Genomic DNA, 56,816 nt, shown 5'->3' on the forward strand with positions numbered 1-56,816 from the left:
GCCACAGAAAAAAGTTAATCCTGACTCTCCAAATTAGCCGTTCCGGTTGAGTCAAAATTTTAGACTAACCACGACTTCCACTCTGGGTATGCCTGCGAGTTAGCAGCTCGCCGGAATCCGCGTTTCCCACAGCTTTGCGGGCTACCGGGTTGGACGCCTGTAAGTAGAGCCCAATGCCCCAAGACAGTACACTTTGCCAGATCGATGAACCAATTTATTGTTTAAATCAGGTAGATCTGTCCGGTGAATGCGCTTCGCGCGCTGTGCCTCAGTATCTACGCATAGGGAGGCTGTCGCTCAGGCGACGTGGTGGTTCCGGGTCTTTTCGGCCTCGCCAGCCCTTTCAGAGCCTATGGCAGCAGTTTGTATAGGGGGAACTGGAAGGCCGGCGATGCGGGCAATGACGTCGGCGACCTAAGCTTTCCGGTCGATTTTGTCGAGGACAGGTCATGATGAAGATGAGCATTATTGTGGCACGGCCGCCGTGGCTAGCCTTCTCATAGCACGCGGAAAGGGAGTGTTGGCGCAAGAGATCCAGCTCATTCTCGTTGCTACGTCACTCTGCCAGTTGACAGCAGGTCACCGCCGCTTGGGCCCATGCCCCCTCAGCAGCTTTCCCTTATGCCACTTTTCAGAATTGTGAGAGCATGTCCAAAAAAAATCTAACTCAGGTTTTACGAAATGCGCCAAGCGGTGATCGTAAGGCGGGTTTCGTTGTCCGCGGCTAATCGAAGTCCAACCTACCGGTTGCGGACTGACGTTTTTCCGGCATCATTAAGACATGAGATAAGATCTGTCGTGAGGTCCGATGTTCGCAAGTGAAAGGACGATCGTAGATTGAGAGTGCCAGTGGCGACGGCGTTAGCGTCGTTATTCTCATTCGACCCAATGCAGAGCTAGGGAAGGCGACCATCACGGGGATGCAGAAGCGAAAAAGAAGGCCAAAGCGACACCCTATTTGGGAAGTTGACGGCACAATTACCGACCGGCCTGACCGAAACTATGCGGCGCAGCTTCATTTCTGCAAGAAGGTCTCTCCGCGGGAATTTTTGTCAGTCAGGTCAATGAATTCAGTTTTGCTCGACTATTCTCAGCCGATGGTGTCCAAGCTTCGGTCATCAGGTGCATTTCCTCTCAATTTGCGCGGCCGGCCACGGTGACTTCGCTTCTATATGTAACGCGGCTGCACAGTACCTATCGGCTGGAACGTTGACTATAGCTCGAGTGTTGCAACGAACGATCCATTCTCAGCCAAGCGGAGGGGTCTATGAAAGAGGTCCGGCCACCGATCATACCTATCGTGCGTTCGCTTCTGATCGACTATTGGCGAGATGCTCGCGGAACCACGATAATTGTGATCCTCGTAACTTTGATCGGTGCCAGTGCTTCGATCGCTACGCCATATCTCTTTTCATATGCGGTGGACGAACTCTCAAGGGCAACGGACGCAGGTGTCGCTCTGGAAACCCTTCTGCTTTATGCTGTCGTCTTCGGTGTGGCGGCTGCGTTCAGCCAAGCTTCTCGCTTTCTTATATTTATGTGCGCTGAGCGGTTGTGCTTCGTTGCCAACTTAGCGTTCTTCGTCCGCCTACTTCGCAAGACCCACACATTCTTTCTAAATCACAGTGCCACCGAGATCGGCGCGGCTCGGCAACAGGGCGAGCAGACACTCAACATTATAACGGAGCTCATTGTCGGCGGTCTTCTGCCTGGGTTCGTGCAGATCACCTTGAGTGCCGCGCTTCTCGCCCATTTGGTAAGCTGGGAGATCGCCCTTATCGTCCTCGCCTACGGTGTCATCGTGATCGTCTTAGACTATGTGAGGGTAGGACGCGTAAATCTCTTTCTAGATGCGGCGACAGAGCGTAGCCAAGAGAACGCAAGTCTCGTCGGCAATGCTGTCACCATTATCGACACCCTGCGCCAGACGCGGGGGGAATCGTGGATGACGGCGAGATTCGCGAAGGGTGCCGCGGACGCCTACATCAACTGGCGACGATACGCATTGGTTAGTAGCGGCTTTTCTATAATCCTCGGGATGGTCGCATCGCTTCAGCTTGCGGTGACTTTCCTAATCCTCGTGCCACGTTATCAAGCAAAATTCCTCTCTATTGGCGATATCGTGCTGTTCAATACGCTTCTGATCCAGCTCAACGAACCATTTCACCTCGTAGGAATGGCGATTAAGGAGACGGTTGAGGCCGCGGCACGGTTTCGCCCGCTGGCGAAGATGTGGATCGCTTCGGAAGCCGCAGAGCCCGCCAATGCTGCTTCTTACCATCCTTCGCAAGGCTCGCTCATTTTCGAGAACGTTACTTTCCGGTACCCGAACGGACGTGGCATATCCAACCTCTCCTTCACCGTTCGGCGGGGAACGCCAACCTTTCTCGTAGGCGAAACCGGCTCGGGCAAGTCTACCGTTCTCCGATTGCTGTTAAAGGGACTTGAACCAATGGAGGGCAGAATTTTGGCAGATGGAGGCGACATCGCGCGCATTTCAAGCGATGACTGGTTCGCCCATCTCGGTGTCGTGCCGCAGGATGTGACGCTCTTAAACGATACGCTATTGGTCAATATTGTGCTGGGGCGTCCGTTTGATCCTGATCGGTTGCGCAAGGTGGCGAAAGAGGCATCAATCCTGTCCCGTATTGATGCTATGCCACAGGGATTCGAGACCATTGTGGGTGAGCGCGGAATGAAATTATCCGGCGGCGAACGCCAACGCATCGCTATCGCGAGAGCCCTCTATGGTGAGCCCTCCATCCTCGTTCTTGACGAAGCTGGGTCGGCGCTCGACGACGACACCGAGCAGCAGATAATGGACGGGCTTCGAGATCTGGCGGGCGACCTCACCATCGTCGCTGTGACACATCGAATGTCTTCGATTCGTCCCGGCGATCAAATCGTTCGCTTGTCTCGCCACTTTTGAGGAAGTTGATCGAATGAAGGAGTTTCGTGCCAACCCTCACGGGATTCCCAAAAGCTAACGAATCTGAATCGATGGCGCAAACGGGAGGTTTGCGATGGGTTCGGCGATTTCGTTGCGGCAGGACTTTGATGGAGATGGGCTGCGTCTTCTGGCAGGGGGCCAAAGGATGTCAGCCAAGCCCGTCGGCTTCTTGCACTTGTTTATGCGCCGCCGGTATACCGGCTCCAGCGCGAGCGGTCCCTGTCCACGTCAAGCCCGCACAGCGTGAACTTCTCTGGCAAGGAACCAGCGGCTGCGGACCGTCAAACCATCATGGTGCCGGGCGGTGAAGAGGACGATGAGGAGGTATCAGCCTCGCTGAATGAGGCTGATCTTGTCGGTACTGAATCGAGTGCGAGCGACACAACCGGCCGAGGTCGACTCTTTAGGTCAGGATGCCAGATAACCACTATTAAGATCACGTCACGTCGATCGTCTCGATGATCTCGTAGCGGTGGACGATTGCGCCCACCCCGTCATTGAGCAACGCCAGTATTGCCGCTTCCGTCATGGGAATCGTTTCGATCCTTTCGAGGCAAATAGCCGTGGGGCCAGTTTCATCGTCTTCCGCAATCTCGTCCCGCACCTCCAGCAAATCGCGTTTGGCTGATTCCACATCCTCGAAAAACTGATCGGCACGGTCGCGATCATTCCAGCGTGCTTCACCAAGATTGGCGGCGGTGGTGTAGGTGTAGAGCGTAAGGGTGGGCGCTGTCTGCATCGGTCTCTCCTGTGAGAATATGTTCTGACAGCGCCAGACGGTAGGCATATTGCTGCCTTGGGCAATACGGTGAATTCGCAGTAGTGATGCGGCTCTACCGGTCGCAAAAAATCCCCTTGCGCCACCGTCGTTTCCGTCGGGCGACCTCTTGAGGCGCCGGCGAGCGGTCCCACGATTGGGTCTCAGGGATGCCATAGAGGGCGATGGACTTGTACCATCCCGAAGCGGACACGGCGTTCTATGAGGAATGCTGCGCCGGCCTCCTGCTGCTTGTGAAAGAAATGAATGTACGCGTCTCGCCGCTCACCCAGGCAGAGCGCGAGAGCGTGCCCGCCCTGTTAGAAGAGACGGATCGATTTGCTAAGCAGATCCGCGAAGGCAGAGCTTAGTGAAAACGCGGCGCTGATCTCCGGCGCCAATTTGCACCCTCACGCTTAGGTCGGCATCGATCTGTCAAGTCATCGTTCTAGGCGCAAGCTCGTTGCATCGCTAATCCAATCCAGCCGCTGAATAGTCACTATGGACCTTGCTTAGGCGGACAGGGGGCAATGGCTTCGTCCGTCGGCCGCGCATATCACCGAAGCTCCGATAGATGTTGCGGAGTCCTGCATTGTGGTCCTGATAGTGGCCCGTCAGCTATGAAAATTACTCGGAAGCCGCTGGGATAGGCGTCTCGCGCCGAAGACTCACAGCAGAAGGCAGCCGGTTAGTTCGAGGCGAGATGCACGGCTGGTTCACCATTTGTCAAGATCCGGCGGCAATGCTGGGCCATCCTCAGGTGATTCGAGTTACAAGGACGAAGACACCATGACCGTTGTACAGTTCCCTGCCGATCGGCGCACAGCCGAAGTCAAACGATGCGCAGAAGTCCTCCAGCGCCTTCATGGTGAGGAAGCCAACGGGTTCTGGCGGTCGGAGATAGCTGCGTTTGCCGCAGCGCTCTCACGGCAGGGTATGGCAGAGGAGGAAATCTCGTGGCAAGCGAGCCGCTTCATGCATGCGGTCCAGATGGAATTACAACTCACCTGTGCGGTGTCTGAAGCAAGGAGCTAGTCACCCGAATCTGAAGTTCGGCTCATTGTTTTTTGGCAGAATCGCTTGACCGAGGCGAGGATTTGGTCGGCGGATTTCACCCATCTGTATGGCTTTGGATTCTCGTTGTGCGTTGTAATGAACGCTTCGATGTCGGCCTCCAGCTCTGCGGTGGAACGATGAACGCCGCGTTGCAACTGCTTGCGCGTCAGCTCTGCAAACCACCGCTCGACCTGATTGATCCAGGAGGCGGACGTTGGCGTGAAGTGAACATGCCAGTGCGGGCGGCGTGCGAGCCAGGCCTTGATCCTCGGCGTCTTGTGGGTCGCATAGTTGTCCATCACCAGATGCACGTCCGGCCCTTTGGGCATCTCGGCGTCAATCCGCTTCAAGAAGTCGAGGAATTCGGTCGCCCGGTGACGTTTGTAGCACTGGCCGATCACCGCGCCAGTCGCAACGTCGAGCGCGGCGAACAGGGATGTCGTGCCGTTGCGGACATAGGTATGGGTGCGCCGCTCGGCTACGCCCGGCGCCATGGGCAGAACCGGCTGCTCGCGATCCAGCGCCTGGATTTGCGATTTCTCATCCACGCATAGCACGACAGCCCGGTTTGGCGGCGACATATACAGGCCGACAATGTCCTGCACCTTGTCGACGAACAGCGGATCGGAAGACAGCTTGAATGTCTCCGAGCGATGCGGCTGTAAACCAAATGCGGTCCAGATCCGACGGATGGTGGTGTGCGACAGCCCGCTGTCGGCTGCCATCGAGCGGATAGACCAGTGCGTGGCATCCTTCGGAGTGGTGTTCAACGTACGTTCGATGACTTCGGCGACCTGCGCGTCAGAGACGGTTCGTGGCCGACCTGCGCGATATTCGTCAGTCAGCCCGTCAATGCCATCCCGCGCGAACCGGCGACGCCATTTGCCAACCGTATGTTCGTGGACACCGAGGCGTTCGGCAACATCCTTGCTCTCCAGGCCCTCTGCACACAACAGGACTATCCGGCATCGATCCGACAGCGAGCGAGGTGCTGTATGCCGACGCACCTGAGATTCAAGGAAATTCCTATCCCCGTCACTCAGGACCACGATGTCTGCTCGCCTGCCCACCATCAATCAAACTCCTGCCGTTGCTGCAGAAGCATAACAAATGATGCCTACTTTAGTTCCGGGTGACTAGCTTACCGAAAATTGAAGGGCGCCTGTATCAGCACCAGGATCGATGCCGCGGCTCCCACGGGAAGGCAAGGCCTTCACGAACGAGCCTGTGACCGAGATCGCGACGGTCAACCGAAACGAAGGCGATCGAGTCTCCTCGACGATCCGTGTTGACGCGGGCCATCGTGAATGTCGAACCGTTCAGGAGCCGACCAAGCCTGTCTGTCGCCTGATCTGCCCGTTCCCTCTCCCTGACGCATCGCGCCTGCCTGTTCGGCGCATCGATGTTGGCGATCCGAACCTGTTCGCGATGATTGCCCCATCGGTTGATGACGAATGTGTCGCCACTGGCGATCTGCAACGTGACCGGTTCGCATGCGCTGTTTTCGCAATAGGTCGCGTGGACACTAAACGAGATAAAGGCCGATCGCGGCCCTGCGTCCGCTGGCGCGGCGGTGACGAGCGAATACAGCGCCGCGGCGACCGCCGAGAACTTGCGCATTCTCTCCATGGTGATCAATCCCAGGGAATGATGGCCATGAGGTCTTCGTCATCCTGACCGGGATAGCGGCCCCGCGACAAATGCTGGGCATTTGCGCTTAGATTGGCGTTGAGGCGGCCGTAGCCGGTGTTGACGGAGAGGGTAAAATAGTCGCCACCACTCTGGTTCTGCTTCTTCCAGATGCCGCCGATCTCCACCCGTTTACCGCGCGGGCTTTTGGCGAACAGGCGGTAGACGGGAGCTTTTGCGTTGGCGCTTTCATACTCTTCGCCGGAGATGTCGAGATCGTAGGCGATCGAAGCGATGTTGCCACTGAGGCTTTTGCCGTCACCGGCAAACCGGACGTAATTCGTCAACTCTGTCGCATTTGCAGCCATTTAAGCATTCTCCTTTGGTTTGGATGGAGCGTGTGCCGCCAGGCGGCCGAAGGGAGGATCATCCAGGCTTCCTTGATCGCGAAAGCAGCACCCGATTGGGATGCGGCATGTCGGGATAGGCCCAAAGGCCGACACGCGACTGCTCTGCGATCCCCTCTTCGATGCTGTAAGGCAGGTAGACCGGCTTGCCGGTGGTTTCGAGGGCGGCGAAGGCAAAACCTCGGGTGATCAGCATGGCGCCAAGGTCGAGCGCGTTGTTGCCGATGTGAGCCGAGCAGATGACGAGGATAGTGGACGGCTGGCCGGACGCCGGTGCCATCACTTGCGCGACTGGTGCGCATGTCGGTTTGGTATCCTTGACGATCGCCGCCAGCATCGCCAGCGACACGGCGCCGCAATCCTGCCTTTGCCCTGCCTGGTCGGTATAGGTAGCTCCGCGGATACAGGCCTGCACGCCGTATAGCCGCATAGTCTGCCCGGCTTGTTGCCAACTGTCGCCCGTTAGAAACGTTACGCCCGACAGCGGAACGGCAAAGACAAGGGACGAAGGCTGCGGCGCCTGCGCATTGGCAGACGCGCAGAACGCCAACAGGACCGCGGTATGACACACTTTTCCGGCTCCGATGTGGCTTGTTTTCATTTCTGCACCTCGTTTGCCGCCACCGGAGTGCAGTCGACACCATCATTGGAGTTGGTGATGCAGCCGACATTGTAGCCGGCGCCGGAGATCAGATAACTGCAAACGCTGGTACCGGCGCCGTCGCGCGTGCCGGCCGCGTTGCAGTCGAGGCCGGATTTGGCGAGATTGGAAAGCTTGCCGCCTGAGCCGCAGCCGAACTGGCAGGCCTTGAGGATCGAGGATTGCGAGATGTTGGCGCAGGTACCCTGGTAGCAGACCTGTTGCCCGATCAGGCTTGTGAGGCCGTTTTTCTGAGCCGCGTACCACTGACTGCGTTCATAACGTTGCCAGGCGGCGACCTGCGCCGACGGGCTGTTCAAAAAATCCTCGCGCGAGCCATCCCAATAGGCCTGCAGCGTTCCGCTGTCGCAGAACTGAAACGCACCGTAACAGCGGGTGCCGTTGACGACGGGGGAAATGCTCGCGAAGTTTCCTTCGCTTTGACTGACGTTTGAGGCGTATTCGGCGCATTCGGCTGGCATGCCGGCGGCGAGAAGGCTGACCGCACTTTCCCCGGCGAAAGTCAGCGTTGCAACAAAGCCGATGGCGAGGCCCAGATTAGCAAAAAGGTCTTTCTGGTTCGGCAGCCATTGGGACCAAGCATTCGATAAGGCGGCAGCCGTCATTTGATCGGCCCCACATCATAGGACCCGGCAAAGGCCTTGCCATTCTCGCTGATCTCGGAAGTGGTGAGCTTTTTCAAATCCGCCGACAGGATGGCAGTTCCACCCAGCGGCATTTGTGGATTTGCCATCTTGACCGGCGGCACACCATCTTTGATGAGCAAAAGCAAGGCCGTGCACATACCCTGCAGATTGCAATCGCCATTGGTCTGCGTGAGCAGCCAGGTTCCTGATGGGGTGGCGACGCGGGCGGTGTAGATGTTCGCAGTCCCCGCCATCTGCCTGGCATCGGCGAGATCGCTGTCTGTCCAGACGCCGTCCGGATCCTGGGCGGCGTCTTTCGTGGTGAGTTTCAGCGTGAGCTTGTAGCCGTCCTGGGCAAAGGCGCCGTCGGAAATGGCGGCACTCAGTGCCAAGGTCACGGCGAACAGAGCAGATGTTCGTTTCATAAAAATGTCCTGTGGAAGTCAGCGGGAGAGATGACGGCCGATAGACCGAGACTTGTCGATGAGCGCGGCAAACAATGTGGTGATGAGGCGTGCGAGACGAACCGGCTGCGCCAGCAAGCTGCGCAGAAATCGGTAGGTGGCGCGAACAACGAGACCGGCGAATTTGAAGAGGTAGATCGCCACGGCGCAGCAAAACCCGATCAGCACCGCGTTGAACAGCAGGTAAAACGCCAGCACGAGCACGGTATAGGCGAGATTGTCCAGGGGATGGACATAGACCTGCTGCGCCTCGGCCGTGACCCAAACTCCGCCGATCGTGGCAATGCCAGCGACCACGATGATCGCGATGACGATCTCGGTGGGGCCAAGCCGCTGAATGAACCAGATCTCCTTGCGCATGTCCCTTACCTTTCTTCAACCTCTGCGGCTCATGCCGATGCCTGCGTCTCACGGACTGAGATCGAACCAGGCCCGCGTCGTCGTCCCGCCCGGCTGCCGGATGTCGAAATAATAAGGCTTTTCCCTCAGCGTCCGCGGCTTGCGATCGAGCTCGATGCGCTCGCCACGCTCGGTCGTAAACTTGGAGCAGTAGCTCTCCGAATTGCCGCCATGGCCGGACTGGACTTCGGCTTCCGAATAGCCGGCCGGGCAATCCTCAAAGGCCTCGTATCCGGGCGCGCCGGTACCGGCGCCCGTGCAGACCGGCCAGGAAAAGCCCGGCAGCGCCATGGCGGCAATCAGCTTTTCCATTGGCGGCACGCAATAGGGAATGCCGTGCCAACTGGGCGTCTGCGCGGCCACACACAACACGATCTGGCAGCCCCAATCCGCATCGGCGGCTTGCGCCAGCGTTTGCCCGGAAAGCCACGCGGCAAGCGCGGATGAGGCAAAGAGACCGCACCGAGTGACGACAGACATAGGCATTCCTTTTCTTTTACGAAGTCACTTGCACATGGATCATGATTTTATATATATGAACAATATAAACCGGAAACGCCAGATGTCCAGAGCCCCCGCACACATTGCTTTCCTGCTTGCTAGCCTCGTTGTCCCATCGATCACGCGCGCAGATGACCTCAAGCCAATTGCGGCTCCTACCGTAGCCTCCACCGCGTGCCGCGACGGCGCCGTGGAGCCGGACACTATCAAGCAGCTGATCGTCAAAGAGGCCGCACGGCAAGGCGTTGATAGTCGACTGGCACTCGCCATCGCCGAACAGGAGTCCGGCTTCGGCAGCCGCGTCAATTCGCCGGCCGGCGCGCGTGGGGTCATGCAGCTGATGCCGGCGACCGCGGCGCGCTACGACGTGTCTGACATCTGCGATGCGGCAGACAACATCCGCGGCGGCGTCAGTTATCTCAAGGATCTGACCGCGATGTTCGGCGGTAATATCATGCTTGTGGTTGCTGCGTACAATGCCGGAGAAGCCCGCGTAGTTGCAGCGCGTGGTGTGCCATCGATCGGTGAGACCGTGTCTTATACGGCCCTCGTCACCAATGCCTACTACGGCTTCGACAATGTCTTGAGCGGCAGGCGAGCAGGGCGGGTTGTTCGGCCCGACTCTTTGGCTCGTTCGTCCGGCGTCGATTTGCTGGCGGCAACGCCACCGTCAGACAAACCCATTCCGATCAATCAAACAAGGGCTGATACCGGCGGTCACGACTGGATCGGCGGCTCGGTCCTCTACGTGCAATAGACAACAAGGAGCATGGCATGAAGACAAAATTCTTTGATCTGGCCCGGTCGGTCTCTCGGCGCTCGCTCAACGTCAAAGCTTTCGCGTTGGCCGGAATTGCTGTTGCAATATCGACGGGCAATGCCGATTTGGCCTATGCCGCCGGCGACATCTTTCAGCCGATCAATTCGGTCTTCACTACCCTCCTCAATTTCATGACCGGAACCTTTGCGACGACGTCAGCGACGATCGCCTGCGCGGCCGTCGGTTATATGGCGCTCACCAGCCGCATCCCCTGGAGCTGGTGCTTCTCAATTATCGTCGGCATCGCCTTCATCTTCGGCGGTGCCCAGCTCGTCCAGTCCGTGTCCTCCGGATTGGGTGGCTGATGAGCGGGACCCAGGCAAAGGCGGAGGTGGCGCCCCTCGTTCTCGGCCTCACTCGGCCGCGGATGTTCTGGGGCGTGCCGATCGGTCTTTTTGTCGGGGAAATGATGATCGTCGTCATGACCTTCCTCAACACCAAGAACCTCGCCATGTTCTTGCTGTTCCTGCCCTTGCACGCGCTTTCCTACGTGATCACCGTGCGCGATCCCCATCTGCCGAACGTCGTTCGGGTCCGGATCGCCAAATGCCCGTGGACGAAGAACCGTCACTTCTGGGGCGGCAATTCCTATGAGCCGTAACGGAGTTTTCCATGCAAAGGGCGGTTCGCAGAAATCTTCGATTTGGCGCCGAGATCGGCCGGGAAAAGCCGATATCCGCCCACATTCCCTATCTCAGGCATGTCGATGAAGAAACCTTGCGGACCAAGGACGGCATGCTGCTGTCGGTGATCAAGATCGACGGCTTCTGCCATCAGACGGCCGACCAGGAGATCATCGACGTCGAGGCGACGGTGCGCAACACGCTGATCCGGGCGCTCGCCGACAGCCGCTTTGCCGTCTACTCCCATATTGTCCGCCGACGCATCCCGCCGAATATCGGCGGCGAGTTCGATATCCCCTTCTGCCGGGATCTCGACGAGCGCTATCGGATGGGTCTCGCCGACAGTCGCATGTACACGAACGAGCTCTATCTGACGGTCATCCGCCGCGGCTTCCAGGGCAAGGTCGGTCTTGCTGATGCGTTGCTGTCGCGCTTCCGCAAGGCAGCCGGTGTCTCCGAACAGGCACTCGATCGTGAGGCGCGTCAGGAGCTGCGCCAGCATCTCGCCAATATCGTCAAGGGAATGGAAGGCTACGGCGCCAGGATCCTGAAGGCGGTGGTTCGCGATCACAGTGTCGCGTCCGAGTTGCTTGAGTTTCTGGCCATGCTGTTGAATGGCGGCCAGCCCGTCAACATGGCTCTCCCCCGCATGGCGCTCGACGAATATCTGCCGACCCGGCGCATTACCTTCGGTCGGCGCCTGCTGGAGATGCGTGGCGGTAGCGATAACGAGACCCGCTTTGGGGCGATGTTGTCGATCCGCGAATACGCACCCTATACGGCAGCCGGCATGATCGACGGGCTGCTAAAGATCCCGGGCGAGTTCGTCCTCTCGCAAAGCTTTTCCTTGGCCGACCGTGCGCCGATTCTCTCCGAGATGGATCGCATCGAGCGACAGATCAGCGTCTCGGACGAGCGCGGCACGAGCCTCGAAAGCGCAATTTCGATTGCCAGGGACGAGTTGGTCAATGGCCGGGCTGTGATGGGCTACCACCATCTTTCCGTCATGGCGCTCGGCAATTCCATCAAGGAAACCGAGACCAGTGCCCAGGCGATCACCAAGGAACTGCAGCACGCCGGCATGGTGGTGGTGCGCGAGGACCTGAATGCCGAACCGGCCTTCTTCGCGCAGCTGCCCGGAAACTTTGCCTATATAGCCCGGCGGGCGCTGATCTCGTCGCGGAATTTCTGCGGGTTGGCTTCCTTTCATAATTTTGCGCTCGGCAAGCCCAGCGGCAATTATTGGGGACCGGCGATCTCGCTGCTGCAGACCACGTCGATGACGCCGTATTTCTTCAATTTCCATAAGGGCGAGGTCGGCAATTTTATCGTCACCGGCCCGACAGGCTCCGGCAAGACGGTGGCGCTACTGTTTTTGCTGGCGCAGGCGATGCGAGTCAGACCGCAGCCGCGTTTTGCCTTCTTCGACAAGGACCGCGGTGGCGAGATTTTTATTCGTGCCTGTGGTGGCCAATATGAAGTGCTGCAGCCTGGCATTCCGACCGGCTTCAATCCGCTGCAGCTCGAAGATAACCCCGACAACAGGTCTTTTGTCTATGAGCTGTTAAGCTACATCGTCCGCCCGAGGGACGAGGCGGAAAAGCTCGGTCCCGAACAGGAAAAGATCCTCGCCCGCGCCGTCGGGCAGATTTTTGACGTGCCGATCCGCGAGCGTCTGTTCTCCGACGTTGTCCATCTGCTCCGCGGCGGCGAAGTCGCCGGCCGTGACGATCTCGCCTCGCGCTTTGAGGCCTGGTGCGACACGCGCGGATGGTTGTTCGACAATCCCGTGGACCTTTGGGATACCGACCGCGGTATTTTTGGTTTCGATCTGACTGCGGTCCTCGATGATCCTGAGATCAGAACGGCCGCACTTGGTTATATCTTCTTCCGCGCCGGCCAGATGCTCGATGGTATCAGGCCGATGATGCTTTTCGTCGACGAAGGCTGGAAAGTCGTCAGCGACGACAAGGCCGGCGCCTTCATCAACGATCAGCTCAAAACCATCCGCAAGAAAAACGGCATTGTTGGCATCGGCACGCAGTCGCCGCGCGATATCACGACGTCGCCGATCGCGCACACGCTGCTCGAGCAAAGCCCGACGAATATCTTTTTCCCCAACCCAAAGGCCGATCGCGACAGTTATGTCAGAGGATTTGGTCTCTCGGAGGTCGAGTTCGAGTGGGTGAAATCCACGTCCTCGACCAGCCGCCAGTTCCTGGTCAAACATGACCATGACAGCGTCATTGCCCGCCTCGATCTCTCAGCGCTGCCCGAGTTTATCAAGGTTTTGTCCGGCCGCGCCGAAACCGTTGCGGAATGTGAGCGGCTGCGCCGGCGTTACGGCGATGCCCCGGAACATTGGCTGCCGTATTTCTGCGGCTGGGCTCAGGAGCCTTCCAGTGCCTTCGAACCGATGGGGGACGAGCCATGACCAGACGCCCGCTCAGCCATCTCGTTCACTTGCTGCTGCTGACGACGAGCACCCTCCCCTCACCTGCTCAGGCGCAGGTGCCGGTCAATGATGCGGCGCGGACCACTCAAGAGACGAACACCGCCGTCTGCATGCAACGCGCTCGGACCTTCAAGCAATCATCCGTGTCGCCCTCGCGCAGTGTGACAAACAGCGTGACAACGAAGAATGACCTTGCCGGCATGCAGCAGGTCAGTGGCGCCAGCGTCTCCGGATCGCCACTCTCCGGAACCGCGATTGGCAATGCCGACCTGTCGATCCTTCTGGCCTTCGGCCAAGGTATCCAGGCCCTTAAAACCAAAAATGTCGGCCAGGCGGTGAGCGGCATGGCGGCGGTCACATCCGCGATCACCGCAAATACTGCGACGTTGAAGACCCAGGCAACCACAATCGGCACGGCCAATTCGCTGCAGGGCGCCTTCGACCAGAATACCACGGCGCGCCTGTCCGGGGCTCAGGTCTGGAACCAGGCGATCCAGGCAACGACCACCACCGTCCAATTGCGCAACCAGCATCTGATCGATCAGGCGGCGGCCGAAAGCGCTGCGTCGAAAGTCATGACCTACGATCCCGGCGCGGTGTCGTTTGTCGGCAGCCAATAAACAGGAGGATCAGGAGATGAACAGAGGCACCACCACAATCAGGGGCATCTTGCTCGCGGCGTCAATGTTGGCTCCCACAGCAAGTGCCTACGCCCAGGTCCCGGTGATCGACAACGCGACGCTGGAGCAGGCCACGAAAACCGCCTCGAACACAGCCGAGATCATGTCGTCGAACAGCGACATCCTGCAGACGGTGAATAAGACGCTTGCCGCCGTCACGGGAAACCGTTCCACGAGCGAGATCGCCAATGCCGCACTCGGGTCCGGCTTTTCGATCGGCAATGCGCCGGACTTTTCCACGCTGCTCAGCGGTCAGATGTCCTGGGGTAATCTCGGCTCGTACGGCAATACCGCCGCAACGATCCTGAATGGCCTTAACCTGGTCAAGACCCTCTCTGGGCAGGCGGACAGCGCTGCCTTCACTCGCGGCGACAAGGCTTATCAGGGCCTGGTCAACACGGCGACGGCGCTGACGGCCTCCATTGCCGGAACACAAAGCGGTGCCCAGCAACGCTCCACCGCCTTCCAGGCCGTACAGGGACAAATCGGCACGGCCACCGACATCAAAGGTTCGATCGACCAGAATTCGCAGGTGCAGACGCAGACGGCGCAAACGGTCAACGAGCTCGTCGGTGCGGTCAATGCTGGCAATGCTGCGCTCAACGCGGAACAGATGCGGCAGTTAGCGGCAGAAGCGGCGACGTCGCAGTTCATGACCTATGACGCAGGCAAACTCTCCTTTGTCGGACAGTGAAAGGGTCGATGATGCAGGCGCTTCGAATCCTCTCCCTGGCATTGGTCGTTGCTGCCTTCGCGGGCCTGCCCGGATGCGCCAGCCACAAGGAGCTGAAGGCGCCATGCTCGCCTGAGACGAGCTTCCTCTCCACGCAGGCTTATGCCGGCGGCCTCACCGATCGCTGTGGGCCGATGGTCCGCCAGCTCGGCGTCATCAGCAGCGATGATCCCGGCGTCACAACTCTTGGTAATCCCCGCGTCACCAATCCTGGTGATCGCGCCGTGACGGTGTTTTAGAGCCGGGAAGATCCATGAACCCCTTCGATATTCTGTTTGGCAAGATCGATAGCATGGGCGTCAGCGCCGTTCAGACCATGTATTCGACCCTCGCCAGCTCCCTTGGGCCGCTGTTCCTGGCCGGTCTCACGGTTTATGTCGTCTGGTGGGGCTACGAGATGTTGTTCGGCCGCGCCCAGATGACCGCCGGCGCCTTCGTCTGGCGGTTCGGCCGGGCCTTCATCTGCTACACGCTCATCGTCTCCTGGGCCACCTACCAGCCTCTGATCGTTCAGCCTTTGATTTCCGCCCCCGACGGCATGGCAACCATCGTTTGCCAATCGACCGGTGGCAGCAATTGCGGTGGCGACGGCAGCTCCGGCTCGTCCGTCACGCAAGGGCTGACTGATATCTGGAATGGTGGTATTGCCGTGGTCAAGGCGATGGTTGACGCCGGCGGCATCACCGCGGTCGGCATGTATATCTTGGCCATCGTCGTGCTCGCCGTCGTCTGTATCCTCTGCGCCATCACCGTCACCCTGTTGATGATCGGCAAGATGACGATGTTCATCCTGCTGGCGATCGGCCCGATCGTTTTGTGCTGCGCCCTCTTCAATCTGACCTCGCGGGTCGTCGATGGCTGGATCACCAGCCTTGCCGGCTATGCGCTGCTGCCGATTATTGTCTATGTCATCCTCGGCTTCATGCTGACTCTCCTGAAGGGCCGCGTCGATGCGCTGACCGCTGATGCCAGCGCAGCCAATATGACGACGTTGGCGCCGTTTCTGCTGATGTCGATCGTGACGGCCTTCCTCCTCACCCATTCGATCTCGATTGCGCTCGCCATCGCCGGCGGCGGCCCCAGGATCGATGCGCTTGGCGCAACCGCCGGCGTAATGGCGGCAAGACTCGGCTGGAGAGCCGGCGCGCTGACGGCTCTGGGGATTGCGACTACCGGCCGGGGCGTCGGTCAGGCCGGAGGATCATGGTTCAACAACACGCGTGGCGGGCCAGCCACCATTGGTGACGGGGATCCTGCCGCCGCACAGGTCCGTGCCGCAGCCGCCAATGCGCGCCAATAGCCAGCCATGGAGAGTTGAGAATGGCCAAGAGTGAACACGAGGCGGCTGAGGTCAGTGCGCCTGCTGGGACAGTCGATCCCCGCTACTATACCGAAGGCGAGCGCTGGGAGCGTTCGGTCTATCGATCCGTGGCTATTTCTCGCGGGGCCTGGAGGACGGTGGCCGTGTTGCTTGGTGTCGCCTTGGCGGGTGCGATCGGGCTGCTGTGGATGCTGCTGCCGCTCAAGTCCTTCGATGTCGTCGTGCTCGAGGTCGACAAGACGACTGGCTTTGTCGAAGCCAGCCGGCCGCTGCAGGAGCGTGGCGATCTCACGCAGAACGAAGCGGTGACACGGGCGAACATTGTGCGCTTCATCCGGGCGCGCGAGACTTATGATCCCAAGGGATTGCGGGATAATTTCGACCTGGCGTCGCTTTATTCGACCGGCAAGGCGGCGGCGGATCTCGCCAACACCTATTCCGGCGCCAACCCGACCAATCCCGTCAAACTCTATGGCCCCAGCACCGCAGTGACCGTCTTCGTCAAGAGCGTCATCTTCCTGAATGACAGTACAGCGGCAGTGCGGTTTTCGACGACGCGCTCCGGTTCGGGAGGTCCGACCGTGACCGAGCATTGGGTCGCGAATGTCCGGTTCAAATACACCTCCGAACCGATGCGCAATGACTGGCGCTTCGACAATCCGCTTGGCTTCCAGGTGACGGAATATCGCCGTGATCAGGAAACAGTGACGCCCGACGAGGATAACCAGTGAAGATAAGTCCTCTCCTAGGTGCCGGCATGATCGCAGCATGCGTACTTTCACACACGCCGATCGTCCTGGCCGAAGTGCAGCCGCAGGCGGTGAGAGCCGACGAACGGATCCGCACCGTGCCGTTCCAGAAGGACAATATCGTCTATCTCGCCGGCATGATGGGTGTGTCGACGATGATCGTCTTCAATCAAGACGAACAAATCGCAACCGTTGCCATGGGTGACAGTCTCGCCTGGCAGGCGGTTCCCGATCAGTCGAAACGCTTTCTGTTCATCAAGCCGCTGCAGCCGGATGCGCAGACGAACATGAACGTCATCACGTCCAAGCGCGTCTACACCTTCTTCTTAAATGGCGCGAAGCCCGGCAACACCAGGAACGCCGTCGTCAAATTGCGCTTCTCTTATCCGGAGGATTCGCTTGATGCGAATTTGTTGGCGACAGCCCGCCAGAACGTGGCCATGCCGAATGTCCGGGCGGCGTTGGCCAATCCCGGTCGGCTCAACTATGACTATGGCTATAAGGGTGCGGTGGAAAGCAGGCCGACGTCGATGTTCGACGACGGCACAAAGACCTTCTTCCAGTTCAGTGGCGAGGTGCCGGCCTTTTTCGCGGTCAAATCCGATGGCAGCGAGTCCCTTGTCAATTATCGCCGCGAGGGCGACTACATCGTCATCGACAAGGTCGCCGGTCAATGGACGCTGCGATCCGGCAAAGTGGCGACCTGCGTCTTCAACATAAAGCCGAACATCACGACCCCGAAGCCGGCTGAATCAAGGCCGCAGGAGATCAGCCATGGCCATTGATTTCGAGGAAGAGGCGCGCATCGTCGAAACCGTTGCCAGACCCCCCGATGGTCGTCGCGGTAAGCTTATGCCGATCTTGCTGGCATCGGCCGCGCTGGTCGTTCTCGCCTATGCCGGCTATGTCAGCTTCATCAAACCCAATACGCCTAGGAAGACCGGTGCGAACGAGGAGTTCAAGACGGCGAGCCATGCCGGCAATCTAAACTTCGATCCGGAGAAACCGGTGCCGGCGCCAACCGACAACAAGCTCGTGCTCTCGCCACCGACACCAACGCCGATGGTGGTGCAGCCGCCACCGATTGAGCAGAAGATCCAGGCGCCGGCCGTGGTCCAGCCCGCCGTTGACGAAGACGCCGCACGTCGTGCTGCAGAAGAAGCGGAACGGGCGAAGAAGGAAGAAGAGCTTCGGCAGGCGCGGTTGCGCTCGAATATGATCGTCTTCGACCAGGCGGCCAGAGGGGACCAATCCGCCGCTGTTGTCGGCGCCTCATCATCGCAAAATGCGGGATCTGCCGTGAGCGCTGATGACGATCCCAATCGCAAGTTTGTGCAGTCGGTGGGTTCGCAAGACGTCGAAACAGTAACCGCCTCGCGTAACGACCGCATCGATGCTCTTATTCCACAAGGCACGTTGATCCGCGGGGTGCTGGAGACAGCAATCCAGTCCGATTTGCCGGGCATGGTGCGGGCCGTGATCTCCAACGATGTCTATTCCTTCGACGGCCGCCGCATCCTGCTGCCGAAGGGAACCATGCTGACCGGCGAATACAAAAGCGGCATGGCGCGTGGCCAAACGCGGGTACTGATCGTCTGGACGCGGGCGCTTCGCAGCGACGGCACATCCGTCGCCCTTGGTTCTTATGGAACCGACGATCTCGGCCGTTCCGGCCTCACCGGCTTCGTCGACAAACACTATCTCGAGCGTTTTGGGGCTGCCGCGGTCTTGAGCCTGGTCGGCGGTGTTTCTTCCTTTGTCGCCGGTCTCAACAGCGACGGATCCAGCAATTCCTCATCGTCTTCGACGAGCTCGGATGCTCAAACGCAGGCGCAGCAGACGCTGTCGCAGACCATGGCCGAGATGGCCAATATTGCGCTGAAGGATTCGATCAACATCCCACCGACGATCTATGTCGACCAGGGGACCGAGATCATGGTCTTCGTCCGCAGGGATCTCGACTTTTCCTCGCTTTATCCCGATCCGGTGAAGGAAGCCGTCGATGAACTTCGTCGCGCCCAAACTGGAAATTCGACCGGCAAATCCGGCCAATGAATGAAGTGCTAAAATCTGAAGATTCAAAATCCATGTGGGACGGCCTGCCCATCTATATCAGGCAGACTGCTCAGCCGATCCGCAGCTGGTTGGAGGATCCAGCCGTGATCGAGATCATGTGCAATCGACCTGGAGAAATCTGGATCGAGAGCGTCAAAAGCCATCATATGATCCGTTACGACGTGCCAGCGCTCGACGAAAAGGCGATCACGGCGCTGGCGCAGATGATTGCCGGTACGACGCAGCAAAGCGTCAACGAGGAGACGCCGCTTTTGTCCGCTGCCATGCCCCATGGCGAGCGCTTCCAGGCGGTGCTTTCTCCGGTCGCGGTTCTGGGCGGCGCCTTCGCGATCCGCAAACAGGTGATCCGCGACATGACGCTGGATGATTATGTCGCGCTCGGCGGTCTCGATGGCGTCCGGGTGACCGGGGCCGGCTTAGCGGCCGGCGAGCAATTGAGCGATCTCGAACAGGAGTTGATCGCACGCCTAGTGGATCCGTCGCCGACGGCACGCCGCGGATGGCTGCGTTTTGCCGTCGAAAATCGCGTCACCATGTTGATTTCCGGGGGGACATCGAGCGGCAAGACGACCTTTTTCAACGGCCTCTTGAAAGACGTGCCAGTGTGGGAACGTTTGGTGTCGATCGAAGACACGCGGGAGCTAAAACCCTCACAGCCGAACTATCTGGCACTCGTCACCTCAAAAGGCGGACAGGGCAGGGCGCGGACGACGATCCAGGAGTGCCTGGAGGCAGCGTTGCGTCTCCGTCCGGACCGCATCTTCATGGGCGAGATTCGCGGCGCCGAAGCCTTCAGTTTCCTGCAGGCGGTCAACACCGGCCATCCAGGGTCGCTATCGACCCTCCATGCCGACAGTCCGCGCGGCGCCTTTGAGCGCCTCGCCATGGCGACGATGCAGGCAGGGCTCGGACTGACGAAGGCGGAGCTGATGGAGTTCGTGCGCTTCGTCGTTCCGGTCGTCATCCAGGTGGCTCGCGATCCCGCCACCATGAAGCGCGGCGTGCGGGAAATCTATTTCAGCAAATGGAGCGGTCGATGAGACGCCTTAAGAAGGCCGCAGTCGTGATCGCAGGCTCTTCCATCGGCGTTGGCGCCGCGTTTTACGTTTGGTCGGGCAGTTATGCGGCTGCTTCGTACCTGATGCTGAAGAGCTCGACCATGTGGAAGAGTTTTACTGGCGGCGACGTGCTGATGCCGGCGAAACAAGCCTGGTATTATCTTGGAAATCCGACTGTCACGAAGCTGATTTCTGTCGCAACGGTCTCGACGCTGGTGCTGAGTGCTGCCGTCGCTGTTGGGATCACACTCGCCGTCAAGCGGCCCTGGCAAGTCCGACCGCCGGCTGACGGCTCCCGCTTTGCAACGCTCAAAGATCTCAAGAGCGCCGGGCTGCTGAGCGGTAAACCTGGCAAGTCGGTGCTGCTCGGCACCTTCGGCAAAGGCAGTTCAGCCGTAGACGTCCGCTATAGTGGTGACAGCCATTTCTTCGTTAACGGTCCGTCCCGCTCAGGCAAAGGCCGCGGCTTCGTCATGCCGAACCTCCTTGAATATGAGGGATCGGTGATCGTGCTCGACGTCAAGCTCGAAAACTATTCGCTTACGGGGCCGGCGCGCCTGGCCATCGGACAGCAATGTTATGTCTTTGCGCCCGGATCGGCTCACTCGCACCGCTGGAACCCGCTCGATTTTGTTCGAGAGTGGCCGGAGCGTTCCACGGACCTTGTCAACCTTGCGGCGACGCTGTTGCCCATCGGAGAAAGGGAGGATGGCTACTGGAAACAGACTGCCCGCGGCTTGCTTGCCGGCGTACTGGGATATGCATTGGAATCGGGGACCATGGAGGGTCGTCGCAACCTGCGCTCCGTGTTGCGGATGTTCTCGACCGGCCGCTCTTTCTCATCCGTGCTCCAGGACATCATCAACGATGAGCCCGATCTCGATCAGTTTATTGTCGGCAGCTTTCGCCAGCATCTCGGACGTGACGAGGAACAGCGTCCTTCCTTCGAAGGACACGTCACGACGGCGCTTGCCCCCTTCAACAATCTTCTGATGGCGGAGGCTTGCTCGGAGAGCGATTTCGACATTCGCAACCTTCGTCGCAAGCCATTTTCGCTGTTCATTGCTGCGCCGGTTTCAGATTTCGGGACGGTCGAGCCGATTGTTCGGCTTCTGATCCAGCAGGTCCACGACGTGATGCTGAGGACGCTTCCAGGCAAGGACGAGCCCCACACGATCCTGATGATGCTCGACGAGTTCTACCAGTTCGAACGATTGCCGGAAATCATCAAGCGAGCACCGCTGGTCGCCGGTTACGGCTTGACGATCGCGCTTATCGCACAAAACATTCCACAGCTCGACGAACGTTATGGCCAGCAGACGCGGAACGCCCTGCTCGGCAATATGGATGTCAAGCTTAGTATTGCGGTCGGCGATGACGCCACCGCGAAAATCATCTCTGACAATCTCGGGCGCAAATATGAGGCGCGCGAGGGCTGGGGCAGACACACTGGTCTGCTCTTGGCAAAGAATGCGTCGTCCGGACGGTTCGAGGCCGTGCCACTTATGGATCCGGGCTCTATCCAGCGCCTGGATGACGATAAGACGATCCTGCAGGTGCGCAGCGGTTACGGCGCGATCCTGAACAAGCTGAACTTTTACAGCGACGCGCGGTTCATAGCGCGGCGTCGGGGAGTTGAAGCATGGAAGAGCGAGCTTGTGATCCCGGAGCTCAGGATTCAAACCGAATGGCCACTATTCGTGGCCCAGCCGCTGGAGCTCATCACCGAATCGCATGCAACTCAGAATGAGCAGCGGCAATTCAAGGCCGCTGACCACGAGATGATCGTGCTCGAGCATGCGAGAGCCGTGTTTGTCGAACCTGCTCTGTTTATGCATCGATATAGATCGGCAATCTCCGCTACCGGGGATCAGCCGACCGCCGATCTTCTGTTTCGGCTGCGCACGGTGCCCGAGACAATTGGCAACGTCAGAGGGGTGACAGGACGCTTTGGCGGCAGCAAGGAATCGCGGGCGCGAAAGCTAGCGCTGGCGTCGGTCTGGCCGCTGCGCCAGGCAGTTTCAGAGGCCCGGTGGGCTGTCATCGCTTTGCGACTTGCCGAAAGGGCGAAGCCCGAGGAGATATTTTTCTCACCGGGCTCAGGTTCATCCTCGACAACCGATGCACGTAGCGCCGTCAGCGTGAATGTGGCAACGGAATCCCCGTCCAGCACAGCTCCTACTCATAGTTTCGATGCCGAGGAGGATGAAACGAACCGGCTGGATTTCGAGGTTTCTTCTGCCGAGGAAACGATGGGAAAAGTCGTCGGTATGGCCGAAGATGCGATTGGCCTTGGACAGGCGAATGATCCGGATGCTCTTGCGGGAGCGCTCATCAAGCTCAAGGCTGCTCTTGAGCAATCCACGTCGGATTTTGAGGAAGAGAACCACCTTCTGGCTTCATCCTGAATAAGCCATATCGTTCCGCGCAATAGCCGTTGTCTTGCAGCCCGAACGTCTGATCTATATGAAGTCGAAGAGCGGCTGTGCCCGTTCGATCCACTTACTCTCCTCGCGCCCTCGGCTTCACGATCATCATGACATCACGTGAGAAATACAATGCCTATCGTCGGGCCTGGTGGGCCAAATCGCTCGGTGATCATCTCGCGGAGTCTCGTGTCTTCCTGCCGCGGGAAGCACACGATTGGGTCGTGCGTTTCGCTGCTGAGGTTGAGGAAAGAATTCCGGTCGTATTGGGTAAGCTCGTCGTAGCGCAGATAAAAGCTGCTGATGAGACCGCCGGGATCGAGTCCTCCGAGAGCGGGCTAAAGCCCGAGTCGAAAGCTGAAAGGGTAGACGGCGCTGAAGTAATGTCGACGGACGACCTTCATAAGCTCTTCGCCGTTATTCTTGCGTCGCGTTTTCCAGGTGATACCGGAGCATCGCGATTAAGGCAGGTCGGTTTTATCGGGGCCATCGTCGCAGAGATTGCAGCCGGCCGAAAACCGACTGCCAGTTCTATTGCGAATTGTACGGACAATCATACCTCGCAAATCACCGTTCTGGCGAGAACGATGAAAGACAGAGGTGTCATTGAAGTTCGACATGCGGCGTCTGTTCGTAAGGGCAAGGCCGCTAAGATCTTCAGTATTCGGCCAGACGCTGTCAAAGCCATCCATGCTGCTCACCTCGACGTCACAGGCCAGGTGATCGCGGACATGACAACCCCCTAAATGCACGCTGTTGAAACCCAACCGTCACTGCTTCCGTAAGCGGAGGACGGGAGCTGCTTGCTTGTATTCACCGCATTGTTTGGTATATTTATCATTTAAGCGGTGTCGTTTAACCGCTTAATTGAACAGCTTCAATATCAACGACTTACACCATCGACTGATCACTGTGATTCGACTGACGATGTGAAAGGACAGCGCACGGCAAAACGAAAAAGACCTCGAAAGTTGGCGCTTTCGAGGTCGATCCGTCAAAGCTCAATGCTTGAATGTAGGGAAATCACCCACAAGAAGTAAGGTGATCTTCTCCGTAAAAGATATCGGTGTCAAGCAGTGACGCTATTTTGGCGAATGATTTTCTGCTGCCGTGTCCTTGGAAGGGGACGCGAATGAAAAGCATGCCAATTTCCAGTCGTGCATATGCTAACCGGCGAGTAACGGCCGCCAGCCTTCAGACAGATCGCGCTGTTACACGTTACCGAAGCGATCATCGGAGCAGATCCAGTATGTGCCGTCCTTCGCGAACGCAGGCGCTGCAGGTGGCAAAACGCTATGCTGCGGCAATCGGACTTAAGGCCGCGAAAATTGCGCTCATTGACCAGTTATTTGCGTTCTCCAAGGCCGTGGACTGGACCGACACCGAGATTTCTCCGATCGTTTGGCCTACGAACGAATTATTAGCGCGACGGCTGGGCATAAAGGTTTCGACGCTAAAACATCATCTCGCTGGATTAGTAAAAGCTGGATTGATTTGCTATTCGGACCATCCGACTTACCAACGAGGCGGCCGTCGCAGTGAACATGGCCATATCGTCGAGGCCTATGGCATCAATTTATCGCCGATTGCGGCCCGCTATAGCGAGTTGCTCGATCTCGCGGACGCAGCAGACTTTGAAGCAAGACAGTGCAAGAGCCTCTCTAATCGGCGCACTCTGCTAAGAAGGTCTATGGCGGCAATCATTGAGGCGGCGAGGCGGGAGTTGGGATCACTCGATGAAGAGTGGAATTTGCTGCTGGCACGCCTTGACCGGCTCCTTGAGCGGCGTGCGCAGGGATCGCTCGAATCGGCAGAAGTCGTTGACGCGCTTGAGGCCCTGCGCGCCGAAGCAGCCGAACTCCTCGAAGCCCTCTATGACAGCCGAGATTCTAGCACCGCGCTGGCGAAATTTCGGCCTCTACAAACTACAGCTGACGATCCACATTCTGAATCTTGTAGTGATCAGCGGAATTGCGCTGACGCGCAATACATCAATGAGTCTCGCGCCATCGGCGCGATGGCTTATGAAAATAAGCCTTCAGATGCTTCTGCAGAAATCAAGCGAAGAACGCAATCGGCGGAGCCGGGCGACGACATTGTCAACGTTTCATTGCCGCTATTGCGGTCGGCATTTGTCCATCTGTCCGAGATGGTGCCGGAAGTGTTCAATCATTGGGCGGTGTTCCGCTCGTCCGGTGGGCTTCTTTGCCGACTGTGCCATATCAATCCCCAAGTCTATCAGGAAGCCGTGGAGGTGCTTGGGCCGGATCTCGCGATCGTCGCGTTGGCGCTTACCGCTGAACGCAGTGCCAATGGCTCTGTGTCGAATTCCGGCGGCTATCTGCGAGAACTGGTCAATCGAAGCCGCCAAGGGACCTTGCGACTAAGTCGCTCACTCTTTTCGATGGCAGCATCGGCCCGGCAGTCACATTAGTGGCCGGTTGCTCTCATGCTATGGATGAAAGGACATCGTGGTGTTTAGCATCTGGCGGCAAACTTCGGTCGACGCACTGCCGTTGAACTGCAACGACAGATGGGCCATCGCCGCCACTCCTTGAGCTCCCTCCGCAAACCCAGATGTGAGCGATCAGGGTGAAAATGTTCGGTTTCCAATTGCTGCGCTGCGAGCTACCGCGGCCCGTTGGCCACCAAGTTCGCCGAAACTGGCGCGTTAATCCATGTCAGTTGTTTTCCTCTGTTCTCCAGAGGCGGAGGACAACCTCGTACCCAAAGGTGCTCAATAGCCCTTCAGGTTTCTCATTGCTGTTTTCTGCAACGTCGATAGAATCCTTTTCGCGAACCTCCCCTGAAATCTGCAGTGCCTGGTCAAAGCAATGCACAGACCATTCCGCAAACGATGGATAACCTTGATGCCTTGCAAACTGATCGAGGGCAAAACCCCGCGCGCTGTTTTTGCTCAACCCCGTGTGTGGGACACTTACGACAATTATGCTGATCGCATCCATAGCCATATTCATTTTCCTAGGGCCATTCATAAACGTCATGTTGGCTGCATCAAAAATCGATTTGGTGCTTACACCCCTTAGAAGTTCGCAGAGGATAGAGGGTGGCGATTTCGAGTCGTTAATCTCCATTCGTTTCCTGTCGGTTATGTCGAACGGTTGCGGTTTCGGAAAAGGATCGGGTGCCGGCCGGAGAAGAGGCAGCAGTGCCATGGCGAGAAACATGGCGGGGTCGAGGCCAACTACGTCGGCCGCTTGAGAAATTTCGACAATAGGGGCCTCGCGGGAATATGCCAGAAGTCCATCAGTTCTACTCTGCGCTTGTTCAAACGGCAGCCGCTGCTGCGTATGATCGAGGCGTCGCCCATATTGTCCACGGCGAGCCGGAGGACCGCTTATGTTGCGTACCTGCCAGCTGGATCGCGGTCCAGTTCCACGAAAGCTGCGCGAGGGGCCCGGAAAATGTTCGGCACGGCAGCGCCTAGCTCGGAAAAAATGTTTGTTGGGCCGGATCTGGATCGGCCGACGACGCGGCAGGCCCAAGCCTGCGACGACTGCACGGCAACTCGCTTCACCACCATCATCGATGCCGATCAGATAAGTCATGGAGCCCGCCTGTTTGGACGCGTGTTTGAGGTGGAGAACCGGCATTTGCTCCCCACGCACTCCGATAGTATGTTCGTGCGTCGCACAAACCACAAGGCATGTCAATCGATTTAAAGACATGAAAACTCCGCAACTGCAAACGTGATAGTCGAAAAAAGAACCACTTTGTGCCACCGCGTTGCGCTGGGCGAACACGTGCCGGTGATCGCAACCCAGCCGCCGGGACATCACGGTCCGCAGCGGTGAAGCGAACGATGTGGATGTAGTATCAGCCTCGCTGCACAAGTTGATCATATCGGAATTGAACCGAGCGCGAGCGATAAACCCGATCCGAACTCTTTAGGAAATCCGCGGGGACAAAGGCGGCTTTTCCCCTCAACCTCTCAGCATGCCAGGTAACCTCTATCGAAACTAAGCCACATCGATCGTCTCGATGATCTCGTAGTGGTGGACGATGGCGCCTATCCCGTCATTGAGCAACGCTAAGATCGCCGATTCCGTCATGGGAACCGTTTCGATTCTTTCGAGGCAAATAGCCGTGGGCACTGGTTCCTCGTCTTCCGCAATCTCGGCACGCACCTCCAGCAAATCGCGCCTGGCCGATTCTACGTCTTCGAAAAACTGATCGGGCCGGTCGCGATCGTTCCAGCGTCCCTCGCCTAGATGGGCGGTGGTGGTGTAAGTGTAGAGCGTAAGAATGGGAGCCATCTGCATTAGTCTCTCCTGTGCGAATAAAGCTCTGACGGCATCGGAGGTTAGACATATTGCTGGCCTGGGCAATACTGTGAATTCACCGTAGTTGGGTCGTTGCGGCTGGGGGCGAAATGACACTGCAACAGCGTTTGACGACCGCCTTCAGCCAGCAGACAACGAATAAGTCATGCCAATCGATTACCGGCACACCCGTGCTACTAACCACGACCTCTCAGTCGGTGCCGGCGGCGATGGCTGCTCCACTGTGATGCTTCCCTTTTGGGACGAGTGCAGCGCCGATTCGCGCGAAAGCGCAATACCCTCGGCCCCAACAGAGGAGACGTTCGTCCTCGACGGCAATAAAATTCCCAACCCTCTGCGCTCTTCATTCTACCTGTAGAAATTGTAGACCGAGTGAAGGGAGATCCGGTAAGCAAGCCTGCTGGCTACGTGACGGTCAGGTACCACTTTCCGGACTTGTCGGTACGCCTGATAACCAGACCGCTACGGAGGCACACAACGCCGAATTTCGCGATTACGCCAGAAACACTCTGGCCCACTTTGAAGTGCACCTCGATTTTGGGCCGGCAGGAGCTGGAATTTTCCGGGGTTATGGCGACATCCGACATCCACGCATAGTTCTTTCTGAACCTCATCTGATCAGTACCCCTGCGCCGAGGACCGCCTTGTTTAATTGAGGAATTCCCGTTGTTTTCGTGAGGTGAGCGCTTTCGCCACGTTGCAAACCACGAGGATAACGACGTGTCTATTCACCGTCTTGAGATTTTGGCCGGTAGTGTTCGGCGACGCAAGTTTACGCAGGCCGCTAAGGAAGCGATCGTCTCGGAAACGTTGAGAGGCGACGCCAGCGTGACGGATATTGCCCGTCGCCATGACCTTGATCGGTCGTTGGTGTACAGATGGCGACGTGAGCTTGGTGTGGTCGAAAAGGTCGAGGCGGCAATCGGATTTGTCCCGGTTAACGTCGCGGCTGCGGTGCCTGTCTTTCGGGATGCAAACATCGTCGGACAGATCCCCGGTGCAATCGAAATCCATGTCGGCCATGGCCGGAGCGTTCGGGTGGGAACGGGCTTTGATACGGCCACCTTGTCTCGTGTCCTTGATGTGCTGGCGGCGCGATGATTCCGATTGAAAACGGGGTTAGGGTATGGCTTGCGACGGGCTATACGGATATGCGGCGCGGCTTTCCCGGTCTGGCGTTGCAGGTCCAGGAGATTTTGAAGCAGGATCCGTTCGGTGGACATTTGTTTTGCTTTCGGGGTCGCAGTGGTGGTCTTTTGAAAGTGATCTGGCATGACGGCCAGGGCAGCTGTACTTTTACGAAAAAGCTCGAGCGCGGCAGGTTCATTTGGCCGAAGGTCGCGGACGGCGCCGTGACGATCTCCTCGGCACAGCTGAGCTATCTCCTGTCCGGACTTGACTGGCGAAATCCGCAACAGACATGGCGTCCGACGAGCGCCGGATAGGTGCATTTTGCGGCTCGATGTTGGTTGATATCCCGTCGTGCGGTCTCCTCTGAAATATTGAAATGCAACATCAGATCACGGATCCGGACTTCGCCGTCCGTTTGGACCATCTCGATGAGCTTCTTATGGCGATTGTGACTGAGCGACATTCTTCCCTCTCGCGACATTTTCGAGAGAGTAACTAAACCAAACTGTCGATACCACCAATGCAGAAAGGCCCGACACCGATATATCCACTATCGAGAAGCTCACGTTTAAAGAACTTTCCAGGGCGCGCGGGACGGGTCAAACCTGCAACGCTATCCCGAGGATACACCCCCCGCACTGCCATCATGCTAGCCTACCGGACGGCGCCACGGTTCGCCTCTAACACTCTTTGCCCGGACCACGAGATTGGCGATCCCCGTCTCGTCTTCCAGGACGATGACCATCACAGGCCGGCTTAGCTTTATCTGGAATATCAGAACGCAGGCTTTCACCGGCCAGTGAAATAGCGCCTCTCATCGGCGCCGTTTCGAGAGCGTCAGGGATGGCCGCCCGAACGGGGGAAGACCTACCAGGAGCTTCAGCGCAGCCAACATCCCGTCCTGAAGGGGACGCCGACTTTCTTCCGGTCGAGCCTAGCGGGTCTTTTGAACGGACGGGCCACTGCCAAGCCTAAATCGCTCTTTCATCTCCTCGGTGGGGAGCGGGAAAAACTTGGGGGTAAGAGTCTTCGGATAGTCGGGTGCTTTTTGGAAAGGGCACTCGTTGACAACGCAATTGAAAATGAACATCTGGGTCGAGCTTGTTGGAGGGGATGGCGTTTCGCAGCGTCTTGAGATTTCCAGTGTCGAACGCACTGTCGAAGGGGCTCGTCTCGGCGATTTCGGTCTTTCTCTGGAAGAAGGCAAGGAGATACAGCGGCGTCTACAAGGCGGGTTGACCCAATTTCAGGCCGACCAGGCCGGCCGGCAGGATCGTAAATGCCACGACTGTAATGGCCTCCGGACGGTTCATGACTACAGATCCCGTACGATCCACTCGCTCTTCGGCCCTTGTTGTGCGCGCGTGCCACGGTGGCACAGCTGTGCATGCGGAAGGGCGCAAGATTCGGGCACATCAAGCCTCGATACATTGCTGAATGGAAGAGCAACACCAGAATTGGAGCGAATTCAGGCGGAACTGGGCTCTCGGCTATCCTTTCGAGAAGCAGCCCGAGTGCTTGACCTCTTTGTGCCGGTTGAATCGACCACACATCGACATAACCACCGGACTGTCAGTCAACGGCTCGCCAAGGTCGCCGATCAGATCGAAAAGTGGGACATTGCAAGCCTCTATCGTATCAGCCGAGTTGGCGAATCTGCCGTTTCTGTTTTCATTGATGGCGCTTATATTCGCGCAGTTCCCGGCTTATCAAAGCCGGCATTTCGAGATCGCCATGGGACGGGTTGTTGCGGAGGGCCGGCTACCGCGCCAGTTTGCTGCTGCGCCTAATATTGCCACCGGCAAGCACGATGTCGTTCGCGCGGCGATGCGCGCACAAGGGTGGCTTCCAGGTCGAGACGTTACTGTCTTCAGTGACGGAGAGATCGGACTGCAAAACATCGTGTTAAGCGCAACGCGCCAGCCTGTGACGCATATTCTTGACTGGTTCCATCTATCAATGCGGCTTCGGCACATCGAACAGGCCTGGGAGGGCATCAGACATCTGCAAGATCTGAACATCTATCTTCGCGACGTCGCGCGCGACACCACCAACAAGCTTAGGCGCCTATATGAGCTGATCACCAATCTTCGCACCTATCTGGTCCAGAACAAGGCTTCGATTGTCAACTACTGCCAGCGATATTGGTCAGGCAAGCCCATATCCAGTTCCCCGGCTGAAAGTGCCGCCAACAGTCTCGTTAATGCCCGCATGAATGAGAAGCGACAGATGCGTTGGTCGCCGATTGGCGCTCATCGGGTCCTGCAGGTCCGAGCCGCCGTCGCCGACGGCCGTCTCAAACAAGCAAAGCTCAACCTGGCAGCGTAACCCCCGGCTTTTTCCCGCTCTCGGCTTCAGATCTCTACGGCTCCCCGGGAGACTGCTGCGGGCCGCATGACGTTCACAGTACGTTCGATCTTAGCGCAGGTTTTTACACTGTTCTTGTTGTCGCCCCAACTATGCGGCTTCGCAAGCGCTCGGCGAGCAGGTGCCCGCAACCGGTGGCGCCGGTATCCTCTATGACAGCCCCAGGCACAGGGCTGGCGTAAAACGTTGCCGCACTTCGACTGCGGAACATCCGGGATGTTACGCAGACCAGTTAGAGATCACGGTGTCGGCAGGAGGCAGGCGGATTGCGCTGCGAAAACTCTCCAGTTGAGGACGGGAACAAGGCAACAGCAAAACTCTGCGGCTACTGAGATAGCCGGTATAAGTGGCAGGCCCAGCAGATACTCCAGGCAATCCGCCTTCGCATGGCGTCCGCTGCCTGCCGATCGGACAGACCCTCCGCGAATTGTAGCAAGGTGATAAGCGCCAGGCGCCAGGGCGCTTTGGCACGTTGACCGAGGATGGGAAACAACGCCACGAATTGTCGGTCATCGAAGATCGGCCCCAGAGCGTCGCGCAAAACCATCAGCACACAGCCTCGCGGAAAAGCAGACTTGGCAATCTGCACCGTTTACTCCGGATTTCGACTGAAAGATCTGGCAGCAGCGACTCCTCGAATCATTGGAATGCCCAGAGAATCAGGGATTTCCGCGTTCGTCGAGACCAAAAGTGCGGACTTCGCCAATAGTATCGAGTATGCGCCAGACACCGCATCATCGTTTTTGGAGGACAACCCATATGGACTGTCTGAAATCGAAAGCACTGCGTTGCATTGCGCCGGCAGTCAGAAAGCGACTGCTTCCTGGCACCCGAGGTGATCAGTGCGCATCCGTGCTCCCCTCCCGTCCAATACAGCGGCTATCAATCGATAATATCGAGGATCTCATAGTTATTTACAAACGCGCCGATACCGTCATTCAGTAGAGCAAAAATGCTTTCCCTAGAGACGGGAAGGGTTTCGATCTTCTCCAGCTGCATCGGCCACCATCTGTTCCCCGGTTCGCTCTCAATATCTCCGCGTAATTCGCGAAGCGCTTCGCGCGCACTATCCTCGTCGTAAAAGAAGGTCTCCGGAATATCTGTATTGGCCCAGCGGTCGTCACGGCCGTTGTCGACACGTCCATAGGTGTAAAAGATGAACGACTCGCCCTGGGACATGCTTTACCTCCAAATGTTTTCCGGCACTGCCGGGGAACTGACGCGGCTGGACGTGACCCAGATCGCTACTCGCAAAAGTGTTAGTCAGCCGTCGATTGTAGGTTTCTACCGCTGCTGTGGCCGTCGCCAGGCGCGCAGAATTTGGGACAAGTAAGGAACTACGTGGGACATCATGACTGAAACCGAAACAGCCAACCGGGTCCAGGAGATTCTGACCGGCATAAAGCCTCTGACCGCCGAATATTATCCGCCGACGGACAAGTCTCTCGGCGTTACCGGTGAGCTTGCCGTAGCGGTTAGAGCCGAAATCCTCGGCCTGGATCTTGCGTCCGACGGCACCGAAACCGTAGATGCCGAGTCGGAGCCGACTAGGCCCCGAACCGCTGTCACGCTGACGGCACTATTCCCTGTCCGGCAACTTTGCCTCACAAAGCGGTCGATGGCGAGGATATTGCGTGTCGAGGCTATGATGAGGCCCATGGCGAAATCCGCAACACTCGATGATTTGCCGCCAGGGCTATGCGTTACAGTCAGCCTCTGGCGGAAGCCCGTCGAAAGATAGGTTCGGGTATATCCGAGTAACGCAGCGTTTTCTTCAAACGCGAGCACGACACGGCGTGCTAGGCCCTGGCGCCGAATGGAGGGATGTGTCCATATCCGCTTCAGCTCTTCCGTTTCGTCGTCATGGCTCAGAAAGGCCCGGCCGGTGATGGTTTGGCCGTCGCGCTGCAGGGGGAGGAAATCGCCAAGCGGCGAAAAAAACACGGCCTCCGGATATTCCATGATTTCGGAACGATTGCCATCCGGATGGCTGATCTCGCCATAGCGGAGATCAGGTTCCCGCATAAGCCCATCGATCAACGGACGAGCGGCTGGATGTAGCAAAGACGATCGGATCAGTACGTCGGTCATATCATCCCCCGAAGTTTTGCGCCTAGTAACGCGTTACCTCTGCCACGCCAAAAGTCGATGCTTGGCGTAGCGATGTGGAGAAGCGCCTGTAGCTTTCCGGCGAATACCGCACCGCTAGCACAATCATCGCCAACGAACCAACCGCCATGACCAGCCAGACACGGCTGAGATCCGACAGTGAATCACGTGCTGCACCTGCGAAAAGCGGGACAAAGCTTGCCAGGATGTAACCTCCTCCCTGAACGAAGGAGGTGAAATTTCCGGCGGTCGTCGGGTCATCGATATGATCAATTGCCACGATGATCGACAGCGGAAACAGGATACCGATGCCAACGCCGAGCAAAGCCATGGCTGCGTGGGCAAGTTCCACGGGCCATCCATGGAGCACTACAAAGCCCAGTGCGGTGACCAGAAGGGAAAATACCAGCGGGCCGCGACGGTCAGGGAAATGATGAATGAAGGCCGCCACGCCAAGAGCGGTCACTGCTTCTATGACGGTGAGCACGGAGAGCAACAGGCCGGCATTGCCTCGCCCCACGCCCTGCTCGAGGTAAAACGGCGGGATCCAAGCCATGGCGAGCATGAAGGCCCCCGTGCCGACACCGAAGAATATCATAAGGGACCAGCATCGGGCGTTGCGCCAGAAGGACGGCGAGCGTGCCCCTGCGATCGGCGCGTTGACGACCCTTTCGCTTGCGGCATGACGGGAGGAAACTCCCCAAAGCAGCACCGCGACGATCGCGGGGGCGCTCCATGCGGCAAGCGTGCCGGACCAGCCTATGGCATCACTGATCCCGGCAGCGGTGCCGGCGGCAATCGATGCGCCGACAACGATGCCTGTCGAATAAAGGCCGATTACCCGGCTTGTCGAGCTGCCGAAGTTTCGCTTGGCAAACCCTGGCATAAGCGATTGAACGAGGGTAATCCCGATGCCTGCTGCGGCAGCGGTGACCAGCAGTCCCGATCCAGAGGGGAGCCAATAGCGTGCTATGCTGGAACCGGCAACGATCAGGACTCCGAGGGCAATTCCACCACGCTCGCCGAGCGCGGCACGCACCTGTCGGACATAGATGGCTCCAACGCCCATGAGAAAGACGGGGATCATAGTCAACAATCCTACCGCGGTGGAATTGATCCCGGTATCCCCGATGATCTTTGAGACGAGTGGACCGATGGCAGCAACGGCCGGGCGCAGATTGATCGAGACTAGGAAAATCGCGATCGATAACAATATTGGCGAAGCTTTCCGTAGATGATCAGACATGGCTAGGATCCTTTCTTTCGTCCTTCGAGGCTGGCAGCCCCGCATAATCCGGGGTTTTGATAAGTTCCGCGCTAAGGCGGCTGATGTCGGGGATAAAGACGGCCTCGTTCCAATCTGCCGGAGGCACAGGCCGCAATGCGATCGACACGGCATCGGGAGCGCAGCGGAGGACATCAGTCAGGGTTCGGGTGATGGTATCGGCCAACGCTGCCTTGTTCGCATCCGTCAGTACCGTGTCGAAATATTTGATGATGACGTGCGGCATAGGTTTATACACTTTCCTCAAGCGAAAGCCGTTGCGAATGGCTGCGTTGCCAGGCAGGTGCGTGCCGCCGGATCGCTTGTGCAAGTTCTACGACCCTGCTCTGTTTCAGGAGTTCGTAATGGTCCGGCGAGAGGGAGACGACGCTGGCAGGTTGTCTGAGTGTCCCGATCGCCTGCTCGAGGAAGGAGAGATCGTCGCCTCGCGCCTTGAACAGGCAGACGTGCGCAAGTAATTCCCGCTCTTTCATCTGCAATCCGTATTCCGGCGTATAGGTTTGGGCGACGAGCCTCGTGATCCTTGTGATTACGCCGATGTCGAGTTCGGGCTTTTCGGCCGCGATAAAATTGATGAAAGACGTTTCATCGCGAACCGTCGCAATCACTGGAGCCACCCGCTCCGGTGCGATCGTCTGGGCAAAGACTGAATAGAGGATGGTCAGGAAGGATGCATCGCGGAACAGGGTTGCCAAGTCGCCGCGAACCGGGTCACCACCCGGTAGCCGGGGAGAACCGGGAGCAATGAGGATCAGTTCGGCAACCTCTTCACCGGCTTGCTCAAGATACCAGGCTGTCTCGTAGGCGACACGAGCACCGAAGGAATAACCCCACAGCGTGTAGGGCCCTTTTGGCTGCATCTCGCGCATCATCAACGTGTCGCGAAGGGACATCTCATGGATAGAGTGGCAGATATTCTCACCTGCGTTTACGCCGAGCGCTTGCACGCCGATGAAAGGCCGGGCTGTGTTGAGGGCATTGGCGAGATGGCGGAGGTTCATCGGATATCCGCCGAGGCCCGGCCAGCAGAAGATGGGTTTACCACTGCCATTTTTGAGGGTAACGGCGCGCGACACCGTGTGGCGGGGGCCGTTGGCATCCAGTCGCCGCGCGAGGTCCGCGATCGTCGAGTCCTCGAACAGCACCTGGACCGGCAGATCTACGCCAAAGGCATTGTTGACGCTGAGCACCAGCTGCACCGCCTGCAACGAGTCGCCCCCGATCTCAAAGAAGTCGTCGTGTATCGAAAGGTCTTCGACGTCGAGTTCTTCGCTCCAGATGCGGGCTAGGTGCTCTTCAGTCTCGTTGCGTGGCATGACCACTTCGCGTTCGGCGTCTCCATCCTGAAACTCAGGGAGAGCTTTAAGAGCGTTCACATCGACCTTGCCTGATGCGCTGTGGGGCATCTTGGCGATCAGGGCGATCTTACTTGGCACCATGTAGTCGGGCAGCGTCGTCTGAAGATCCTTGCGGATCAACTCGGCGGGCCCCTCCATATGAACAGTGTCTTCGTGCATACCCTCATGCGTCTGTTGGGCAGCGCTGACCTTACCGAACACCGCCGAATAGCAGACGTCCGCTTTCAGCCCACGTTCCGTGAGGATGTCGCGGAGCCGCACGGCGGCGGCGAGATCGTTGCCGGACTTGGAACTGTAGCCCGAGGACATGGTGCCGATGCGTTGTTCGTTCTGCTGGAGCCTCTGTAAGGCGCGTCCAAGGTCGATATAGGCGTGCCAGCTTTCGGCGCTGCGGCTGATCATCGAAATCATCCCGCTGGCACGTTCATAAACACGTTGGTTAATCGCGATGACGTGACGCGCTTCAAGAATATGCGGAGAAAAGGGCACGAGGGCGCCGTCGCGATAGGCATATTGCCCTTGTGCAAGCCCTTCTATCCGGTTGCCGTGGGCCTGTAGGAAGAAGTCTACGGCAATCTGCGTCTGTCGCTCATCATTTGCGACGATATCGTAAGCGGCGAGATAGATGTGGCCTTCTGCACAATCGAGGTACGGCATGGCGCCCGGATCGGCATAACCCGCGCCGACGCCAAGGCCGTACTGGGGTAAGACATGGTCGAGCAAACCAAGGATGTGACCGGTTTCGAATTCCAGCACCTCGCGAATATTGTTCTTGTACACGGACTCGATCGCCTTGATCTTGCCGACGAAGTGAAAGCGCATACGCGGTCTGTCGGTGGCATCCCGCGGTTTCGTCCGGACAAGTTCGTGCCTTGCGGGGTGGTAATAGTAGTATCCGGCATCCAAGCCGGCCATGCCCGACAGCTCCAGATAGACTTGGGTAGCATAGAGTGCGCCCGGCGAGGCATAAGCCAATTTCGGCAGCAAGCGCTCAGTGCTGGTGAACCGACCGAGATGGCGCAATAGATGACCAAGCGTCTCAGCGGTCAGTTCGTCAGGGCCGTTGGCCTTGGCAGCTTCCCGTTCCGGCTGGGCGAGGAGTGAGAGCAGGTCTGTAACCGTTGTGTCTCCGCCTTCGAAAAAGCGATACGTCTTGCGGGCGAATGCGAACGCGCGTTGGGCGGCAGTCGTGTTCGTACCGGCAAGCTTGATCGCAGGATGGCTCTTGAGTTCGTCGGTGCTGCGCAAACCGCCGTCGGAAAGCTGGGCTCGGACCTGCAGGCGGCTCTTTTTGCTTCTGTGATGTGCGCTCGCAACGCCCTGATCCATCAGTTGCGCTTCGCGCGGATTGAGTTCGATACCGGCAACGAGCATCGGTTGTTGGGTGCGTGGGTGGGGTTTCACGAAAACGCCGGCGGATTTGACCCAATCATGGTTTTCGATCGCAACTCTGATTTCGTCGAGTTCGATGCGGTAGCCGCGAAACTTGACCTGGTTGTCGACACGCCCTTGAAACACCAGCACGCCGTCTTTGTTCCTGTGTACGAAATCTCCCGTTTTATAGAGGCGCAACGGGATGCCTTTTGAGCTGTCGAACCAGTGGATAAAGCGCTGCGCGGTAAGGTCGTCGCGCTCGTGATATCCTTCGGCCAACTGCGGACCGCCGATATAAAGTTCGCCGACTTCTCCGTCGCTCACCTCTATAAGCGCTTCGTTCAGGACGTGGCAGGTCGTATTCGCGACCGGCATCCCAATCGGTATCATGTCCGGCGCGTCGTCGACGGTCGTCGGATCAACGGAGTAGGCGGTGGCGTTGATGGTGCACTCGGTCGGCCCATAGAGATTGACAAGACGGCAGCCGGGTCGCGCCTCGAAAACACGACTGGATAGTTTTCGGGTTAGAGCCTCACCGCCACTGAATATACTGGTCAGTGTCGTGCAGGAACCGAATTCGGAAATGTCGACGAGCGCCTGGAGAAGCGTTGGAACCCCTTGCAGCATGGTGACCCGATGGCTTCGGATTTGTTCAATAATCCCCGTTGGGTCTCGATAAACGCCAGGACGTCCCATGACGACCTGCGCTCCGCAACATACCGCCAGCAATTCCCATTGTGCGGCATCGAAACTTGCGGGCGTCTTTTGAAGAATAATTTCCCCCACGCACAAATGCTGCTCGTTTTGCAACCAGGTCAGCTGGTTGAGGATTGCTGCCTGGGAAATGCCGACGCCTTTCGGGGCGCCCGTCGTACCCGAGGTGTAGATTATGTAGGCAAGCTCGGTGCCGAGCAGTTCTGGCGCACCCACGGCATCCGTGCCTTCGTCAGGATCAGCGTTGGGCAGACCGTCGAGAGCGACGACCACAAGGTCTGGAAGGATCATTCCCGCGAGCTTCTTGCGAAGCTTTTCCTGCGTAACGATTACCTTGATGCCGGCATCGCGGATCATATATGTCAGCCGGTCAACCGGATAATCCGCGCCAAGCGGCAAATAGGCGCCGCCGGCAAACAGAATGCCCCAGAGTCCCACCATCATATCTATCGAGGATTCTACGAAGAGGCCGACCGGACTTCCCCCGCCAACCCCTACTCGTTTCAGCACAACTCCCACAGCCGCGGCATTCTTAACCAGATCGCGGTAGCGCAAAGCGCTTGAGTCGTCGCACACGGCAATATCGTCGCTTCTGCAGCGCTCTTGCCGAAGCAGGAGGTCTACGAGCGATGTCGGAGACTGCATCGCTAATGGGTGAGCCGCGTCAAGTTCGTGCGGTTGGAGGGACGTGGAGAGGCTTTGTAAGGTGGTCATGGACGGCTCCTGGCAACGGGATATGGAACGATTGTTACACAATGGATGCGACAGCAGTGGGCAATCGGATCGCGATCGCATGTAAATGGTCATCGAAGACAGCGAGGCTGACTGTGGAATAGCTCGGGGCTCGACTGAAAAGGTGCTTAATGCTTTTCGTAAAGCACTCCACGGTCCGGAATTGGATCGGATATGCCGCAACTGCGCAATGCGTGCCAGTACAGAGCGGCGTTGTTGGAAAGCACAGGCTTGCCAATCCAGTTTTCCGCCATCTGGGCGAAAGCCGCCATCGGTACATTGGTGCCGACTTGGACCACGGCCTCCACCTCTGGGCGGTTCACGTTGACTACAGCATCCCTGAGATCCGCCAAGGTGACATGAGAAATATTTGATGGAGTGCGGCCGCCCAAACCGTGGGTGGCGATGACCTCAATCCCGCTATCGGCGAAAAAGCGGGAGACCGGCTCGTCGCCGAGTTCCAGATAGGGCGAGATCAAGCCGATGCGACGTACGCCGCCAAGTGCTTCGAGGGCAGAAGTGATGGCGTCCGCGCTTGTGATGATCTTGGGGCCGCCGCCGGCGACGGTCAGTTCCCGATGCAGGGCGAGATGAGCTTCTCGCCCTTTCCAGTAACCGTCCGGCGATACCGCTGCAATTATAGCCGCAAGGCCGCAATGGCGGAGGCTACGAACCGCATCGGGTGTAGCGCGGCGAATATCTTCGATTACTTTGTTGAAGCCCGCTTGATGCGTCAGCGAGTCATCTTCGATGACGATCCGGGCGATGTGGTTTGTTACGTCAAATGGGCGCATGTCGTCCATTTCCGGCTGCGCAGATGTATTGGTAGAAGGGACGGCGATCCCAATCCGCAGACGTTTTCCTAAGAAGTTGCTCACGCCCATCTCCTGAATTCGATATACTCTTTGTCGAATGCTCGACGGCCACGGCCGCCCCCGATTTTCTGAACTATTTGGCGCTGCCGGGTCATGAAGACCCGGACGCTGCGTTCGCGGTTGAGTAGGCTAGAGCTACATCGATTGCCCTGAGATCCTTCCGACCGGACGGCTTCCTGCTCACAAACATCCTATGGTTGCTAACATGAAACGTTGGATCAATGCTGCGCTGCATTATGGAATGAACGTTCATTAACAGTCAAGACGAATTTTCGCAAAGGCAAAAAATTTCTTACATTTATACTGTTGACATTATTACACTCAATCCATTAGCACCGAGATGGCATAGGCGACATGTTTCAGAAACACTACAAATGATTTCATGTATAGATTGCTGTATTATTTTCACATTGCAGGCTTGCGGGAATATTGAAATTATAGTTGTAGCAAACGTTCCTTCACGCCATGAATATATACGTTCATTACACCTGGGAGCGCCACCGCTGTCTGTCGTCGTTTGTAAAACCTGTGGGCATATTGCGAAGCAACGTGAGCAACAGCATGTTTTGCGATCTCAAATTTTCACCGCCATCAATTTCGGGTGACGGGTAGTGCTGCGGTCGTATTGTTAACCATTGACATACACGCAGATTTGGTTATGGTACGGTCATTCCATAAAGGGGATTCGTTTTGGCCCGACCGAGAGAATTCGACGAGGACCGTGTTCTGGACGCTGTAATGGACACCTTCTGGCGCAATGGCTACGAGGGTACCTCGGCGCAAAACCTCGTTGACGCCACTGGTTTGGGGAGAGGTAGTCTTTATGCGGCTTTCTCCAACAAGGATGGTCTTTTTGAACAGGCTCTTCTTCGCTACCGCAAGTGCAGCCAGGCGCATGTCGACCAACTCCGACAGGATGGTTCGCCGGTGGGACGCCTGCGCGAGATGATGATGAATATGATCAACGCCGATATGGAAGCCTCCTCGGAGAAGCGTGGTTGTCTCGCCACCAACAGTGCGATCGAGATGGCGGGCCGTGACCCGCGCGTAGCAGGCCTCGTGCGTGAGAATTTCACCATTTTGATGCAGGGTATTGAGGAGACCATCCGACGGAGTCAGGCAGCGGGAGAAGTCCGGCCAGAAGTTGACACAGCCAGCCTAGCGCTTTTTGTCTTTAATGCGGTGCAAGGTCTGCGTGTGCTAGCCAAATCCGCCCGGCCGCAGGACCGCAAAAAGCTGATCACAATCATCGATCAGACACTGGCTGTGATGACCTGATCGTCCTCTTTTTTGATCAATTATGGAATGATAGTTCAATAATTCCCACCTTTAACAGGAGCACTTTATGACAGATATCCAGCCCGCTCAATCTACCCGCGCTGTTGCGGTGCTCGGCACCGGTCTTATCGGCGCAGCGGTCGCACGAAATCTTGCCCGCAAAGGCTTCGAAGTGCGAGCGTGGAACCGCTCGGCGCAGAAAGCTCGTGCACTCGCCACAGACGGCGTCACACCGTTCGAAGACATCAGTGCAGCGGTGCGTGGGGCCACGATTGTCATAACTGTGTTAAAGGATGGTCCGGCCACAAGGGAGGTGATGGCGGCGGCGCTCCCGAGCCTCGACAAGGGCACAGTATGGCTCCAGCTTAGCACCGTTGGACTCGAAGCGATCGAAGCTTTGGCCGACTTCGCGGCCGAGAAAGGCTTTATCTTCTACGATGCACCCGTGCAGGGGACTCGACAACCCGCCGAACAGGGCAAGCTGGTTATTCTGGCATCCGGGCCCGAAAGTGAGCGCCATATCGCCCAACCAATCTTCGACGCCATCGGACAACGGACCCTTTGGGTATCCGACACGCCTGGAACCAGCAGCCGGCTCAAGCTCGCTCTTAACGCCTATGTTTTTGCGCTTACCCACGGGACCGCAGAGACCCTGGCAATTGCGCGCGCACTCGGCGTCGACCCGGCACAGGTGATCGAGGCCGTGACGGGCGGTCCGCTCGACAGCGGCTATTTCCAGGTCAAGAGCGCGGCGATGCTGAAAGGCGACTTCACCACCAGCTTTTCGATCGAAAACGGCGTGAAAGACGCTGCACTGGTAGTTGAGGCGCTGGCCGGGACGAACGTTCGTGCCGATCTCGCAGAGTCCGGCCTCGCGCGCTTCCAGCGCACGGCCAAAGCCGGCCACGGCGACAAAGACATCGCCGCCACTTTTCTCGCCTGAATGGATGATGATGACCGCACCATCCGGCTAGTAGGCCAATACGAACCTTTAGCGTCAACCACGTAGAGAAGAGGAGATAACATGTCGACGAAAAACTTTGAGTGGGGTCCGCAAGCCAAGGCCCTGCATGTGCAACTTCAGCATCCCATTTCAAAATTTGCCGGCAACTTTCGCTGGAGCGCTGACGTGTGGCCCGACGAAGATGATCTTTCCAAGAAGGAGACGTGGGAGGGCACTTCTACACACGTCCTGGCGTGCCAAGGCCGTTTTGTTCACATGGTCATGCATGGCAAAATGGACGACAGCGACTGGGAAGGAAATCACATCTTCGGCCTCGGCCCCGACGGCGTGAGCATCCAAGAAGTTAGCTTTAACAAATATGGAACCTTCGCCACTGCCACGTCAAAAGGTGTCGTAAGCGGTAACAGCTTCGCCGTGTATGGTTCAACAACGGAGCCGTCACGCGGCATTGAGCCCTATCGCACCATCTATACTGTGCTGAATGACAATGAGATCGAAATCGAGATCTTCATGACGTCGCCAGCCGGGCGCGAGAGCAAGGCTAAACATCTCAAACTGACGCGCGTCTAATGGGAGGCGATCTTGACAATAGGGCACAGTGACGGCTTGACCGAGTCTAACGACGAAAAAAACGTAGCCGGCCCGGATGAGTGCGGGAGCGTGCTCATCTTGGAGCAAATAGAGCTTGCCGGCGATGAGGACGAAACAATGATCGTATTCACGAAATGCTGTTGCACGAGCTCGACATCGTGACCTTTCCCCAGACTGCATAGTCGAAACCAGCGTCTTTCCGGAGGAGCGGAAAATATGACTGAAAATCAGGAGAATCCAGCAGTTTTCATTTTCAAAGACATCCCGGAGCCGGGGACAACACTTGGCGAGCTTTCCATCGAGACCGTGGAACTGAATGACGACGAGCAGCCGCTTGATATCGTATTCGTGCGCTGCAGCACCACCTCGACCTGCTCATCGTAAGCGCGCCAACTTATTGCCAGTATTCAACCGGAAGCTGAAATGGACAGTCACGACCGTGACGTCCACAGGGAGCCTCGCATATGGTGTTCGACGTAAGGGTCCGACTATCCGATTTGCAATGGACGGTCACAGCCGACGATGGATTCATTATCGGCAAGAAAGCGACCGTCCTGCGCAAAATTCGAGGCTCGGTTTTGCTGCGCCGGATTGGTGATGCCTTGCTTGATCGCTTACGAGGACAAACCATACCGCTCGTGCAGTTGCGTGCCGATCTCTGCCAAGAGTTCCCCCCAGCCGTCGTCGAAGACGCTCTACGTCAATTTCATAGCTTGCAGATAATCGAATACACAGAACAGGCTGAAGAAAGTGGTCCGATCGTGGATCACCCCTTCCACGACTATTTCAGGTCTGCCAGCACCGACCCAGCCATTCCATTGGATAGGCTCCGACAGAGTAGGATCGTCGTCGTTGGAGGGGGGCAGCTCACGGCTGCAGCGACATGGGAACTAATGGGATCAGGCATCGGTGACGTGTCGGTGATTCCGCTCTCGGATGTTGCGGGCGCATTGGCTCGCGCTTGCAATGGATGGGAAGTCGTACCCAGGGTTCTGCCTTTGATGGCATTTGATGATCCGGGCTTTGGCGAGGAGTTGCGGCAGAGCGACTTGGTCGTCATGTGCGCTGATCAACCCCTGAGCCGTCTACGTGAATTTCCCCAACTCAATGCGCTTTGCCTGGAGCTGGAGAAACCTTGGCTTTGCGTCGCACTCGATGGGGATCGCATCGATTTAGGTCCTCTCTTCGTGCCAGGTGACACAGGGTGTTTCCGTTGTTTGGAATTACGCGAAGAAAGTCATCTGCCTCACCGGGCGGAGTACTTCGCCTTCAAGCGCAATATTGCTGCACCTTGGATGGTAGTAAACGCCGATTCGCCGCCTCCAGCTTTACGCATGGCGGCAGCAATGGTGTCGCTGGAAGCGGTGCGCATCCTCTCGCGCCAGTCCTTTCCTAGCACTTTCCAGACTTTGGTAGAGCTCGAATTGTCCACTTATAACCTGCAGACACACACCCTGGTGCGGGTGCCTTTTTGCGATGCTTGCGGACCACAAAATCGACAACCCCTCCGACGGGCATGGAGCATTTGAAAATGAGCGTGTTGGCCGCAGAACGAGCTTGCTTGGATAGAGCGGGACTGCTTTTCGGATCGGGTCGCCTGGGACCGGTATCTAAGCTGCGCCACCATCGAAATATGGCCGACTATCCGGGTTTTTTTTCTGTGACGGCCGAAGTGATGAGCCGCAATTCCCTCGGTTCGCTGATCGCCGCGGGTGGTGGTCTAACCGCGTCCCGAGCGCTGAGCGCGGCATGCGGCGAGGCAATGGAGCGATTGTGCTTGCAAACGCCGGCTGTATCCACGGACCCGGTCACGGCGAATACCCTTTCTGGCGAAGTGATTGATCCTCGACGATTATTGTACTTCACGCCCGAACAATATGCACAAACAAATTTCCCTTTGAAGCCGTACAAGTCAAGTGTGCCGATCCACTGGGTCTCTGGTCATTCGCTTGTCGACGAACGCCCGGTTTGGGTTCCCGCTTTTGCCGTCTATGGCGCAACAGCGGTGAGCGACCCGTTTGGACCACATGACCATATAGTTTCGACCGGCTGCGCCTGTGCCCTGACGAAAGATGCAGCTATTCTTAACGGCCTCTATGAGGTTATTGAACGCGATAGCTTCATGATCCATTGGGAAAACCGTTGGCCAGGAAGCGACAGACCACTTCCCGACTATTGTTTGTCGCTCAGCGACCGATTGGCGAAATGCGGATTCCAGCTCGAAGTGCGATGCCTAGATAATGACTTGGCTATACCGGTTGCTGTCGCAGCCGTGGCGGATCAGGAGAACGGCAGAGCGTCCATGGCCTTTGGGGCTGCCGCCCGCGCCAATTGGAATCAGGCGGCCGAACGTGCTTGTGAAGAAGCCGTTTTGACGAGTTTCTGGGTCACGGGACAACTCAGTCGCGCTCATGCCGACTTCTCGGACGTCTACCGCGAAATGGACGGCCTTGCCGATCCAGCGCGCCATGCCTTCCTTTACGGGTTTGACGAGATGAAGGAGACGGCGAGATGTTTGTTCGAACCGATCGATGAAATTCCTGAGCTCGACAGCGGCCCTGCAAACCCAGATGCCGAAATGACGTGGCTGCTCGGCAAACTTGTCGGTGCTGGCATGGAGCCATTCTTCGTGGACATCACGCTGGATTCAATTGCAGCTCTCGGTTTTACAGTTCAAAAAGTGCTCGTTCCGGGTCTAACGCCGTTGGCGCGCGGGCGACACGCACGACCGCTTGCCAATGGACGATTGGCCAACGTCCCGCGGCGGCTTGGTCGAGTTGCTTGTCGGGATTTCAATCCTGAACCTCACCCATTTCCCTGAGGAACGAAGATGATGGATTCTGTCATTCCCTTTTGCGAACGTGCTGCCGAAGCTCGAAACTGGTTTGAGGATCCCGAACTGTGGGTAGTAGCAACTGATTTTGAAAGATCATACCGCCGTTTGCCGCATCAATTGCACTTCGAGATCGCTCTTTGCAAACTTGGGCACGTGCCGAGGCGGATTTGTGTGACGTCCGTAAGGGATGGGCAGGCGTTGGCTCCCGTCGCTGAGCGTTTGCCGGGGGTTATTCTGAGAGCGAGAGAACCTTTTCCTGCATTCCTACCGCAAGCCCGAGCCGCATTACCGACAAACGTTTCAATCGAATGCGGATGGCCGCACGAGCAGGACACCGAATGTGAGCCGTTCGATTTGATTTGTGGTTATTCCGATATGCGGCTGTGGCCCGAACTCGCCGCCGGGCTGACGCGCGTAAAATCGCTTCTTGCACCAAATGGCATGGCCTATTTTCAGGACTTTCGCGCCGACATGTCCGAAGCAATCAGGCGCGAGCTTATCAGTTCGATTCCCGATCCTCACCAGCGCGAGTTCTTTGCAGTACAAGCTAACGCTGCACTGCCGGCGGGAGTTGTCACCAACGCCCTGCGGACAGCCGGTTTCAAGACTTGGTCTCTAAGTTGGGGGGGATTGGGTGGAGCGCCAGCACGAAGCGCCGCTGCCTTGTCGATGATCCAATGCAGTCCGGAATTGGCGCGCCTGCTGTTCCAATTACAAAGCTTTGGCTTCCGGCGCGCGTCAGCGGCCGAATTGATGTTTCATTTGTTCGTCTTTGGAGATGGAAGGAAACCAAATGAAGCAAACTGCTAGCGTTGGCAATTTCTGGTTTGTTCAACCCGACGATCTCAGAACGACGCTCGCCGGGGACTATCACGGTCACAGCAAAATCACGGAGTTTTCCGTGGAGTTCGGCACTGCGGATCCGAAGAAAACGCAAAAAACGCAGAAGCTTATCGATGCGGTGGCGGGCCACGGACACGACTTTTCCTTCTATCCGAAGATCGCACTGGATCCGCTTGACTGGCCAAGCATCAACGTTCCGCTCGGTCAGTTGTTGCAGGCCCGACGCTCCAAGCGCGTCTTTTCGGAAATGCCGCCATCCTTTCGGCAGATATCAACGCTCCTCGCACGCGGAGCCGGGCCTAACGGTACTTTGAGGATGGAGGGTGGTGTCACTCGCCCGCTACGGACCTATCCTTCTGGAGGTGGCCTCTATCCCTTGGAGGTCTATGTCCTGGTATTGTCCTGCGAGGGTATCGCGCCGGGCCTTTACCATCACGATGTCGATGTCAGCGCCCTTACTTTGCTCCAAGAGGGTGACCTGAGCGCAAAGGCGCGCAGCGCATTCATCAATGACCCCATGTTGAACAGGACAGGTATCGTCATACTGATTAGCGCGGTCTTCCAGCGAAGCAGCTTCAAGTACGGTGAGCGTTCATATCGCCTAGTGCACCTGGAAGCGGGTCATCTCGTCCAGAATCTTATCCTGACAGGTCAGGCCGTTGGCCTTTCGGTAGTGCCTGTCATGGGTTTTGTCGATCGCCGGATTGAAGACATCATCGGTGTCGATGGCGTCGAGGAGTCAATCCTCTATTGCGCCGCCGTGGGGCAAGCCGAACATGAAGAAGCGGTTTGAAATCGTCGGGAGTTCATCTTCGATGATAAGTGTGCCCTCTTTTGATGCCGACATGCCGGACCATGCGGTCGAGTATGCGGCGTCGGAACTGCTCTCGCACACTGCACGTCTCTTAGGCATTTGCGCACGACCGGTAGTTTTGTTTATCATTGACGACTGCGACTTCTTTGCCGCCACGCGTCAGTGCCGGCTGCCCAGTAAGCCGGTAGTCTGCGTATCCGCCGATAATTTGCGCGCCGACGTGATTGCCCATGAGTTTGTTCACGCTCTCCTACCCACCAACTGGCTATTTCTTGCGGAAGGCTTCGCAGGAGCAATGGGCTGCCATATCGGAAACGATTGTTCGCACCTGCTTTTCGAATCACTGACGCCAAATGAAGCGATCTGTCACTTCTGGTCGGGGACGCCTACCCTAGAAGATTTGATTGATGCCCGTGTCGGACAACCGTCCCTTCTTTCTGCGGAACGATTTATCGAACCGGAGGGTCGGATGGCGCATCTGCTTGCCGCCTCGTTTTGCGGATTTTGCCTGGCAGAATGGCCCGAGATTGCCGTCACGCTCGGAAACGAAATTGTCTCCGATTGCCGTGAATTCCTCGCCAGAGTGACGGGAACAGCGATCGAGGACCTTTTCGTGCAATGGGAGGAGAGCCTTGCAATTTGTAAGTGAAAGGAGGACTGGCACCATGAGACGATCCGCCAGGATGGATGCGTTCGAGGCGGCGACATCCCAGATGGGACGGCTCATCAGCCCCCGCGGCGGGCCGATCTGCAAACTTAGCGAGCGACGTGCATGGCGCGACGGTTTGGCAATTGCCGACTATATTACGCAAATCGGTTTTGGCGAGATGGCTCACCATTCCCCCGATCCCACAGGGGGTGGTTCCGTTGCGAAATCGCGCGCTCTGTTGGCAGCAGCCGGGGAAGCCTTGGAGCGGTATTGCTTGAGCCTGTGCCCAGTTGAAGGCCTAAGCTTTTCAATCGTAGAGGAAAATTTCGGTGCATGCTACTCTCTCGATGACTTAAAGTGGTTTATCGATCAACAGTACAGTACGCCTGGTTTTCCTTTCGAACCACCTCGAGCTGACACACCGTTTGCATGGATCCCAGGGTTCTCACTTTTGCGCACCAGCGAGGTGAGCGTACCCGCCAGCCTTGTCTATCTGCCTTACCGATTGCGCGCGGGCGAACAGGCAACAAGCTGGCAAACTTCCGCAGGAACGAGCTGCATGGATTGTCCTGACGAGGCAGCAGTTCGGGCCGTCCTTGAGCTCGTCGAGCGCGAAGCCCTGACGATTTGTTGGGAAAGCCGCTGTCCGTTTCCGCCTGTTAATGCCGAACAGCTAGCTGATGTTTGCGCGGAGTTTGCCTTTCACCGCAGCCCGATAATGATCAAAGCCTTCGATCTGACGACGGACATCGGCATTCCTGTTGTTCTGGCAATCGCGTTTGCCACTGGTCGGGGGCCTGCCTTGGCCATCGGCACGGCCGCCGAGCTTTGTGCAGAACATGCTTTGAAAAAGGCAGTTGAAGAAGCTTGCACCTCATGGCGCTCGGTCACGTACCTTTATCGCGACCAGGGATCGATGCCAGACGATCTGATGGCTCGAATGGAGGCTGGCGCTCGATCATCAGATCATTCGGTTTACTACGCCTATCCACAAAACCGACATCACTTTGATTTTCTCCTGTCGTCGCCGCTGGTCCCCCGCGTCCTGTGTTCGACCGCGCGCCATTCGACAACCCGTCTCGCAACGATTGCAGATTTGTTGAAGGCAGCACATCAAGAGGTGGTTCTGATTGACGTGACTTCGACCGAAATAGCCGATCATGGGCTCTTCGTGGTGCGGGCCGTTTCACCAACATTGGTGCGTCCAACCCTTGGACGCCAAGCCCGTCATCTCAGAAATCCGCGTATAAGGGAAATCCCTATGAAGCTCGGTTACGTCGACGATATCCCCACTACCGCGAGCCTCTATCAAAACGCACACCCATTTCCATAGACCGGTCTCGCAAATGTCAGAAGAATTTTCGACGGCAAGACATATGCAAGCGAGGGTAGAATAACCATGTCGTGCCATGACCGAATCCGCACCGACCCAATAGATGTCTTGCGAATCCTTGGCGGACGCGGAGCGCCATTGGAGCCTTTGATTGTAGATAGAAACCAAGTCGACGACATGCCGTTTCATTCAATGACCGTGACGGGGCGTGCGGTTGGAGGAAGACAGTTCAGCGGCGCAGGCATCGGCCAGTCGTGTGCAGCATCGTTATGGTCAACGCTTGGAGAAGGTGTCGAGCGGCTATGTTTGGCAAGCCCGCCTCCGGATCTTCCTGTTGGCCGCGCGCAAGATTTGCCCGGACAGGCGCTGACGGCGGAACAGTGGCCGCTTTTTACCGAAGAGCAGCTCCGCGCCCATGACTTTCCTTGGTCCAATTTGTGCGAGGACCTCATCTGCCGTTGGTCATGCGGGGTTCGCCTCCTCACTGGTGTTCCTTATTGGGCACCGGCCTCGCTCATTTGGGTTGACCGCCACGCTGATCGCTTCACCGCCGGATTTTCGACCGGTACGGCCTGCCACACTGATCCTGCACAAGCCACTCTTTCGGCCATATTGGAGGTGGTGGAGCGGGACGCATTTGCCATTCTTTGGGAAGCAAGGGCCTGCGTCCCCTGTCTGGACCCCCAAGCTCAGTGGCAAAGACCGATGGTGCGGCAACTTGATAGAGCTCTGGCGCACAGGAGGCAGCGCCTCCTCTTGCGCGATATGACGACAGATCTTGGAATTCCCGCTGTTTGCGCCGTCATTCAAGACCTCCAAGCCAGACGCCCGGCCCTGGTAGTGGGCACGGCCGCCGACCAAACATATGAAGCAGCATGCTTTCGGGCCGCGAGCGAGGCATGGTTTTGCTGGACTTGGATGCGGGATCAACATCGGCGAGATCTCAACGCCTCCTTCGACAGGGCGTGGGAAGAGACCACCGTCCCGAAGGACATGCGGGCGCATGCTTTTCTGTATGGCTTTCCTGAGGCCGGGTTCATGGCTCAACATCTGACCGCGCCAGCGTTCAGATTTCGCTCTGTCGCGGCAGAGACTAGGTCGGAACGGCCCGCGCTCGCGACCCAGCTATTAATCCAGAAGCTCGAGGCGGCAGGTTTTCCTGTCCTTGAGTTTCAGATCACGCTGCCAGAGATTGCGGCACTGGGACTTGTCGTCCACAAGGTGCTTGTACCGAAGCTGACGCCGCTTAGCATAGGCCGTTTTTGTCGAGCACTTGCCAACAGTCGAATTAGGACGGTGCCGCTATGCTGCGGCTGGTCGCATCATGGCGTTTTACCACCCGCTGCCGCCTATCCGCATCCGCTGCCGTAACGGAGCTGTGGCTCCCCTTTCCGACACTACCAACTTGCACTCATAGAAAGCGGTTCCTCGAGGATGAAGTCTGTCAATGCCGATCGAAACTTACTCAGTATCGGGGAGTTGCTCCAGCGATGACGCCGAGCGCGGTGTTCGAACCTGGACGTCGCCGGCCGATGTCGTGCGCCTTCTCCTGATGCGACGCGTGTCGAGACACCCATTCCGTGAGAGGGGCTCTGTTGCACATATTCCGCTTGGTCGCGTGAAGGCGTCTTCAACCGTGATCTAATTCATGCGGTTGTCCGGGTCTGCTGATAGAGCTCCCCCAACGACCTCCCTGTGATTTGACAAACTAGCTCCGGCGAAGTGCCGTTGTCCCACAAGACCACCCTTTCAGTCGCCGACGAATCGCAATCGCCGATCGAGGCGCGGGCTTCGCAAGTTGCCTTCACCAACAAAGGTCATCGAGAAATCAACGATTCTTCCACGGCGGCAGCTCCGGAAATCTCTTGCGCGTGGACCGCACGGCGCCTGCTCAGGTCCGAACGCGTTTGCGGATTGCTAAGCACATACCTCGAGGCGTTCCTTCTTGTCACGTCGACAACAGATCGCCCCTGCCTGCGGAACTTCGAAAGCCGTATCGCGCTGTTTACTCGCCACCGTGGTCATGCACGCCCCTTCATGTGACAAAGCATCCTTGTAGCGTAGATTTAGTTGCACAACATGAAGACGAACCATCCGGGGGGCCGGTGCGTTATCAAGCGAACGAGCAGGAGGAAATGTTGGCTTCCGAGATCGAACTGAAGCTGGAACCTACACCCGAAGCTGTCGAGGCCGCTCTTGGTTCGGTCCTGCTTGGCGAACCGACAAGTATCCTTCAGCAAACATCGACGTATTTCGATACGGCAGATCGAAAACTATTCTACCGCGGCTTCACCCTCCGCATCCGGAAGACCGGAAATAGTCTCATCCAGACAGTGAAGGCCACCGGGGAAAGTGCGTCGCTATTTGCCCGGTCGGAATGGGAGACACCGGTCGAGCAAGGCCAGCCAGTCCTCGATCATACCAGCCCGATCGAAAACGAGTTCGGAACGGACATCGTTCTCGTGCCAAAGTTCGTCGTCGAGATCGAGCGTCGCATCTGGAATGTCGACGAACAGCGTTCGAAGATCGACGTTGCAGCTCCCGGCCGTGATGCGCGCCATCCTGCGCAAAAGGCTTACATACGAGGCTTCATACAACGCGAATTCACCGACCAGCGTCCCGACTTTTATCGCGAAGCCGGAACATGGATCTCCGAAGGCCGGCTCAAGTACAAGGAAGACATCGTCGACGGGCTCGAAAACGCTCCGGAGGCTTTTCTCGGTCTGCTGGAAGGAAGGAATTTCGGAAAGCTGATCGTGCGCGTCGCATCCTGAGCGGCAATGGGCGTTCAGTGGTCAAACATGCCGGTGTCCCGTCCCGACGGGATACCGGCAGATGCTGGATGCTCCGGTCTTGCCCCGTCCAGCTTATGGAAGCTCACCCTGTCGGATTTCGCGTTCCCCTCCCCACCGGACCTTCATCATGATCGATGCAGCAGAAACCGTTGGAAACGGACGCCTGCAATCGTCAAGCCGGCGTACCAATCCGCCACTGATAAGGCGGCGGCGTTCCGTTGACCGCGAAGTCTCCGATAATGCGGTCCTTGTAGATACGAGGGTTGTGAGAGGAGAGCGTGCGGGCGTTGCGCCAGTGGCGGTCCAGCCCATTCGGCTTCTTGGTCGCCGAGGCGCCCAGTGCGTCGAAAAGGATGGTGGATGCCTGCAGGGTCAGATCCGAAACGACAGTCTGGGCTTGCGCCGTTTCGAGTTCGGCGATCGCGTTCGCCTTTTCCTCCAGCTCCGGATCATCGATGAAGCGGGTGTCGAACGCCCGCTGGATCGCAGCAGCCGCCTGGATTACAATTGCACTTGAACTATAGGCGCCGCCGCGAATGCGCCCGATGACCTGCAGAACCTGCGGGTCTTGGCTGGAACGGGGGGCTGCCGCATGCGTGTAAGTCCGCGTGCGCTCCGCGACGGCCTTGGCGACATCGTTGGTGATCGCCCGACCGATGCCCGCAAGGGTCGCCAGGTGAACGAGCTGATAAAAGGCAGCACCATATTTGAAGCGATCATCATCAAGGACGATGTCGTCCTCGGTCACCTTGACGTTGGTGAATGTTGTCGTGCCGCTTGCCGTAAGGACCTGACCAAACCCATCCCAGTCGTCGACCACCTCAATGCCTTCGGCATGACGGCGCACGGCAACCGCAATCCCCTCGCCGTTTGCATTGGAGGCCCCGACGTCGATCCAGTCGGCGTAGAGCGAGCCGGTCGTATAATATTTGGCGCCATTGAGAACCGGGGAACCGCCGTCGTTCGAGACATGTGTCGAGAAGCGGTCGAGCCCTGCTCCGTTTCCAATCTCCGTCCACGCGCTGCCGACAATCTCACCACGACCAATCCGCTCGAACCAGACTTTCTGTCGCTCAGTCGACTTCGAATTAAGAATGTCCTCGGTGAAGCCGAAATGGGCGCGCAGCGCCTGGGTGATGTTGGAATCCGCTGCCGAAAGTTCGATCAGCAGATTGAAGAATTCCGGCAGCGTCGCGCCCTGCCCGCCATGTGCGCGCGGTAGACGAACCGCGCCGAAACCAGCCTGCTTCAGCCGATCGATGGCATCGTAGGGCAGATCGCGCTCCAGTTCGCGGCGGTTGGCATCCTTGGCGATATCGGCGAAAATCGGGCGAAACCGCGCCGCGATCGTCTCGTATCTCTCACTCGGGCCGGCGGCCCAGCCTTGTGCGATCTGTGTCATCAGTGTGGGTATCCCTGTTGATCCTGTGTTTCGCCGCGGTTGCCGCCGAGATAGAAATCATGGACGTCGTCACGCGCCCGCAGCTCCTCCGCCGTCCCGGAAATGGCGACGCGGCCGTTTTCGAGAATGTAGCAGTAGTCGGCATAGCGCAGCGCCAGGTTGACGTTCTGCTCGGCGATCAGAAAGCTGACGCCGCCCTGCTTGTTGAGCGTATGGATGATCTCGAAGATCTCCTGCACGATGATCGGCGCAAGGCCCATTGACGGCTCATCCAGAAGCAGGAGACGCGGCTTGGTCATCAGCGCACGGCCGATGGCGACCATCTGTTGTTCACCGCCGGAGGTAAGGCCGGCTTTCGTCCGACGCTTTTCCTTGAGCCGCGGAAACCAGCTGTAGATCTGCTCCAGATCGGCCTGCAGGTCGCGCCGCCTGGGGCGGCGCAGGAAGCCGCCCGACAGGATATTTTCCTCGACCGTCAACTGCGGAAAGCAGTGTCGGCCTTCAAGAACCTGGACGACACCCTTGGCCACCAGCCGCGAGGCGGACAGGCGATTGATCGCCTCCCCGTCCCAGGTGATCGACCCTCGGCTTATGTGGCCACGCTCCGGCCCGAGCAGGTTCGATATCGCCTTTAGCGTCGTCGTCTTTCCGGCGCCATTGGCTCCAAGGAGGGCGACGACCGCCCCCGCCTCGACCTTGAGCGAGACATCCCTCACGGCCAGGATCGCCTGGCCGTAAAGAGCCTCGATGGTGTGGATCTCAAGCTGTCCGCCCTGTGTTGCGCCAACGACGCTCATCGGTTCATCCGCCCGTCAGTTCGCCACCGGCTCGCGCGGGGGCAGGTTCTTTTCCTTGGCATAGGCGGCGGCCTTGGCGAAGATCGCATCCTTGAAGAGCGGCCTGTCACCCTTCAGCCAACCGGTGACGGCATTCCATTTGGTGCCCTCCCACTGCACGATCTTGGCGGCCGGCTGGCCCTCGTGGTCCTGCGGGGTCACCTTGAGCGGGCTCAGCAAGCCGGTCGCGCCGAGTTCCTCGATCCGCTGAGCCGTGATGTCCAAATGCTCGACGGCCCAATGGCCTTCCTCCTTGGTCAGCGGACGGTTACCGAACTTCGCCTGCCCTGTGCGCAGGACCTCGGTGAAGATGATCGCCTGCACGAGGCCGGCATTGTAATAGACCGAGCCGAACTTCGTGGGGTCCTTGAGGTCGCCCTTGCCCGCGTCGATGATGTTCTTCTTCAGCTCCTGGCTGATCTTGAAGTCGGTGCCGGAAGGATAGACGGAAACGGCGAGGTAATTCTTGGCCGCGGCACCTGCCGGGCGCGCGTCCTCCTCGGAACCGGTCCAGATATCGCCGATGATCCGGTCTGCCGGGAAGCCGACGCGAGCGGCCGTCTTCAGGCCGACCGGCGACATCACGCCCCAGGCGCGGAAGAACACCCAGTCGACACCGGCGCGCTTGATCTGCTGCCATTGTGCTTGCTGCTGCTCGCCCGGATGCGGCACGGGGATCTGGATGTCCTCGAAGCCGTATTTCTTGGCGAGGATTCCCATCGGCTGGATGGTTTCGCGTCCATATCCGGAATCGTGGTAGAGCGTGGCGATCTTCAGGCCCTTCAGCTTGTCGTAGCCACCTACTTGATTGGCGATATGCTCGACGACGATCGAGGCTTCCGTCCAGTAATCGAAAAGAAGCGGAAACTGGTAGGGGAAGACACTGCCATCAACGGCATCGCCCCGGCCGCCGGCGACCGACACGATCGGCAGTTGATCGATGCGCGCCTTGTCGGAAATTGCGGCGTCGAAGCCGCTCGACGTGGTGAAGAGGGCCGCGACCGGCGCGCCGGCATAGCCGTTCTTGTAGCGCTCATAGCATTCGAATGCGCGCTCCAGCGTATAGGCGGTCTCACATTCCTGCACGAAAATCTTGACGCCGTTGACGCCGCCCTTCTCGTTTATGTAGTTGAAATAGTCGCGATATCCGGCCCATTGGGGAATGCCCGATGGCGCATAGGGACCGGTGCGATAGGAAAACAGCGGGAAGAGCTGCTGCCCTGTCCCTTCCTCCGCAAAAGATGGCGTAGCTGCCGCAGACGCTGCGATAGCGAGCGCCCCGGCCAGTGCGAGTGTTTTCTTCAAAAATGACATTGGAAACCCCGTTGGTTGCAATGAAAGAAGGCGGTGCCTGACTTCTTGGGAGGAGGAACCCGACACCGGAGGTTCGCCCTTGTTTGAAAAGAGTGCCTATGTCGCCGAGCGCCTCCACTTGGCGATGGCGGCGACTGCCCGGCGTATGAGAGCGGCAAGCCCGTCCGGCTCCTTGATCAGGATCAGGATGATGATCACCCCGAAGTTGACACGCTGGAGATTGGTCAGCGCGCCCTGGTCGCCAAGGAACGAGAGGTTGGCGGCAAGGACGATGCGGTCGAGCAGGATCGGCGTCAGCACGATGAAGGCCGCGCCGAGGAAATTGCCGAAGATCGTTGCGGTGCCGCCGATCAGCACGATGAAGAGCACTTGAAACGACTTGTCGAGATTGAAGGTGTGGGCATCGGAGGTGCCGAGATAGGCAAAGCCCCAGAGAACGCCGGTCACCCCCAGAAAGAACGAACTGATCGCATAGGCCTGTAGCTTGCGGCGCGCAATACGGATGCCGATCACCGAAGCGGCAGTGTCCATATCGCGGATCGCCATCCACTCGCGCCCGAGACGGCTCCTCACGATCAGGAAGGCAAGGCCGATCAGCGCCGTGGCAACCGAGATCGCCAGCAGGTATTGACCGGCGGGAGACTGCAGGTCGTACCCAAGAAACGCGAGACGCGGCGCCGAGATCGTCAGCGACTGGCTGTCGTTGGAGAACCAAGTGAAATTGCTGAAGACCCATTCGAAGAAGAACTGCGCGCCAAGCGTCGAAGCACCGAGATAGAAGCCTTTTATCCGAAGGGCCGGAAGCCCGAAGACGACGCCGGCAGCAGCGGCGACAAGGCCTGAGAGCACAAGCACCACCGGAAGCGGCAGGAAAGGAGCTCGCAGGATCAGATTATAGGCGGTGAATGCCCCGATCGACATGAAGGCAGCCGATCCGAGCGAAACCAATCCAGCATAGCCCATCAGGAGGTTGAGGCTGATCCCGGCAAGGCCCATGACCAGCGTCGGGAGGATGATCGAGCTCAGCCAATAGTCGCTGGCGCCAAACGGCACCGCGACGAAGAGCACCAATAGTCCGGCGATGACAGCCAGAATACGCAGATTGCTCTTCGACGATATGGAGGTGGCCTCCGCGAGCACGTTGTTGAAAACGCTCATGGATCAGACCCTTTCGATGGCGCGGTCGCCGAAAAGGCCGGCGGGGCGGACGAGGAGGAAGGCGACCGCCAGGATGTAGGCGAACCAGGTGGAAACGCTGCCGCCGACCAATGGGCCGATATAGATGTCGGCCAAGGATTCCGCTGCACCGACGATCAGACCACCGACAATGGCGCCGGGAATGGAGGAGAAACCGCCGATGATCAGCACCGGCAGAGCTTTCAGCGTAATCAGCGACAGCGAATATTGCACCCCTTGCCGCGCGCCCCACAAAAGCCCGGCAACCAGTGCCACGATGCCCGCGACGCTCCAGACGATGCGCCAGATCTGCGGCAGGCGGATACCGATCGACTGGGCGGCAAGCGTATCGTCGGCAACCGCGCGCAGGGAGATTCCCATGCGCGTCTTGCTGAAGACGATGGCAAGGACAATGACGAGCCCGATCACGATCAGCGAGGCGACGATGTCGAACTGGCTGATCAATATGCCGCCGAAATCGGTGGCAATGTCATCGATGCCGATATCGAGCATATGCACATCCGTACCGAGGAAAAATTGCGTCGCGCCTTCGATGACGAAGCTCAGGCCCAGCGTCGCCATGAACAGGGTCAGCGGATCGCGGTTGCGCAGAGGCCTCAGAACGAGCGCCTCGATCGCGACCGCCGTCGCGATCATCACGCCACAGGTGATGGCAAAGGCGATCCAGAAGGAATTGCCCCGTTCGACCAGCGTGACGAATGTCAGCGCCGAGAGAAAGACCATCGCGCCCTGCGCGAAATTGAAGACACCGGAAGCCTTGTAGATCAGCACGAATCCGATGGCGACCAGGCCGTACATCAAGCCTGCAAAGAGGCCGGTGATCAGGGTTTCGAGAAAGTATCCCATTATGGCAATCCCTAATGAACCGTACCGAGATAGGCGGAAATGACCTCGGGATTGGTGCGGATCTCGTCGGGTCCGCCGTCTGCGACCTTGCGACCGTAATCCAGCACGACCACATGGCTCGCCAGACCAAGCACGATGCCGACATCATGTTCGATCAGGACGATAGTCGTGCCGAAGGTGCGATTGACCTCGGCGATCACCCGGCTCATGTCCCGTTTCTCTTCCTGGTTCATACCGGCCATCGGTTCGTCGAGGAGCAGGAGCTTGGGCGAGGCCGCAAGAGCCCGCCCGAGATCGACCCGCTTCTGAACGCCATATGACAAGGTCGAAGCGACCGTGTCGGCATGGGGTTCGAGGCCGAGGAAGGAGATGATCTTCCGGGACCGAGCCTCGAAATCGCGCCGTTCGGCGGCGTCGCGGCCGAACCGGAAGATGTTTTCAAGGAAGCTCGCCTTGCCGTGGCGGGAAATGCCCGCAA

The 56,816-nt window shown here is 57.9% G+C and carries 55 protein-coding genes and 5 pseudogenes (1 of these 60 cut by a window edge); 35 read left to right on the forward strand and 25 right to left on the reverse strand.

Annotated elements, in window-relative coordinates; translation table 11 throughout:
- Positions 1–1,267: 1,267 nt before the first annotated feature.
- The gene (locus CCGE525_RS37195) at positions 1,268–2,929 is read left to right on the forward strand and encodes an ABC transporter ATP-binding protein (protein WP_120709274.1); all 1,662 of its coding nucleotides are present in this window, start codon (positions 1,268–1,270) and stop codon (positions 2,927–2,929) included.
- A 457-nt stretch (positions 2,930–3,386) separates the two neighbouring features.
- On the opposite strand, the gene CCGE525_RS37200 is transcribed toward CCGE525_RS37195, so the two are convergent.
- Positions 3,387–3,689, reverse strand: coding sequence for a hypothetical protein (locus CCGE525_RS37200; protein WP_120709275.1), 303 nt, complete (start codon positions 3,687–3,689; stop codon positions 3,387–3,389).
- Positions 3,690–3,898: 209 nt separating this feature from the next.
- Here CCGE525_RS37200 and CCGE525_RS37205 point away from each other — a divergent pair, with 209 nt between their 5' ends.
- On the forward strand, positions 3,899–4,078 hold the full coding sequence (locus CCGE525_RS37205; protein ID WP_162950460.1) for a hypothetical protein: 180 nt from the start codon (positions 3,899–3,901) through the stop codon (positions 4,076–4,078).
- A gap of 418 nt (positions 4,079–4,496) precedes the next feature.
- Entirely contained in the window at positions 4,497–4,742 is a 246-nt protein-coding gene (locus CCGE525_RS39450) for a DUF6074 family protein (RefSeq protein ID WP_120709277.1), read from the forward strand.
- On the opposite strand, the gene CCGE525_RS37220 is transcribed toward CCGE525_RS39450, so the two are convergent.
- The 8 genes from CCGE525_RS37220 to CCGE525_RS37255 all read right to left on the reverse strand — a co-directional run bounded on the left by CCGE525_RS37220 (position 4,739) and on the right by CCGE525_RS37255 (position 9,429).
- Entirely contained in the window at positions 4,739–5,836 is a 1,098-nt protein-coding gene (locus CCGE525_RS37220; protein ID WP_120709278.1) for an IS630 family transposase, read from the reverse strand. The genes CCGE525_RS39450 and CCGE525_RS37220 overlap by 4 nt on opposite strands.
- A 94-nt stretch (positions 5,837–5,930) precedes the next feature.
- The gene (locus CCGE525_RS37225; protein WP_120709279.1) at positions 5,931–6,392 is read right to left on the reverse strand and encodes a thermonuclease family protein; all 462 of its coding nucleotides are present in this window, start codon (positions 6,390–6,392) and stop codon (positions 5,931–5,933) included.
- Positions 6,393–6,397: 5 nt separating this feature from the next.
- Entirely contained in the window at positions 6,398–6,760 is a 363-nt protein-coding gene (locus CCGE525_RS37230; RefSeq protein WP_120709280.1) for a DUF736 family protein, read from the reverse strand.
- 58 nt (positions 6,761–6,818) lie between these two features.
- Positions 6,819–7,370 (reverse strand): thermonuclease family protein, encoded by a 552-nt coding sequence (locus CCGE525_RS37235; RefSeq protein ID WP_245472524.1) that lies wholly within the window; start codon positions 7,368–7,370, stop codon positions 6,819–6,821.
- A gap of 26 nt (positions 7,371–7,396) precedes the next feature.
- Positions 7,397–8,065 carry an acyltransferase gene (locus CCGE525_RS37240; protein WP_120709282.1) on the reverse strand — a complete coding sequence of 223 codons (669 nt, stop codon included), beginning with the start codon at positions 8,063–8,065 and terminating at the stop codon, positions 7,397–7,399.
- Entirely contained in the window at positions 8,062–8,511 is a 450-nt protein-coding gene (locus tag CCGE525_RS37245) for a hypothetical protein (RefSeq protein ID WP_120709283.1), read from the reverse strand. The genes CCGE525_RS37240 and CCGE525_RS37245 overlap by 4 nt, the downstream gene beginning before the upstream one ends.
- Before the next feature lie 18 nt (positions 8,512–8,529).
- Entirely contained in the window at positions 8,530–8,910 is a 381-nt protein-coding gene (locus CCGE525_RS37250) for a hypothetical protein (RefSeq protein WP_120709284.1), read from the reverse strand.
- 48 nt (positions 8,911–8,958) lie between these two features.
- Complete coding sequence (locus tag CCGE525_RS37255; RefSeq protein ID WP_245472525.1) at positions 8,959–9,429, reverse strand: hypothetical protein; 471 nt, start codon at positions 9,427–9,429, stop codon at positions 8,959–8,961.
- 82 nt (positions 9,430–9,511) lie between these two features.
- Between CCGE525_RS37255 and CCGE525_RS37260 the strand changes: the two genes are divergently transcribed.
- The 15 genes from CCGE525_RS37260 (at position 9,512) to repC (ending at position 24,825) form a co-directional block, all read left to right on the forward strand.
- Positions 9,512–10,207, forward strand: coding sequence for a lytic transglycosylase domain-containing protein (locus tag CCGE525_RS37260; protein WP_120709286.1), 696 nt, complete (start codon positions 9,512–9,514; stop codon positions 10,205–10,207).
- A 17-nt stretch (positions 10,208–10,224) separates the two neighbouring features.
- A complete protein-coding gene (locus CCGE525_RS37265) occupies positions 10,225–10,575 on the forward strand; it encodes a TrbC/VirB2 family protein (protein ID WP_120709287.1) in 351 nt (116 codons plus the stop codon).
- Entirely contained in the window at positions 10,575–10,871 is a 297-nt protein-coding gene (locus CCGE525_RS37270; protein ID WP_120709288.1) for a VirB3 family type IV secretion system protein, read from the forward strand. The genes CCGE525_RS37265 and CCGE525_RS37270 overlap by 1 nt, the downstream gene beginning before the upstream one ends.
- 11 nt (positions 10,872–10,882) lie before the next feature.
- Positions 10,883–13,327, forward strand: a complete 2,445-nt coding sequence (locus tag CCGE525_RS37275) for a VirB4 family type IV secretion/conjugal transfer ATPase (protein ID WP_120709289.1) — start codon at positions 10,883–10,885, stop codon at positions 13,325–13,327.
- On the forward strand, positions 13,324–13,968 hold the full coding sequence (locus CCGE525_RS37280) for a hypothetical protein (protein ID WP_245472527.1): 645 nt from the start codon (positions 13,324–13,326) through the stop codon (positions 13,966–13,968). Before CCGE525_RS37275 ends, CCGE525_RS37280 begins: the two co-directional genes overlap by 4 nt.
- A gap of 16 nt (positions 13,969–13,984) precedes the next feature.
- A complete protein-coding gene (locus CCGE525_RS37285) occupies positions 13,985–14,722 on the forward strand; it encodes a type IV secretion system protein (protein WP_120709290.1) in 738 nt (245 codons plus the stop codon).
- An 8-nt stretch (positions 14,723–14,730) separates the two neighbouring features.
- Positions 14,731–15,000 (forward strand): hypothetical protein, encoded by a 270-nt coding sequence (locus tag CCGE525_RS37290; RefSeq protein WP_205587543.1) that lies wholly within the window; start codon positions 14,731–14,733, stop codon positions 14,998–15,000.
- A gap of 14 nt (positions 15,001–15,014) precedes the next feature.
- On the forward strand, positions 15,015–16,061 hold the full coding sequence (locus CCGE525_RS37295; RefSeq protein WP_245472530.1) for a TrbL/VirB6 family protein: 1,047 nt from the start codon (positions 15,015–15,017) through the stop codon (positions 16,059–16,061).
- Positions 16,062–16,081: 20 nt separating this feature from the next.
- Positions 16,082–16,813, forward strand: a complete 732-nt coding sequence (locus tag CCGE525_RS37300; RefSeq protein WP_120709291.1) for a VirB8 family type IV secretion system protein — start codon at positions 16,082–16,084, stop codon at positions 16,811–16,813.
- Between the two features lie 26 nt (positions 16,814–16,839).
- On the forward strand, positions 16,840–17,616 hold the full coding sequence (locus CCGE525_RS37305) for a TrbG/VirB9 family P-type conjugative transfer protein (RefSeq protein ID WP_120709292.1): 777 nt from the start codon (positions 16,840–16,842) through the stop codon (positions 17,614–17,616).
- Positions 17,606–18,886, forward strand: a complete 1,281-nt coding sequence (gene virB10 / locus CCGE525_RS37310; protein ID WP_120709293.1) for a type IV secretion system protein VirB10 — start codon at positions 17,606–17,608, stop codon at positions 18,884–18,886. Before CCGE525_RS37305 ends, virB10 begins: the two co-directional genes overlap by 11 nt.
- 32 nt (positions 18,887–18,918) lie before the next feature.
- On the forward strand, positions 18,919–19,947 hold the full coding sequence (gene virB11, locus CCGE525_RS37315) for a P-type DNA transfer ATPase VirB11 (protein WP_245472532.1): 1,029 nt from the start codon (positions 18,919–18,921) through the stop codon (positions 19,945–19,947).
- Positions 19,944–22,373, forward strand: coding sequence for a type IV secretory system conjugative DNA transfer family protein (locus tag CCGE525_RS37320; RefSeq protein ID WP_120709440.1), 2,430 nt, complete (start codon positions 19,944–19,946; stop codon positions 22,371–22,373). Before virB11 ends, CCGE525_RS37320 begins: the two co-directional genes overlap by 4 nt.
- A gap of 77 nt (positions 22,374–22,450) precedes the next feature.
- Complete coding sequence (locus CCGE525_RS37325; RefSeq protein WP_245472534.1) at positions 22,451–23,137, forward strand: hypothetical protein; 687 nt, start codon at positions 22,451–22,453, stop codon at positions 23,135–23,137.
- Between the two features lie 395 nt (positions 23,138–23,532).
- Positions 23,533–24,825, forward strand: a complete 1,293-nt coding sequence (gene repC, locus CCGE525_RS37330) for a plasmid replication protein RepC (RefSeq protein ID WP_245472543.1) — start codon at positions 23,533–23,535, stop codon at positions 24,823–24,825.
- 247 nt (positions 24,826–25,072) lie between these two features.
- Here the strand turns inward: repC and CCGE525_RS38710 are convergent, their stop codons facing one another.
- Together CCGE525_RS38710 and CCGE525_RS37345 are read right to left on the reverse strand one after the other, a co-directional pair.
- Positions 25,073–25,960 (reverse strand): hypothetical protein, encoded by an 888-nt coding sequence (locus CCGE525_RS38710; RefSeq protein ID WP_162950461.1) that lies wholly within the window; start codon positions 25,958–25,960, stop codon positions 25,073–25,075.
- A gap of 411 nt (positions 25,961–26,371) precedes the next feature.
- A complete protein-coding gene (locus CCGE525_RS37345) occupies positions 26,372–26,668 on the reverse strand; it encodes a hypothetical protein (RefSeq protein ID WP_162950462.1) in 297 nt (98 codons plus the stop codon).
- Between the two features lie 747 nt (positions 26,669–27,415).
- Here CCGE525_RS37345 and tnpA point away from each other — a divergent pair.
- Together tnpA and tnpB are read left to right on the forward strand one after the other, a co-directional pair.
- Positions 27,416–27,796 carry an IS66-like element accessory protein TnpA gene (gene tnpA / locus CCGE525_RS37355; RefSeq protein ID WP_120709300.1) on the forward strand — a complete coding sequence of 127 codons (381 nt, stop codon included), beginning with the start codon at positions 27,416–27,418 and terminating at the stop codon, positions 27,794–27,796.
- Positions 27,793–28,140: an IS66 family insertion sequence element accessory protein TnpB gene (gene tnpB, locus CCGE525_RS37360; protein WP_120709301.1), complete on the forward strand. Its 348-nt coding sequence runs from the start codon at positions 27,793–27,795 to the stop codon at positions 28,138–28,140. Before tnpA ends, tnpB begins: the two co-directional genes overlap by 4 nt.
- Here the strand turns inward: tnpB and CCGE525_RS39665 are convergent.
- Positions 28,074–28,307, reverse strand: coding sequence for a DeoR family transcriptional regulator (locus CCGE525_RS39665; protein WP_342637477.1), 234 nt, complete (start codon positions 28,305–28,307; stop codon positions 28,074–28,076). The two genes, tnpB and CCGE525_RS39665, sit on opposite strands and share 67 nt — an antisense overlap.
- A 583-nt stretch (positions 28,308–28,890) precedes the next feature.
- Between CCGE525_RS39665 and CCGE525_RS37370 the strand changes: the two are divergent.
- Positions 28,891–30,154 (forward strand): annotated as a pseudogene (locus tag CCGE525_RS37370) (ISKra4 family transposase).
- A 127-nt stretch (positions 30,155–30,281) separates the two neighbouring features.
- A pseudogene (locus CCGE525_RS39455) lies at positions 30,282–30,485 on the forward strand (RES domain-containing protein); the annotation flags it as partial.
- Positions 30,486–30,560: 75 nt separating this feature from the next.
- Here the strand turns inward: CCGE525_RS39455 and CCGE525_RS37380 are convergent.
- From CCGE525_RS37380 to CCGE525_RS37415, 7 genes and pseudogenes are all read right to left on the reverse strand, one after another.
- Positions 30,561–30,782 (reverse strand): annotated as a pseudogene (locus CCGE525_RS37380) (transposase); the annotation flags it as partial.
- Positions 30,783–31,075: 293 nt separating this feature from the next.
- Positions 31,076–31,372, reverse strand: coding sequence for a hypothetical protein (locus CCGE525_RS37385; RefSeq protein WP_120709303.1), 297 nt, complete (start codon positions 31,370–31,372; stop codon positions 31,076–31,078).
- 243 nt (positions 31,373–31,615) lie between these two features.
- Entirely contained in the window at positions 31,616–32,284 is a 669-nt protein-coding gene (locus CCGE525_RS38715) for a GNAT family N-acetyltransferase (RefSeq protein WP_162950463.1), read from the reverse strand.
- A 22-nt stretch (positions 32,285–32,306) separates the two neighbouring features.
- Positions 32,307–33,548: an MFS transporter gene (locus CCGE525_RS37400; RefSeq protein ID WP_120709306.1), complete on the reverse strand. Its 1,242-nt coding sequence runs from the start codon at positions 33,546–33,548 to the stop codon at positions 32,307–32,309.
- The gene (locus CCGE525_RS37405; RefSeq protein ID WP_120709307.1) at positions 33,541–33,813 is read right to left on the reverse strand and encodes a tautomerase family protein; all 273 of its coding nucleotides are present in this window, start codon (positions 33,811–33,813) and stop codon (positions 33,541–33,543) included. Before CCGE525_RS37405 ends, CCGE525_RS37400 begins: the two co-directional genes overlap by 8 nt.
- Before the next feature lie 4 nt (positions 33,814–33,817).
- Positions 33,818–37,678, reverse strand: coding sequence for a non-ribosomal peptide synthetase family protein (locus CCGE525_RS37410; protein ID WP_120709308.1), 3,861 nt, complete (start codon positions 37,676–37,678; stop codon positions 33,818–33,820).
- 215 nt (positions 37,679–37,893) lie between these two features.
- Positions 37,894–38,643 carry a maleate cis-trans isomerase family protein gene (locus tag CCGE525_RS37415; RefSeq protein ID WP_120709442.1) on the reverse strand — a complete coding sequence of 250 codons (750 nt, stop codon included), beginning with the start codon at positions 38,641–38,643 and terminating at the stop codon, positions 37,894–37,896.
- Between the two features lie 735 nt (positions 38,644–39,378).
- Between CCGE525_RS37415 and CCGE525_RS37420 the strand changes: the two genes are divergently transcribed.
- The 13 genes and pseudogenes from CCGE525_RS37420 to CCGE525_RS37485 form a co-directional block, all read left to right on the forward strand.
- The gene (locus tag CCGE525_RS37420; RefSeq protein ID WP_120709309.1) at positions 39,379–39,918 is read left to right on the forward strand and encodes a TetR/AcrR family transcriptional regulator; all 540 of its coding nucleotides are present in this window, start codon (positions 39,379–39,381) and stop codon (positions 39,916–39,918) included.
- Between the two features lie 67 nt (positions 39,919–39,985).
- Positions 39,986–40,861, forward strand: a complete 876-nt coding sequence (locus tag CCGE525_RS37425; protein ID WP_120709310.1) for an NAD(P)-dependent oxidoreductase — start codon at positions 39,986–39,988, stop codon at positions 40,859–40,861.
- A gap of 81 nt (positions 40,862–40,942) precedes the next feature.
- Positions 40,943–41,452: a DUF1579 family protein gene (locus tag CCGE525_RS37430; RefSeq protein ID WP_120709311.1), complete on the forward strand. Its 510-nt coding sequence runs from the start codon at positions 40,943–40,945 to the stop codon at positions 41,450–41,452.
- Between the two features lie 237 nt (positions 41,453–41,689).
- On the forward strand, positions 41,690–41,857 hold the full coding sequence (locus tag CCGE525_RS38720; RefSeq protein ID WP_162950464.1) for a hypothetical protein: 168 nt from the start codon (positions 41,690–41,692) through the stop codon (positions 41,855–41,857).
- Positions 41,858–41,937: 80 nt separating this feature from the next.
- On the forward strand, positions 41,938–43,002 hold the full coding sequence (locus CCGE525_RS37435; RefSeq protein ID WP_120709312.1) for a TOMM precursor leader peptide-binding protein: 1,065 nt from the start codon (positions 41,938–41,940) through the stop codon (positions 43,000–43,002).
- A gap of 2 nt (positions 43,003–43,004) precedes the next feature.
- A complete protein-coding gene (locus CCGE525_RS37440; RefSeq protein WP_162950465.1) occupies positions 43,005–44,294 on the forward strand; it encodes a YcaO-like family protein in 1,290 nt (429 codons plus the stop codon).
- Between the two features lie 9 nt (positions 44,295–44,303).
- Positions 44,304–45,119, forward strand: coding sequence for a class I SAM-dependent methyltransferase (locus CCGE525_RS38725; RefSeq protein ID WP_162950466.1), 816 nt, complete (start codon positions 44,304–44,306; stop codon positions 45,117–45,119).
- The gene (locus tag CCGE525_RS37450) at positions 45,103–45,945 is read left to right on the forward strand and encodes a SagB/ThcOx family dehydrogenase (protein WP_162950467.1); all 843 of its coding nucleotides are present in this window, start codon (positions 45,103–45,105) and stop codon (positions 45,943–45,945) included. The genes CCGE525_RS38725 and CCGE525_RS37450 overlap by 17 nt, the downstream gene beginning before the upstream one ends.
- Positions 45,929–46,615 carry a hypothetical protein gene (locus tag CCGE525_RS37455; RefSeq protein WP_120709316.1) on the forward strand — a complete coding sequence of 229 codons (687 nt, stop codon included), beginning with the start codon at positions 45,929–45,931 and terminating at the stop codon, positions 46,613–46,615. Before CCGE525_RS37450 ends, CCGE525_RS37455 begins: the two co-directional genes overlap by 17 nt.
- A gap of 16 nt (positions 46,616–46,631) precedes the next feature.
- Positions 46,632–47,948 (forward strand): YcaO-like family protein, encoded by a 1,317-nt coding sequence (locus CCGE525_RS37460; RefSeq protein WP_120709317.1) that lies wholly within the window; start codon positions 46,632–46,634, stop codon positions 47,946–47,948.
- A gap of 138 nt (positions 47,949–48,086) precedes the next feature.
- Complete coding sequence (locus tag CCGE525_RS37465) at positions 48,087–49,319, forward strand: YcaO-like family protein (RefSeq protein WP_162950468.1); 1,233 nt, start codon at positions 48,087–48,089, stop codon at positions 49,317–49,319.
- Positions 49,320–50,083: 764 nt separating this feature from the next.
- Positions 50,084–50,422, forward strand: a pseudogene (locus CCGE525_RS37480) (CYTH domain-containing protein); the annotation flags it as partial.
- 61 nt (positions 50,423–50,483) lie between these two features.
- Positions 50,484–50,722, forward strand: a pseudogene (locus CCGE525_RS37485) (zinc-binding dehydrogenase); the annotation flags it as partial.
- A 193-nt stretch (positions 50,723–50,915) separates the two neighbouring features.
- On the opposite strand, the gene CCGE525_RS37490 reads toward CCGE525_RS37485, so the two are convergent.
- From CCGE525_RS37490 to CCGE525_RS37515, 6 genes are all read right to left on the reverse strand, one after another.
- Positions 50,916–52,145 carry an acyl-CoA dehydrogenase family protein gene (locus CCGE525_RS37490; RefSeq protein ID WP_120709321.1) on the reverse strand — a complete coding sequence of 410 codons (1,230 nt, stop codon included), beginning with the start codon at positions 52,143–52,145 and terminating at the stop codon, positions 50,916–50,918.
- A complete protein-coding gene (locus tag CCGE525_RS37495) occupies positions 52,145–52,942 on the reverse strand; it encodes an ABC transporter ATP-binding protein (protein ID WP_120709322.1) in 798 nt (265 codons plus the stop codon). Before CCGE525_RS37495 ends, CCGE525_RS37490 begins: the two co-directional genes overlap by 1 nt.
- A gap of 15 nt (positions 52,943–52,957) precedes the next feature.
- Positions 52,958–54,295 (reverse strand): ABC transporter substrate-binding protein, encoded by a 1,338-nt coding sequence (locus tag CCGE525_RS37500; protein WP_120709323.1) that lies wholly within the window; start codon positions 54,293–54,295, stop codon positions 52,958–52,960.
- Positions 54,296–54,391: 96 nt separating this feature from the next.
- Positions 54,392–55,453: a branched-chain amino acid ABC transporter permease gene (locus CCGE525_RS37505; protein WP_120709324.1), complete on the reverse strand. Its 1,062-nt coding sequence runs from the start codon at positions 55,451–55,453 to the stop codon at positions 54,392–54,394.
- 3 nt (positions 55,454–55,456) lie between these two features.
- The gene (locus CCGE525_RS37510; RefSeq protein ID WP_120709325.1) at positions 55,457–56,338 is read right to left on the reverse strand and encodes a branched-chain amino acid ABC transporter permease; all 882 of its coding nucleotides are present in this window, start codon (positions 56,336–56,338) and stop codon (positions 55,457–55,459) included.
- An 11-nt stretch (positions 56,339–56,349) separates the two neighbouring features.
- On the reverse strand, positions 56,350–56,816 hold the 3' portion of the coding sequence (locus tag CCGE525_RS37515) for an ABC transporter ATP-binding protein (RefSeq protein ID WP_120709326.1). 301 nt of this gene lie beyond the right edge of the window; the window shows 467 of its 768 coding nt (coding positions 302–768); its start codon lies off the right edge, out of view; it ends in the stop codon at positions 56,350–56,352.

The organism is Rhizobium jaguaris, assembly GCF_003627755.1.
In the GTDB taxonomy this organism is placed as follows: domain Bacteria; phylum Pseudomonadota; class Alphaproteobacteria; order Rhizobiales; family Rhizobiaceae; genus Rhizobium; species Rhizobium jaguaris.

Bases quoted from the DNA above. Each gene is read 5' to 3' on its own strand.
- CCGE525_RS37195 (WP_120709274.1), top strand. From the start codon at position 1,268: ATGAAAGAGGTCCGGCCACCGATCATACCTATCGTGCGTTCGCTTCTG.
- CCGE525_RS37200 (WP_120709275.1), bottom strand. From the start codon at position 3,689: ATGCAGACAGCGCCCACCCTTACGCTCTACACCTACACCACCGCCGCC.
- CCGE525_RS39450 (WP_120709277.1), top strand. From the start codon at position 4,497: ATGACCGTTGTACAGTTCCCTGCCGATCGGCGCACAGCCGAAGTCAAA.
- CCGE525_RS37220 (WP_120709278.1), bottom strand. From the start codon at position 5,836: ATGGTGGGCAGGCGAGCAGACATCGTGGTCCTGAGTGACGGGGATAGG.
- CCGE525_RS37225 (WP_120709279.1), bottom strand. From the start codon at position 6,392: ATGGAGAGAATGCGCAAGTTCTCGGCGGTCGCCGCGGCGCTGTATTCG.
- CCGE525_RS37230 (WP_120709280.1), bottom strand. From the start codon at position 6,760: ATGGCTGCAAATGCGACAGAGTTGACGAATTACGTCCGGTTTGCCGGT.
- CCGE525_RS37240 (WP_120709282.1), bottom strand. From the start codon at position 8,065: ATGACGGCTGCCGCCTTATCGAATGCTTGGTCCCAATGGCTGCCGAAC.
- CCGE525_RS37245 (WP_120709283.1), bottom strand. From the start codon at position 8,511: ATGAAACGAACATCTGCTCTGTTCGCCGTGACCTTGGCACTGAGTGCC.
- CCGE525_RS37250 (WP_120709284.1), bottom strand. From the start codon at position 8,910: ATGCGCAAGGAGATCTGGTTCATTCAGCGGCTTGGCCCCACCGAGATC.
- CCGE525_RS37255 (WP_245472525.1), bottom strand. From the start codon at position 9,429: ATGTCTGTCGTCACTCGGTGCGGTCTCTTTGCCTCATCCGCGCTTGCC.
- CCGE525_RS37260 (WP_120709286.1), top strand. From the start codon at position 9,512: ATGTCCAGAGCCCCCGCACACATTGCTTTCCTGCTTGCTAGCCTCGTT.
- CCGE525_RS37265 (WP_120709287.1), top strand. From the start codon at position 10,225: ATGAAGACAAAATTCTTTGATCTGGCCCGGTCGGTCTCTCGGCGCTCG.
- CCGE525_RS37270 (WP_120709288.1), top strand. From the start codon at position 10,575: ATGAGCGGGACCCAGGCAAAGGCGGAGGTGGCGCCCCTCGTTCTCGGC.
- CCGE525_RS37275 (WP_120709289.1), top strand. From the start codon at position 10,883: ATGCAAAGGGCGGTTCGCAGAAATCTTCGATTTGGCGCCGAGATCGGC.
- CCGE525_RS37280 (WP_245472527.1), top strand. From the start codon at position 13,324: ATGACCAGACGCCCGCTCAGCCATCTCGTTCACTTGCTGCTGCTGACG.
- CCGE525_RS37285 (WP_120709290.1), top strand. From the start codon at position 13,985: ATGAACAGAGGCACCACCACAATCAGGGGCATCTTGCTCGCGGCGTCA.
- CCGE525_RS37290 (WP_205587543.1), top strand. From the start codon at position 14,731: ATGATGCAGGCGCTTCGAATCCTCTCCCTGGCATTGGTCGTTGCTGCC.
- CCGE525_RS37295 (WP_245472530.1), top strand. From the start codon at position 15,015: ATGAACCCCTTCGATATTCTGTTTGGCAAGATCGATAGCATGGGCGTC.
- CCGE525_RS37300 (WP_120709291.1), top strand. From the start codon at position 16,082: ATGGCCAAGAGTGAACACGAGGCGGCTGAGGTCAGTGCGCCTGCTGGG.
- CCGE525_RS37305 (WP_120709292.1), top strand. From the start codon at position 16,840: ATGATCGCAGCATGCGTACTTTCACACACGCCGATCGTCCTGGCCGAA.
- virB10 (WP_120709293.1), top strand. From the start codon at position 17,606: ATGGCCATTGATTTCGAGGAAGAGGCGCGCATCGTCGAAACCGTTGCC.
- virB11 (WP_245472532.1), top strand. From the start codon at position 18,919: ATGTGGGACGGCCTGCCCATCTATATCAGGCAGACTGCTCAGCCGATC.
- CCGE525_RS37320 (WP_120709440.1), top strand. From the start codon at position 19,944: ATGAGACGCCTTAAGAAGGCCGCAGTCGTGATCGCAGGCTCTTCCATC.
- repC (WP_245472543.1), top strand. From the start codon at position 23,533: ATGCCAATTTCCAGTCGTGCATATGCTAACCGGCGAGTAACGGCCGCC.
- CCGE525_RS38710 (WP_162950461.1), bottom strand. From the start codon at position 25,960: ATGACTTATCTGATCGGCATCGATGATGGTGGTGAAGCGAGTTGCCGT.
- CCGE525_RS37345 (WP_162950462.1), bottom strand. From the start codon at position 26,668: ATGGCTCCCATTCTTACGCTCTACACTTACACCACCACCGCCCATCTA.
- tnpB (WP_120709301.1), top strand. From the start codon at position 27,793: ATGATTCCGATTGAAAACGGGGTTAGGGTATGGCTTGCGACGGGCTAT.
- CCGE525_RS39665 (WP_342637477.1), bottom strand. From the start codon at position 28,307: ATGTCGCGAGAGGGAAGAATGTCGCTCAGTCACAATCGCCATAAGAAG.
- CCGE525_RS37385 (WP_120709303.1), bottom strand. From the start codon at position 31,372: ATGTCCCAGGGCGAGTCGTTCATCTTTTACACCTATGGACGTGTCGAC.
- CCGE525_RS38715 (WP_162950463.1), bottom strand. From the start codon at position 32,284: ATGACCGACGTACTGATCCGATCGTCTTTGCTACATCCAGCCGCTCGT.
- CCGE525_RS37400 (WP_120709306.1), bottom strand. From the start codon at position 33,548: ATGTCTGATCATCTACGGAAAGCTTCGCCAATATTGTTATCGATCGCG.
- CCGE525_RS37405 (WP_120709307.1), bottom strand. From the start codon at position 33,813: ATGCCGCACGTCATCATCAAATATTTCGACACGGTACTGACGGATGCG.
- CCGE525_RS37410 (WP_120709308.1), bottom strand. From the start codon at position 37,678: ATGCAGTCTCCGACATCGCTCGTAGACCTCCTGCTTCGGCAAGAGCGC.
- CCGE525_RS37420 (WP_120709309.1), top strand. From the start codon at position 39,379: ATGGACACCTTCTGGCGCAATGGCTACGAGGGTACCTCGGCGCAAAAC.
- CCGE525_RS37425 (WP_120709310.1), top strand. From the start codon at position 39,986: ATGACAGATATCCAGCCCGCTCAATCTACCCGCGCTGTTGCGGTGCTC.
- CCGE525_RS37430 (WP_120709311.1), top strand. From the start codon at position 40,943: ATGTCGACGAAAAACTTTGAGTGGGGTCCGCAAGCCAAGGCCCTGCAT.
- CCGE525_RS38720 (WP_162950464.1), top strand. From the start codon at position 41,690: ATGACTGAAAATCAGGAGAATCCAGCAGTTTTCATTTTCAAAGACATC.
- CCGE525_RS37435 (WP_120709312.1), top strand. From the start codon at position 41,938: ATGGTGTTCGACGTAAGGGTCCGACTATCCGATTTGCAATGGACGGTC.
- CCGE525_RS37440 (WP_162950465.1), top strand. From the start codon at position 43,005: ATGAGCGTGTTGGCCGCAGAACGAGCTTGCTTGGATAGAGCGGGACTG.
- CCGE525_RS38725 (WP_162950466.1), top strand. From the start codon at position 44,304: ATGATGGATTCTGTCATTCCCTTTTGCGAACGTGCTGCCGAAGCTCGA.
- CCGE525_RS37450 (WP_162950467.1), top strand. From the start codon at position 45,103: ATGAAGCAAACTGCTAGCGTTGGCAATTTCTGGTTTGTTCAACCCGAC.
- CCGE525_RS37455 (WP_120709316.1), top strand. From the start codon at position 45,929: ATGAAGAAGCGGTTTGAAATCGTCGGGAGTTCATCTTCGATGATAAGT.
- CCGE525_RS37460 (WP_120709317.1), top strand. From the start codon at position 46,632: ATGAGACGATCCGCCAGGATGGATGCGTTCGAGGCGGCGACATCCCAG.
- CCGE525_RS37490 (WP_120709321.1), bottom strand. From the start codon at position 52,145: ATGACACAGATCGCACAAGGCTGGGCCGCCGGCCCGAGTGAGAGATAC.
- CCGE525_RS37495 (WP_120709322.1), bottom strand. From the start codon at position 52,942: ATGAGCGTCGTTGGCGCAACACAGGGCGGACAGCTTGAGATCCACACC.
- CCGE525_RS37500 (WP_120709323.1), bottom strand. From the start codon at position 54,295: ATGTCATTTTTGAAGAAAACACTCGCACTGGCCGGGGCGCTCGCTATC.
- CCGE525_RS37505 (WP_120709324.1), bottom strand. From the start codon at position 55,453: ATGAGCGTTTTCAACAACGTGCTCGCGGAGGCCACCTCCATATCGTCG.
- CCGE525_RS37510 (WP_120709325.1), bottom strand. From the start codon at position 56,338: ATGGGATACTTTCTCGAAACCCTGATCACCGGCCTCTTTGCAGGCTTG.